At 46.4% G+C, this 56785-nt stretch carries 54 protein-coding genes and 3 tRNA genes (1 of these 57 only partly in view); 33 read left to right on the top strand and 24 right to left on the bottom strand.

The window, feature by feature from the left end; all coding sequences use genetic code 11:
- Positions 1–188: 188 nt before the first annotated feature.
- Positions 189–1532 (bottom strand): tetratricopeptide repeat protein, encoded by a 1344-nt coding sequence (locus tag HMPREF2872_RS02465; protein ID WP_070630956.1) that lies wholly within the window; start codon positions 1530–1532, stop codon positions 189–191.
- Between the two features lie 305 nt (positions 1533–1837).
- Between HMPREF2872_RS02465 and HMPREF2872_RS02475 the strand changes: the two genes are divergently transcribed.
- Entirely contained in the window at positions 1838–2044 is a 207-nt protein-coding gene (locus tag HMPREF2872_RS02475; RefSeq protein WP_070630960.1) for a phosphoribosylglycinamide formyltransferase, read from the top strand.
- A gap of 50 nt (positions 2045–2094) precedes the next feature.
- Here HMPREF2872_RS02475 and hemW read toward each other — a convergent pair whose 3' ends face one another.
- The 7 genes from hemW to dapA all read right to left on the bottom strand — a co-directional run bounded on the left by hemW (position 2095) and on the right by dapA (position 7416).
- Positions 2095–3270: a radical SAM family heme chaperone HemW gene (gene hemW / locus HMPREF2872_RS02480; RefSeq protein ID WP_070630963.1), complete on the bottom strand. Its 1176-nt coding sequence runs from the start codon at positions 3268–3270 to the stop codon at positions 2095–2097.
- 96 nt (positions 3271–3366) lie between these two features.
- Positions 3367–3729 carry a DUF6568 family protein gene (locus HMPREF2872_RS02485; RefSeq protein WP_070630965.1) on the bottom strand — a complete coding sequence of 121 codons (363 nt, stop codon included), beginning with the start codon at positions 3727–3729 and terminating at the stop codon, positions 3367–3369.
- A gap of 59 nt (positions 3730–3788) precedes the next feature.
- Positions 3789–4298 carry a hypothetical protein gene (locus HMPREF2872_RS02490; RefSeq protein ID WP_070630967.1) on the bottom strand — a complete coding sequence of 170 codons (510 nt, stop codon included), beginning with the start codon at positions 4296–4298 and terminating at the stop codon, positions 3789–3791.
- 75 nt (positions 4299–4373) lie between these two features.
- Complete coding sequence (gene rdgB / locus HMPREF2872_RS02495; protein ID WP_070630969.1) at positions 4374–4967, bottom strand: RdgB/HAM1 family non-canonical purine NTP pyrophosphatase; 594 nt, start codon at positions 4965–4967, stop codon at positions 4374–4376.
- Between the two features lie 9 nt (positions 4968–4976).
- The gene (locus HMPREF2872_RS02500) at positions 4977–5207 is read right to left on the bottom strand and encodes an NGO_0222 family membrane protein (protein ID WP_003679018.1); all 231 of its coding nucleotides are present in this window, start codon (positions 5205–5207) and stop codon (positions 4977–4979) included.
- 121 nt (positions 5208–5328) lie between these two features.
- Complete coding sequence (gene bamC, locus HMPREF2872_RS02505) at positions 5329–6459, bottom strand: outer membrane protein assembly factor BamC (protein WP_070630971.1); 1131 nt, start codon at positions 6457–6459, stop codon at positions 5329–5331.
- 81 nt (positions 6460–6540) lie between these two features.
- Positions 6541–7416, bottom strand: coding sequence for a 4-hydroxy-tetrahydrodipicolinate synthase (gene dapA, locus HMPREF2872_RS02510; protein WP_063075521.1), 876 nt, complete (start codon positions 7414–7416; stop codon positions 6541–6543).
- A gap of 336 nt (positions 7417–7752) precedes the next feature.
- Here dapA and HMPREF2872_RS02515 point away from each other — a divergent pair, with 336 nt between their 5' ends.
- The 5 genes from HMPREF2872_RS02515 to HMPREF2872_RS02535 all read left to right on the top strand — a co-directional run bounded on the left by HMPREF2872_RS02515 (position 7753) and on the right by HMPREF2872_RS02535 (position 13679).
- On the top strand, positions 7753–9144 hold the full coding sequence (locus HMPREF2872_RS02515) for a nucleobase:cation symporter-2 family protein (RefSeq protein WP_003679024.1): 1392 nt from the start codon (positions 7753–7755) through the stop codon (positions 9142–9144).
- 116 nt (positions 9145–9260) lie between these two features.
- Entirely contained in the window at positions 9261–10403 is a 1143-nt protein-coding gene (locus HMPREF2872_RS02520; RefSeq protein WP_070630972.1) for a THUMP domain-containing class I SAM-dependent RNA methyltransferase, read from the top strand.
- Positions 10404–10690: 287 nt separating this feature from the next.
- Positions 10691–11200, top strand: a complete 510-nt coding sequence (gene nrdG / locus HMPREF2872_RS02525) for an anaerobic ribonucleoside-triphosphate reductase activating protein (protein ID WP_003683321.1) — start codon at positions 10691–10693, stop codon at positions 11198–11200.
- Positions 11201–11317: 117 nt separating this feature from the next.
- Positions 11318–13099, top strand: coding sequence for an anaerobic ribonucleoside-triphosphate reductase (nrdD, locus tag HMPREF2872_RS02530; RefSeq protein ID WP_070630975.1), 1782 nt, complete (start codon positions 11318–11320; stop codon positions 13097–13099).
- A 190-nt stretch (positions 13100–13289) separates the two neighbouring features.
- Positions 13290–13679, top strand: a complete 390-nt coding sequence (locus HMPREF2872_RS02535) for a DUF5339 family protein (protein ID WP_070630976.1) — start codon at positions 13290–13292, stop codon at positions 13677–13679.
- Between the two features lie 281 nt (positions 13680–13960).
- Here HMPREF2872_RS02535 and HMPREF2872_RS02540 read toward each other — a convergent pair whose 3' ends face one another.
- The 5 genes from HMPREF2872_RS02540 to rfbD form a co-directional block, all read right to left on the bottom strand.
- Positions 13961–14257 (bottom strand): hypothetical protein, encoded by a 297-nt coding sequence (locus tag HMPREF2872_RS02540; RefSeq protein WP_070630978.1) that lies wholly within the window; start codon positions 14255–14257, stop codon positions 13961–13963.
- Positions 14247–14867: a nucleotidyltransferase domain-containing protein gene (locus HMPREF2872_RS02545; RefSeq protein WP_070630980.1), complete on the bottom strand. Its 621-nt coding sequence runs from the start codon at positions 14865–14867 to the stop codon at positions 14247–14249. Before HMPREF2872_RS02545 ends, HMPREF2872_RS02540 begins: the two co-directional genes overlap by 11 nt.
- Positions 14868–14871: 4 nt before the next feature.
- A complete protein-coding gene (locus tag HMPREF2872_RS02550; protein ID WP_070630981.1) occupies positions 14872–15747 on the bottom strand; it encodes a pentapeptide repeat-containing protein in 876 nt (291 codons plus the stop codon).
- Between the two features lie 57 nt (positions 15748–15804).
- The gene (uvrA, locus tag HMPREF2872_RS02555) at positions 15805–18651 is read right to left on the bottom strand and encodes an excinuclease ABC subunit UvrA (protein WP_070630984.1); all 2847 of its coding nucleotides are present in this window, start codon (positions 18649–18651) and stop codon (positions 15805–15807) included.
- 150 nt (positions 18652–18801) lie between these two features.
- A complete protein-coding gene (gene rfbD / locus HMPREF2872_RS02560) occupies positions 18802–19665 on the bottom strand; it encodes a dTDP-4-dehydrorhamnose reductase (protein ID WP_070630986.1) in 864 nt (287 codons plus the stop codon).
- A 603-nt stretch (positions 19666–20268) separates the two neighbouring features.
- On the opposite strand from rfbD, the gene HMPREF2872_RS02565 reads away from it, so the two are divergent.
- The 4 genes from HMPREF2872_RS02565 to dld all read left to right on the top strand — a co-directional run bounded on the left by HMPREF2872_RS02565 (position 20269) and on the right by dld (position 26678).
- A complete protein-coding gene (locus HMPREF2872_RS02565; protein ID WP_283118967.1) occupies positions 20269–21456 on the top strand; it encodes a calcium-binding protein in 1188 nt (395 codons plus the stop codon).
- 152 nt (positions 21457–21608) lie between these two features.
- Positions 21609–22472: a phosphoribosylaminoimidazolesuccinocarboxamide synthase gene (locus HMPREF2872_RS02570; protein ID WP_003683512.1), complete on the top strand. Its 864-nt coding sequence runs from the start codon at positions 21609–21611 to the stop codon at positions 22470–22472.
- Between the two features lie 237 nt (positions 22473–22709).
- Complete coding sequence (pnp, locus tag HMPREF2872_RS02575; protein WP_070630989.1) at positions 22710–24830, top strand: polyribonucleotide nucleotidyltransferase; 2121 nt, start codon at positions 22710–22712, stop codon at positions 24828–24830.
- Positions 24831–24986: 156 nt separating this feature from the next.
- Positions 24987–26678 carry a D-lactate dehydrogenase gene (gene dld / locus HMPREF2872_RS02580; RefSeq protein ID WP_070630991.1) on the top strand — a complete coding sequence of 564 codons (1692 nt, stop codon included), beginning with the start codon at positions 24987–24989 and terminating at the stop codon, positions 26676–26678.
- Between the two features lie 60 nt (positions 26679–26738).
- Here the strand turns inward: dld and HMPREF2872_RS02585 are convergent, their stop codons facing one another.
- The 3 genes from HMPREF2872_RS02585 to HMPREF2872_RS02595 form a co-directional block, all read right to left on the bottom strand.
- Positions 26739–28103, bottom strand: coding sequence for a sodium-dependent transporter (locus tag HMPREF2872_RS02585; protein ID WP_070630992.1), 1365 nt, complete (start codon positions 28101–28103; stop codon positions 26739–26741).
- 778 nt (positions 28104–28881) lie between these two features.
- Complete coding sequence (locus HMPREF2872_RS02590) at positions 28882–29565, bottom strand: 16S rRNA pseudouridine(516) synthase (RefSeq protein ID WP_070630995.1); 684 nt, start codon at positions 29563–29565, stop codon at positions 28882–28884.
- Between the two features lie 142 nt (positions 29566–29707).
- Positions 29708–30184 (bottom strand): NGO0322 family iron-responsive protein, encoded by a 477-nt coding sequence (locus HMPREF2872_RS02595; protein WP_003683363.1) that lies wholly within the window; start codon positions 30182–30184, stop codon positions 29708–29710.
- A 340-nt stretch (positions 30185–30524) separates the two neighbouring features.
- Between HMPREF2872_RS02595 and dnaQ the strand changes: the two genes are divergently transcribed.
- The 5 genes from dnaQ to HMPREF2872_RS02620 all read left to right on the top strand — a co-directional run bounded on the left by dnaQ (position 30525) and on the right by HMPREF2872_RS02620 (position 33983).
- Positions 30525–31262, top strand: coding sequence for a DNA polymerase III subunit epsilon (gene dnaQ, locus HMPREF2872_RS02600; RefSeq protein WP_070630997.1), 738 nt, complete (start codon positions 30525–30527; stop codon positions 31260–31262).
- Positions 31259–31945 (top strand): 2-C-methyl-D-erythritol 4-phosphate cytidylyltransferase, encoded by a 687-nt coding sequence (gene ispD / locus HMPREF2872_RS02605; RefSeq protein WP_070630999.1) that lies wholly within the window; start codon positions 31259–31261, stop codon positions 31943–31945. Before dnaQ ends, ispD begins: the two co-directional genes overlap by 4 nt.
- 32 nt (positions 31946–31977) lie before the next feature.
- Positions 31978–32457 (top strand): 2-C-methyl-D-erythritol 2,4-cyclodiphosphate synthase, encoded by a 480-nt coding sequence (gene ispF / locus HMPREF2872_RS02610; RefSeq protein ID WP_049352371.1) that lies wholly within the window; start codon positions 31978–31980, stop codon positions 32455–32457.
- 43 nt (positions 32458–32500) lie between these two features.
- Positions 32501–33172 carry a ribose-5-phosphate isomerase RpiA gene (rpiA, locus tag HMPREF2872_RS02615; RefSeq protein WP_003679072.1) on the top strand — a complete coding sequence of 224 codons (672 nt, stop codon included), beginning with the start codon at positions 32501–32503 and terminating at the stop codon, positions 33170–33172.
- Between the two features lie 73 nt (positions 33173–33245).
- Complete coding sequence (locus tag HMPREF2872_RS02620; protein WP_070631001.1) at positions 33246–33983, top strand: thermonuclease family protein; 738 nt, start codon at positions 33246–33248, stop codon at positions 33981–33983.
- A 265-nt stretch (positions 33984–34248) separates the two neighbouring features.
- Here HMPREF2872_RS02620 and HMPREF2872_RS02625 read toward each other — a convergent pair.
- From HMPREF2872_RS02625 to HMPREF2872_RS02635, 3 genes are all read right to left on the bottom strand, one after another.
- A tRNA-Ser gene (locus tag HMPREF2872_RS02625) sits at positions 34249–34339 on the bottom strand.
- Between the two features lie 63 nt (positions 34340–34402).
- Positions 34403–34489, bottom strand: a tRNA-Leu gene (locus HMPREF2872_RS02630).
- Positions 34490–34527: 38 nt separating this feature from the next.
- Positions 34528–34614: transfer RNA gene (locus HMPREF2872_RS02635), tRNA-Leu, on the bottom strand.
- A 94-nt stretch (positions 34615–34708) separates the two neighbouring features.
- Between HMPREF2872_RS02635 and rnr the strand changes: the two genes are divergently transcribed.
- From rnr to recR, 4 genes are all read left to right on the top strand, one after another.
- A complete protein-coding gene (gene rnr, locus HMPREF2872_RS02640; protein ID WP_141752833.1) occupies positions 34709–37189 on the top strand; it encodes a ribonuclease R in 2481 nt (826 codons plus the stop codon).
- 81 nt (positions 37190–37270) lie between these two features.
- The gene (locus HMPREF2872_RS02645; RefSeq protein ID WP_070631006.1) at positions 37271–37618 is read left to right on the top strand and encodes an ArsC family reductase; all 348 of its coding nucleotides are present in this window, start codon (positions 37271–37273) and stop codon (positions 37616–37618) included.
- Positions 37619–37763: 145 nt separating this feature from the next.
- A complete protein-coding gene (locus tag HMPREF2872_RS02650; protein WP_070631008.1) occupies positions 37764–39617 on the top strand; it encodes a SurA N-terminal domain-containing protein in 1854 nt (617 codons plus the stop codon).
- An 83-nt stretch (positions 39618–39700) separates the two neighbouring features.
- Positions 39701–40306: a recombination mediator RecR gene (recR, locus tag HMPREF2872_RS02655; protein WP_070631009.1), complete on the top strand. Its 606-nt coding sequence runs from the start codon at positions 39701–39703 to the stop codon at positions 40304–40306.
- A gap of 62 nt (positions 40307–40368) precedes the next feature.
- On the opposite strand, the gene HMPREF2872_RS02660 is transcribed toward recR, so the two are convergent.
- A complete protein-coding gene (locus tag HMPREF2872_RS02660) occupies positions 40369–40656 on the bottom strand; it encodes a hypothetical protein (protein ID WP_003683377.1) in 288 nt (95 codons plus the stop codon).
- A gap of 214 nt (positions 40657–40870) precedes the next feature.
- On the opposite strand from HMPREF2872_RS02660, the gene HMPREF2872_RS02665 reads away from it, so the two are divergent.
- From HMPREF2872_RS02665 to HMPREF2872_RS02680, 4 genes are all read left to right on the top strand, one after another.
- The gene (locus HMPREF2872_RS02665; protein ID WP_070631011.1) at positions 40871–42121 is read left to right on the top strand and encodes a lipoprotein-releasing ABC transporter permease subunit; all 1251 of its coding nucleotides are present in this window, start codon (positions 40871–40873) and stop codon (positions 42119–42121) included.
- On the top strand, positions 42114–42797 hold the full coding sequence (gene lolD, locus HMPREF2872_RS02670; protein ID WP_070631013.1) for a lipoprotein-releasing ABC transporter ATP-binding protein LolD: 684 nt from the start codon (positions 42114–42116) through the stop codon (positions 42795–42797). The genes HMPREF2872_RS02665 and lolD overlap by 8 nt, the downstream gene beginning before the upstream one ends.
- 132 nt (positions 42798–42929) lie before the next feature.
- A complete protein-coding gene (gene recD, locus HMPREF2872_RS02675) occupies positions 42930–44693 on the top strand; it encodes an exodeoxyribonuclease V subunit alpha (RefSeq protein ID WP_070631016.1) in 1764 nt (587 codons plus the stop codon).
- 96 nt (positions 44694–44789) lie between these two features.
- Positions 44790–45989, top strand: a complete 1200-nt coding sequence (locus HMPREF2872_RS02680; RefSeq protein ID WP_070631018.1) for a hypothetical protein — start codon at positions 44790–44792, stop codon at positions 45987–45989.
- A 95-nt stretch (positions 45990–46084) separates the two neighbouring features.
- Here HMPREF2872_RS02680 and HMPREF2872_RS02685 read toward each other — a convergent pair whose 3' ends face one another.
- Positions 46085–46486, bottom strand: a complete 402-nt coding sequence (locus tag HMPREF2872_RS02685; protein WP_003679090.1) for an RNA-binding S4 domain-containing protein — start codon at positions 46484–46486, stop codon at positions 46085–46087.
- A 203-nt stretch (positions 46487–46689) separates the two neighbouring features.
- Here HMPREF2872_RS02685 and HMPREF2872_RS02690 point away from each other — a divergent pair, with 203 nt between their 5' ends.
- The 6 genes from HMPREF2872_RS02690 to HMPREF2872_RS02715 all read left to right on the top strand — a co-directional run bounded on the left by HMPREF2872_RS02690 (position 46690) and on the right by HMPREF2872_RS02715 (position 52040).
- Entirely contained in the window at positions 46690–47649 is a 960-nt protein-coding gene (locus tag HMPREF2872_RS02690; protein ID WP_070631020.1) for an acetyl-CoA carboxylase carboxyltransferase subunit alpha, read from the top strand.
- Positions 47650–47737: 88 nt separating this feature from the next.
- Positions 47738–49063, top strand: coding sequence for a tRNA lysidine(34) synthetase TilS (tilS, locus tag HMPREF2872_RS02695; protein ID WP_070631022.1), 1326 nt, complete (start codon positions 47738–47740; stop codon positions 49061–49063).
- A gap of 219 nt (positions 49064–49282) precedes the next feature.
- Positions 49283–49882, top strand: a complete 600-nt coding sequence (rpoE, locus tag HMPREF2872_RS02700) for an RNA polymerase sigma factor RpoE (RefSeq protein WP_070631024.1) — start codon at positions 49283–49285, stop codon at positions 49880–49882.
- A gap of 5 nt (positions 49883–49887) precedes the next feature.
- Complete coding sequence (locus tag HMPREF2872_RS02705) at positions 49888–50436, top strand: sigma-E factor negative regulatory protein (RefSeq protein WP_049329600.1); 549 nt, start codon at positions 49888–49890, stop codon at positions 50434–50436.
- A 118-nt stretch (positions 50437–50554) separates the two neighbouring features.
- Entirely contained in the window at positions 50555–51337 is a 783-nt protein-coding gene (locus tag HMPREF2872_RS02710) for a TrmH family RNA methyltransferase (protein ID WP_036472392.1), read from the top strand.
- A gap of 43 nt (positions 51338–51380) precedes the next feature.
- Positions 51381–52040 (top strand): YecA family protein, encoded by a 660-nt coding sequence (locus HMPREF2872_RS02715; protein ID WP_049352331.1) that lies wholly within the window; start codon positions 51381–51383, stop codon positions 52038–52040.
- A 61-nt stretch (positions 52041–52101) separates the two neighbouring features.
- On the opposite strand, the gene HMPREF2872_RS02720 is transcribed toward HMPREF2872_RS02715, so the two are convergent.
- From HMPREF2872_RS02720 to HMPREF2872_RS02730, 3 genes are all read right to left on the bottom strand, one after another.
- Complete coding sequence (locus HMPREF2872_RS02720; RefSeq protein WP_036472395.1) at positions 52102–52590, bottom strand: DUF456 domain-containing protein; 489 nt, start codon at positions 52588–52590, stop codon at positions 52102–52104.
- 159 nt (positions 52591–52749) lie between these two features.
- A complete protein-coding gene (ttcA, locus tag HMPREF2872_RS02725) occupies positions 52750–53709 on the bottom strand; it encodes a tRNA 2-thiocytidine(32) synthetase TtcA (RefSeq protein ID WP_070631026.1) in 960 nt (319 codons plus the stop codon).
- Positions 53710–53837: 128 nt separating this feature from the next.
- Positions 53838–54191, bottom strand: a complete 354-nt coding sequence (locus HMPREF2872_RS02730) for a RidA family protein (protein ID WP_003683286.1) — start codon at positions 54189–54191, stop codon at positions 53838–53840.
- A 99-nt stretch (positions 54192–54290) separates the two neighbouring features.
- Between HMPREF2872_RS02730 and ybaK the strand changes: the two genes are divergently transcribed.
- The 4 genes from ybaK to HMPREF2872_RS02750 all read left to right on the top strand — a co-directional run.
- Positions 54291–54776 carry a Cys-tRNA(Pro) deacylase gene (gene ybaK, locus HMPREF2872_RS02735; protein WP_036490736.1) on the top strand — a complete coding sequence of 162 codons (486 nt, stop codon included), beginning with the start codon at positions 54291–54293 and terminating at the stop codon, positions 54774–54776.
- 15 nt (positions 54777–54791) lie between these two features.
- Positions 54792–55454, top strand: a complete 663-nt coding sequence (locus HMPREF2872_RS02740) for a DnaJ domain-containing protein (RefSeq protein WP_070631028.1) — start codon at positions 54792–54794, stop codon at positions 55452–55454.
- Positions 55455–55457: 3 nt separating this feature from the next.
- Complete coding sequence (locus HMPREF2872_RS02745) at positions 55458–56330, top strand: DMT family transporter (RefSeq protein WP_070631030.1); 873 nt, start codon at positions 55458–55460, stop codon at positions 56328–56330.
- Positions 56331–56491: 161 nt separating this feature from the next.
- Positions 56492–56785 carry the 5' end (the start) of a DUF6973 domain-containing protein gene (locus HMPREF2872_RS02750; protein WP_070631032.1) on the top strand. 417 nt of this gene lie beyond the right edge of the window, so only the first 294 of its 711 coding nucleotides appear in the window; the start codon lies at positions 56492–56494; its stop codon lies beyond the right edge, outside the window.

A 56785-nucleotide genomic window follows, 5' to 3' on the forward strand; every position in this document is an offset into this window, starting at 1 on the left:
TTTTAGTAACCTATGTTATTTCAAAGGTCTCAGGCCGTCTGAAATCCTGAAAAACAGGTTTCAGACGGCCTTTTGTTACTTGATGATAAGTATCATATTATTAGAATCTCATGCGCACACCAACAGATAATTTGTTTCAGATTATCGAGTTTACTCCAGTAGCTCTACATCTGTATCTGAGACTATATTTATGATGTAAATCGTTTAACTATTGATTTCAATAGGATATGGCTTCCATTATTATGGGAAAAATATTTTGCATTTTCAATGTCATTGATTAAATCAGGATTTAATCCTAATAAATTATCTTCAAATTTCAATATACTTGAATCTGTGTTTTCCCAAGCTGCATCCAAACTTTTAATTATTAATTCTTTCAATTTATTAAAAGCATTTTTAGCTTTGGTTATATCTTCTTCGTTTTGGGCACATTCTTTGAGTAAAAGAAATAACCTTGTTAAAACAGTTTGAGTCCAATGGTTAAATGGAAATTCTAAAAAATGCTCGTATTGTTGAATTGCTTTTGACAAATTTTTATTAATCCCAAGCCCTTCTTGATATGCGAAACCTAAATATAACACTCCAAGATAATTTGGAAATTGTTGCTGTTTATTTGACCGTTTAATATTCCCATCTATATCAAGCATTATCGGCCCTTCAATAATAGGTAATGGATTAAATCCGCTAATTTCTGCCGATTTCCTCGCGTATTCAAAAAATTGTTGATATTTTCGTGTACAATAAGATAAATATGCTAATTTATTCAATGCAAAAGGAAAGTCATATTCAGTAGCTTCTTTATAATATTCCATTGCTTTATCAATATCTTTTTCAATATGCCCATTTACGCCAATTTCATAGATTTGCCCTAGTTGATAGAGAGCCAACTCATCATAATTTTGGGCTGCTGATTTATAGAATTCCAAGGATTTAGAGTATTTTTGTTTTTTGTAAAAATAAAAATTACCTAAATAAGTCTGTAAACTTCCTAAGTTATGTTTTTCTACTAAGTCTTCTAATCTATTCTGTTCATTGTAATTTTTATCTAAGTTCTCCCAAGCATCTAGAATGAATTTAGGTTTGTTGTTATAAAATAAGGTTGCGGCATTCAAGTAAATTTGCAAATCACTATTCCAAGAAAGTATTTCTTGAGTTTCTATTGTTTTGTCAATAATTCTTTTTATTTCTAGTTCTTTATCATTATCGATATTATCTAATACTTCATTTTTGTTTTGCACATTAGGGTATTCTTTAGATACTGCTTCCCAGCATTGCTTCCAAGTAATTCTTCTACTTTTATCTTCATATAGTTTAAAACGAGGTTCTCTTTTATCATTAGTTTTTAATCGCCCTAGCCCTTGAGAAAATCTTTCACAGAATAACCTTATCTCTTCTTCCTCTTCAGCGCTGGATAGATGCCGAATTTCGTCATCATGTAAAATATTGAAAACCTCTTTAGCCAGGTCATTATCAGACCAGTTTTTAAAGTTCTTTAGATTCATAAAGTTAGAAAATATTTCTTTATTTTCCATTATAAACTCCTATTTGTCCCTAATTTTGTCGCTGTTTGTCCGAGTGCCGAATTTATCATGACCGTATTCGCTAAATATCCATTAGCGGATAATCTTCTTATCAATTTTAAAAGGAAACAATTATGGCAACCAATAATACTGGTAATACAAATCCCAACTGGCCAAGCCGAACAGGTAACCCGTCAGGAGGTGGTCGTGGTAATAATCCTGAAAAAGGTAAATAATATCCTACACTAATAAAAATATAAACCGTTATTGATTCAAAGTTCAGTAACGGTTTTTAAAAGCTTAAGAAAGAAATAAAGATGAACAAATACAGTACAGATACTAAAATAGACAAATTAGTCAAGTCCAAAATCAAAGAAGGCTGGAAAGTGAAATTTGGTAAGAAGCATCCGGCATTAATTGCTCCAAATAACCGTAGAATTGCCATTCCTATCACTCCAAGTGATTGCAAAGCCTTTTACAGTTTTCGCCTTCAGGTAAAACAGCTTATGCTCTATAATCTTTAATTTTATGCCGTCTGAAACTCTTCAGGCGGTCTTCTTTTATCTTAAAAAACTCACAAAAAGCATTGCAATAAATCGTTTAAAAACAATCGTCCCCGTTCGGTCGGGCGGAACACGGTCGGGTCGGTTTCCAATAGACCTTTTTGTCTAGCCGTTTCGATTTGAGCCATGATTTTTGCAGTGGGTACGCCGGTACGTTCCTGCAGCATTGAAGCAGGTACACCGTCGGTTAGGCGTAGGGCATTCATCATAAATTCGAATGGAAGGTCTTCGGCCGCAACGGTTTTGCGTTCAACGGCTTCATGCGGATTGCTCTGCATGGCGGCAAGATAGTCGTTGGGATGACGACGGCGGACGGTACGCTCAATACGGTCGGGATAGGAAATTTTGCCATGCGCACCCGCTCCTATACCCAAGTAATCGCCAAACTGCCAATAGTTCAAATTATGGCGGCACTGCATATTAGCTTTTGCAAAAGCCGATGTTTCGTAGTGGATAAAGCCTGCGCCTTCCAGTTCGCCGTGTACGGCATCTTCAATATCCAATGCTGCTTCATCTTGTGGCAAACCTTTTGGCGGCGTATGACCAAAAGGCGTGTTCGGTTCCATTGTCAGATGATATGCGCTAATATGCGATACGCCTGTTGCGATAGCGGTTTGCACATCGTTTAAGGCCGTCTGAACCGTTTGGTTTGGCAGGGCGTACATCAAATCGATATTGACTTTGTCAAATAATTTCAATGCAGTATCAATAGCTGTCAGGGCTTCTTTGCCATTGTGAACGCGTCCCAATCGAGCAAGCATATCGTCGTTAAAACTCTGCACGCCGATAGACAGACGCGTAATGCCTGCGTCTTTAAATCCTTGAAACTTCTCAATTTCAAATGTGCCCGGATTGGCTTCCAAAGTAATTTCTGCTTCGGGTTGCAAGCGCAACAGCGAACGCACGCCGCTTAACAAGCGGTCAATCGATTTCGCTTGAAACAGGCTGGGTGTACCGCCGCCGAAAAATATAGTTTCCACCGGTCTGCCCCAAATATTGGGCAATTCAAGCTGCAAGTCGGTTAATAGGGCATCGATATAGGCGTCTTCCGGCAGGCCGTTTTTCAGGCTGTGGGAATTGAAGTCGCAATATGGACATTTTTTGATGCACCAAGGAATGTGGATATAGAGTGATAAAGGAGGTAGGGCGGTTAGCTGGCCGGGGCGTTGGAAGGTGATTTGGGTCATGGTATGTGTTGAGGCTCAAGGCCGTCTGAAATTTTTAGGCCGTTATTTTAACTGAAATGTCGGCTGGGGAAGTAATCAGTAGGAAATTTGCGAAGGCTAAGTGCTCAAAAAGGCTTCAATTTCTTCTTCTGATAATTTGGAATTGCAGACGGATTTTATTTCGCCTTGTGAAATTTTCAGTAATGCAGGAACAGTTCTGATGCCGTATTGTTCACGAAAAGTTTTTAAAGCTGCTTTGTTGCTGCTGTCAGTAAAGTGGATGGTAAGCTGCCTGTTTATGGAAACGGTAGACAGTTTTGCAACAAAACGGCGACAGTATGAACAACTTGGTTTGCCTAAAAAGACGATAGCAGTTTCTTGACTGTCAATGAGTTGAAGAAGTTTGTCAGGTGTGGTTGGGATGAAGGCAGCGACGTGTTTTGCAAAGACTGCCAATTCTTCAGGCGAGGGTTTGGGCATGGGAATGAATGTGAGGTAGGCCGTCTGAAGGCTTCAGACGGCCTGTTATTTTTATGTGGTTAAAGTCTTTTGCGTATCCAAGACGAGAGTTTTGGTGCGCCGAATAGCAGGAAAATGCCGATAAAAAGCTGCGCGATGTTGGCAAGTATACCGGCTTGGTTTTGTGCGCCGAGGTCCGCCCAAACGGATGTATGTGTGTCGATAGCAATAGACTGTACAAAAAGATAGAGAGAGAACTGGTAAATTAGGTCGGGGATAGCTTGGAAAACAGTATATATGCCTATTAATACAATACCAGTCGTCAGCCATGGTGCAGGGTGTTTTGGGGCTTCCTGTACGGTTTGCAGATGTTCGGGCAACAGGCGGTTGGCAATAGAGGCAGGGAAACACCATAGCAGCAGCCATGCAATTAAATACAAGCCGTAGAGCATCAGTACGGATGAGATTTGTTTACTGTCATACATGCTTTCTGTCTGTACGAATATGGTCGCGATGCTGCCAAGTGTTTGTACGATACCGATTAAAACGACCAAGCGGATGGCGATAATCAAGATTTGCTTAGGGGACATGGATTTCTTCCATTATTTGTTGGATTTAGAACATCTAAAAAAACGTTTCAGGTTTTCAGACGGCCTATTATCGATTTATAAGGATTCAATTTTTCTTAACAATTCACGCAATGCTTGGGCGCGGTGGCTTTCGGCATTTTTGATTTCAGGATGAAGCTCGGCGGCGGTGCAGTTGTGTTCGGGCAGGTAGAAATGCGGGTCGTAGCCGAAGCCGTTTGTGCCTGCGGCTTCTGCCTGCCATTGTCCGCGCCAGATGCCTTCTGCGATGATGGGTTGCGGGTCGTTTTCGTGGCGGATGAGTACGAGGACGCAGACGTAGTAGCAGCTTTTGTCGTCTTTATCGGCAAGATCGGTAGAGAGTTTGGCGTTGTTTGCGGCATCGGATTTGGGATTTTCACCTGCATAACGTGCGGAGAAAATGCCGGGTGCGCCGTTTAAGGCGTTGGTGCAGATGCCGGAGTCGTCGGCAAGTGCCGGTAAACTGCTGTATTTAGCGGCATGACGTGCTTTGGCCAGGGCATTTTCAACGAAGGTATGGTACGGCTCGGGGCATTCGGGCGTATTGAATTGTGATTGCGGCAGGACTTCGATGTTTAAGTCGGCAAAGAGGCGGGAAAATTCTTTGAGTTTGCCTGCGTTGCCACTGGCAAGGACGATTTTTTCAAACATGGTTTTTCCTTAATGGTTTTCGGTTTGCTGCATACGAGCCATTTGTGCGCGTGCTTTGTGGCGGATGTAAAGGGCAAGGCTGCCGATTTGGGCAAAAACGGCGGCAAAGGCAAACAGAAAGGCGGCAACGGCAAATTGTTTGCTGTGAATGCTCAGAAGATAAGCGCCCAACAGAATCAGTACGATAAACATCAGGGTAAACAGGGCGGTCAGGAGCAGATAGGCTTTTTGTCGGGTCATGGCAGCTTGGGTAAGGGGGAAAATGTTCTGATTATAACGTCAGATTGGGAATTTGAAACCATGCCGTATTCGTTAAAAAGGCCGTCTGAATATTTCAGACGGCCTTAAGTCGAATAACGGATTAACGCAATTCTGTGTGCAGGCGACTCAACAATGTGGAGGCATCGCTGCCTTTGTATGGGCTGCCGTCTTTATTCAACAGATGGAGGCGTGCGCCATTGTTGATAGGCTCAACATACACGATGATTTCAGGATACGTTTTTGGCGCTTCTGCTTTGCCTTTGCCAAATACGCGTTTGAACAGACCCGGTTTTTTATTGGCAACTGCTTCGCCTTCGGTTGGTGCTTGTTGAACCAAGAAAGCGCGGCGTTCGGCATTTTGACCGATAACAGTCAGGCCGATGCGGTCAAGCGCAAGGGCGGTACGGCGCCAGTTGCGGCCGTAATCGCCTGCCAGCAACAAAGTACCGTTGTCCACACGTGCCAACTCGGAAGCATTGCTGCGGGCGGCAACGCTTTGGGTCAGAGCCTGTTCGGCTTGCTGGCCGTCAACACCCAAGTATTGCATAAAGCGGGCGAGGAATGCGGCTTCGAGGTTAGGGTCGTTTTCACCCGGCTGCCACATCGTAGTGTCTTTTTTACGGTCGGCATAAACTTCTTTCATGCCTTTATGGGCGAAGAAGATGTCGGTTGAACGGTTTTTGCCTTGTTCGATGCGGATGATGAACTTGTCGCGTTCGCTGGTAGAGTAGATACCACCCAAGCCGACTTTGTCCAACAGGCGGCGCAGGCTGTCTTGAGGGATTTTGGCTCGGTTTTCAGCCCACTCGGTTTCCATTTGGCCGATGGCAGGTTCTTCAGATTTGATGTCGAAACCGTTTTCTTGCCAGAACACTTTCAGCAACGGCCAAATTTCGCGAGGCGATTTGCCATCGACAACCAACCAGCGTTGGTTGCCGTCACGCTCAAGGCGTACGCCTTTAACGGATTTCAAGACTTCTGCATTGGCAGGTTGTTGTACAGCTTGAGTGCGGCGTTTGTTGAAATCGCTGGCGCGGACGGCGCCGCTGCCTGCCGGTAATTGATAGAGGTTGCCTTGGTCTGGGTTGTTCAAATCAGGTGGTACTTCCAGTTTGACCAAGCGGTGTGATTGACTTTGATAGTCGAGTTTGGGTTGTTCTTTTTTGCTGCCAGAACAGGCAGTCATGCTAATCAGGGCGAGGGCTACTACGATGGGTTTGATATAGGTCATCTTGTTTTCCTGTGGATGAAGTTCTTAACAGGGAGACCGTCTGAAAAGGGTGTTTGGGATTCAGACGGCCTTATTTCCGGATCAGATTTGTCCTGATTTTTCCAGAGCGGCTCGGACTTTGGCTTGACCGGCTTCGGTCAGTGCTACCAAAGGCAGACGAACATGGGGTTCGCATTTGCCCAATAAGCTCAGGCCCCATTTAGGCGCGGCTGGGCTGGGCTCGCAGAACATGGTGTTATAAATTGGGATAAGTTGCTCGTTTAGACGACGGGCGGTTGCAATATCGCCCTCAAGGGCGGCTCGGCACATGTCGGCAAAGAGTTTCGGTGCGACATTGGCTGCTACGGTTACCACGCCATGACCGCCACACAGCATGAAAGGCAGACCGGTAGGATCGTCGCCGGAGAACACGGCAAAACCTTCAGGGACGCTGTTGATCAATTCGATGTTGTTGCCGATATTGCCGCTGGCTTCTTTCACGCCGACGATATTCGGAATCTCGGCCAAACGCAAAATAGTGTCGTTGCTCATGCTCACGACGGTACGGCCGGGAACATTATAAATAATCATCGGAATCGAAGTGGCTTCGGCGATGGCTTTGAAATGTTGGTAAATGCCTTCTTGCGAAGGTTTGTTGTAGTAGGGGACAACAGATAAGGTGTAGTCCGCACCGGCTTGCTCGGCAGCTTTGGAAAGGGCGATGGCTTCGATAGTATTGTTGGCGCCTGTGCCGGCGATAACGGGAACGCGCTTGTTGACGTGTTTGACAGTGGCTTCAATAACGGCCAAATGCTCTTCGACAGGCAGGGTGGCTGACTCGCCGGTGGTGCCGACTGCGACGATGCCGTCGGTACCGTTTTCAATGTGCCAGTCGATTAAGTCATGAAGTTGTTCGTAGTTGATGCTGCCGTCTTGATTCATCGGAGTAATCAGGGCAACCAGACTGCCTTTTAACATACGGAAACCTTTAATTTTATGGTGTGGGTGGATTATTCATCGGATTGTAGCTTACTTTGTTGTTTGTGTGAAACATATCCGCTATGAGGCTTTGCCGTTTAATGGTGACTTGTCATTATCTTAATGAATAATACATTTTTAAATCATTGGCTTGTTTGTTTTGAGATGGAAAAATGATGTCAAGAATTAAAATGTGTTAAGGCAGTTTGAGGCCGTCTGAAAACGGTTGGGCGGAACTTTCAGACGGCCTGATGGTTTTGAATTTGCTGACACATTTCAAATTAGTTAAAATACGCTTCTTAATATTTTTTAACGATTCTTGAGAGAAGGTTCAACATGGCCGGAATGACAGAAAAACAGGCGGAATCGCTTGATTTGGTTTATGGTTTGGAAGATAAGCCGCCGTTTGGGAATGCGTTGTTGAGTGCGGTTACGCACCTTCTGGCGATTTTTGTCCCAATGATTACTCCGGCACTGATTGTCGGCGGGGCGTTGGAGCTGCCGGTTGAAATGACGGCTTATTTGGTGTCGATGGCAATGGTGGCTTCCGGTGTCGGCACTTATTTGCAGGTCAACCGTTTCGGGCCGGTCGGTTCGGGCATGTTGTCGATTCAGTCGGTCAACTTCTCTTTTGTTACCGTGATGATTGCGCTAGGTACCGGTATGAAAGAGGGCGGTTTGACTGAAGATGCGATGATTTCAACGCTTTTGGGCGTGTCCTTTGTCGGCGCGTTTTTGGTGTGCTTCTCTGCTTGGCTTTTGCCTTATTTGAAAAAAGTGATTACGCCGACGGTAAGCGGCGTGGTCGTGATGCTGATCGGCTTGAGCTTGGTACATGTCGGCATTACCGATTTCGGCGGCGGCTTCGGTGCGAAAGCAGACGGTACGTTCGGTTCGATGGAAAACTTAGGTCTGGCATCGCTGGTGTTGCTGATTGTATTGGTTTTCAACTGCTTGAAAAATCCATTGCTGCGCATGAGCGGTATCGCGGTGGGTTTGATTGTCGGTTATATTGTTGCGCTGTTTTTGGGCAAAGTGGATTTTTCCGCCCTGCAAAACCTGCCTCTGATTACCCTGCCTGTTCCGTTTAAATATGGTTTCGCATTTGATTGGCACGCGTTTATTGTTGCCGGTGCGATTTTCTTGTTGAGCGTATTTGAGGCAGTTGGCGATTTGACGGCGACTGCGATGGTCTCCGAGCAGCCGATTGAGGGTGAGGAATACACCAAACGTCTGCGCGGCGGCGTATTGGCAGATGGTTTGGTGTCTGTGATTGCGACTGCGTTGGGCTCTTTGCCTTTGACTACTTTTGCGCAAAACAACGGCGTGATTCAAATGACCGGCGTGGCTTCGCGCCATGTGGGCAAATATATTGCGGCGATTTTGGTATTGTTGGGCTTGTTCCCTGTTATCGGCCGCGCGTTTACCACGATTCCGAGTCCGGTTTTGGGTGGTGCGATGGTGTTGATGTTCGGCCTGATTGCGATTGCCGGTGTGCGGATTTTGGTCAGCCACGGTATTCGCCGTCGTGAAGCGGTCATCGCGGCTACTTCTGTCGGTTTGGGTTTGGGCGTGGCGTTTGAACCGGAAGTGTTCAAAAACCTGCCGGTATTGTTCCAAAACTCAATTTCTGCCGGCGGTATTATGGCGGTATTGTTGAACTTGGTTTTGCCGGAAGATAAAACCGATAAAGCGGTTAAGGTTGAAACCGACAGTTTGGATCATTAAGCAAGCTTTATTCAAAGGCCGTCTGAAGTTTCAGACGGCCTTTGGTTTTTCGGCTATAATATTGTTTTTATTTGTTATCCGAGTGGTTCGGATAGCTCTACCCGGAAAGGTTTTATATGACGGTTTATTCACTTTTTATCACTTGTCCCCGCGGTTTGGAAGCGCCTTTGACGCAGGAACTTGAAAACATGGCATGTCAGGATATCCGCGCTGTTGACGGCGGTGTGGCATGTAAAGGCACGATGGAGCAGGTGTATCGCATCAACCTGCATTCGCGCGTTGCCAGCCGTGTTTTGCTGCGCTTGACCAAAGGCGGTTATCGCAACGAACACGATATCTACAAACTGGCACGAAATCTGCATTGGACAGGTTGGTTTAAGCTGGAGCAGACCTTTAAAGTCAAAGTTGAAGGCAAGCGCGCCAATGTGAAAAGCCTGGATTTTGTCGGTTTAAAGATCAAAGATGCCGTCTGTGATGCCTTCCGGGATATTTATGATGCGCGTCCGAGCGTGGGCAAAATCAACCCCGATATCCGCATTCATGCCTTTATCGATGAGCGCAATGTGGAAATCTTTATCGATACTTCCGGCGAAGCTCTCTTCAAGCGCGGCTATCGTCAGGATACCGGCGAAGCGCCATTGAGAGAGAATTTGGCGGCAGGTTTGCTGCTTTTGGCAGGCTATGACGGTACGCAGCCTTTCCAAGACCCGTTTTGCGGCAGCGGCACGATTGTCATTGAGGCTGCATGGATTGCGACACACCGTGCGCCGGGCTTGATGCGCCGTTTCGGTTTTGAAAAACTGCAAAACTTCGACAAAGAAAAATGGCAAGCCCTGCGCCGTGAGGCTGAAAAACAAATCAAACCGGCCGCCGCGCCAATTTCCGGCAGCGACAACGACCGTTATATGATCCGTGCCGCATTGGCCAATGCCCAAGCCGCCGAAGTGGATAATTTCATCCGCTTTGACGTGCAAGATGCGCAGGCTGCGCGACCAAACGGCGAACACGGCATTATGATTTCCAATCCGCCTTATGGCGTGCGTCTTGCCGAAATTCAGGCTTTACAGGCGCTTTATCCTCAACTGGGCACATGGTTGAAACAGCATTACGCAGGCTGGCTTGCCGGAATGTTGACCGGCGATCGCGATATGCCGAAATTTATGCGCCTTTCTCCGAAGCGTAAGATTCCACTGTTCAATGGCAACTTGGATTGCCGATTGTTTTTGATGGATATGGTTAAAGGCTCAAATCGGGGCTAAAACCTGAAATAGAGGCCGTCTGAAAGATGATTTCAGACGGCCTTTTTTGTTTTATTTATATAGACTTTGCCATAACGGAGTTTGCTTCTCGTATTTTAATTTCAGGCCGTCTGAATCGTGTTTAGACGGCCTTTTTATTGGTATAAAGTTGAACTTAATATAGTAATTTACAATTGGTTAAATAACAAAAATCTATTATATGGATAAAATTCATTGTTAAATAAAAATACCATATCTAGTAGTATTGTGTTTTAATTCGCACCATATCTTGTGTTTATGGTATTGCAATGAGCAGCTTGAAATTTACAGTTGAGCAAATTGTTTGGCAGGAAGTGCCAGGCGAAGTGTCGCTGGCATTTCTGTTTTCAGGCTGTCCGCTGCGTTGCAAAGGTTGCCACAGTGCCGATACATGGAAAGAGGGCATCGGCACAGAATTGACCGAGGATTATTTAAAAGGCCGTCTGAAACGCTATCGCGGATTAATCAGCTGTGTGTTGTTTATGGGCGGGGAGTGGCAACCGAAAGCCTTGCAGAAAATGCTGGCTATTGTTGCCCAAGAAGGTTTGAAAGCTTGCTTGTACACCGGTCTGGAGCGTGAGGAGCTGGAGTCGGTTTCAGACGGCATCCTGCCTTATCTGACGTATCTGAAAACCGGCCGCTGGCAGATGGAGCTGGGCGGCTTGGACAGCCCGACCACCAATCAGAAGTTTGTCGATTTGCGCACGGGCGAGGTATTGAACCGCTTGTTCATCAAAGACAAACCTGCACCTAAAGTTTTTCCAGTGGCTTCAATTTAGCCTGGTGCTGTATTGCACTGATTTAAATTGAATTTATTGTATTCGCTGACAGCGATGTTTCAGACGGCCTGACCGTCATTGCTTGATAAATCATTCAAACCTTACAGGAGAATTAACATGATTCGGCTGCATCCCGAGCAGTTAAACGGCAAACTGCAATTCATGCACGACTACATCAGCGCGCAAAACGCGGCGGACGGTTCGAAAATGGACGCCAACGCCAACGTTACCCAGAAAAACATCGCCACGATGGAAGCGGAAATCATGAAAGACTTTTTCGTGCAGATTAACCGCGCCCAAGTGTCGCGCAAAATCGCCGAAATTTTCGACCAATCCATTGCCGACGAATACATCCGCCAGATTGAGGCGCATGAGATTTATGTGCACGACGAAACCAGCCTCAAGCCTTATTGTGTGTCGGTTACGCTGTATCCCTTCCTGCTTGACGGCTTAAGCAAACTCGGCGGTGAATCCAAGGCGCCGCAGCATCTAGCATCGTTTTGCGGTTCGTTTATCAACCTGGTGTTTGCCATCAGCGCGCAGTTTGCCGGCGCGGTGGCAACGGTGGAATTTTTGACTTATTTCGACTACTTTGCCCGCAAAGACTACGGCGACGATTATTTGGAAACACACGGCAAAGAAATCGCCAACCACATGCAGCAGGTGGTGTACAGCATCAACCAGCCCGCAGCCGCGCGCGGCTATCAGAGCGTATTTTGGAATATTTCCGTTTACGATCAATACTATTTCGATGCGATGTTCGGCGATTTCGTTTTCCCCGATTTCAGCAAACCGGTGTGGGCGAGCGTGGCGAAGCTGCAAAACTTCTTCCTCAAATGGTTCAATCAGGAGCGTACCAAAGCCGTTTTGACCTTCCCCGTCGTTACCGCCGCGATGTTGACCGACGGCGGCAAATGCAAAGACACCGTGTTTGCCGACGAAATGGCGAAAGAGTTGGCGGAAGGCAATTCCTTCTTCGTCTATCTTTCCGACAACCCCGACTCCTTGGCTTCCTGCTGCCGCCTGCGCAACGCCATTGAAGACCGCACCTTCAGCTACACCCTCGGCGCGGGCGGCGTGGCGACCGGTTCCATCAACGTCATCACCATCAACATGAACCGACTGGAGCAAGACGGGCGCGACCTTGCCGCCGAAGTCGCCAAAATCCACAAATACCAATACGCCTACCGCAAACTGATGGAAGAATACCAAGCTGCCGGAATGCTGCCCGTTTACGATGCAGGCTTCATCACGCTGGACAAACAGTTCCTCACCATCGGTATCAACGGCATGGCGGAAGCCGCCGAATCGCGAGGCATCAAGGTCGGCTACAACGACGACTACATCAACTTCGTCCAAGGCCGTCTGAAAACCATATTTGAAGCCAACCAAGCCGCCAGCAAACACTACGGCGTGAAGTTCAACACCGAGTTTGTCCCCGCCGAAAACCTCGGCGTGAAAAACGCCAAATGGGACAAAGCCGACGGCTACAAAGTCAGCCGCGAATGCTACAACTCCTATTTCTACGTCGTAGAGGACGAAGAAATCAACGCGCTCGACAAATTCCTGCTGCACGGCAAAGAACTGGTGGACTGGCTCGACGGCGGCTCCGCGCTGCACCTGAACCTCGACGAAGCCCTGCCTGAGTCCGGCTACCGCTCGCTCTTGGACATCGCCGCGCAAACCGGCTGCAACTACTTCTGCGTGAACGTGCGCATCACCATCTGCAACGAATGCGGCCATATCGATAAACGTACCCTGCACGCTTGTTCTGCATGCGGTTCACACGACATCGACTACGGCACCCGCGTCATCGGCTATCTGAAACGCGTATCTGCATTCAGTAGCGGACGGCGCAAAGAACACGCGCTCAGACATTATCACCGTAAAGCGGCGTAATCGTTAAAAAAGGATTACTTACAAAAGCGAAGGCCGTCTGAAATTTCAGACGGCCTTTAGGATGTTTGGATAGACTGATTCTTTCAATGATATGATTTTAATTAAATTAAACAACAATACTTGACACTTTAATATAATGAATTAACATATAATCTCCTTTAACTCAAACTCGAAAAAAAGCGAGAGACATATGAAAACATCAGCTTTATTAGCAGCTTTATTGGCAGCCCTGTCCCTGTCAGCATGCGGCGGCGGTTCAGGCTCATCTTCTTCTGCCGTTTGTGACGAGTACGAAAAAGCATTTGCCGAAGCAACTAAAGACGTAGATGCCGCAACCAAAGACATGATGCAAAAATCTTTCGAACAAACCAAAGAAGCCCTGAAAAACCTGCCTGCAGACCAACGCGATGCAACTTGTAAAACTTCTTTGGACGCTTTGAAAGGCGTTCCTGCTGCCGAAACTCCTGAAGACAAAGCCGAAGAAGCCAAAGATGCTGCTGAAGAGGCTAAAGAAGATGCAAAAGACGCAGCGGAAGATGCCAAAGAAGCTGCTGAAGATGCTAAAGAAGAAGCTAAATAATTCGGATAGCTTTACAGAAAAACGGATTCCAATGATTTGGAATCCGTTTTTTGTTATGTGAATTAGAGTAGTTATTTTAGATGAGCTTTTTCAGTTTTCAGACGGTCATTTCTTATGCCGTCTGAAAGCGTTAGTTTCAACTAAGTTTAATTTACAATAACAAACAGTTAATTAAACTAACCGCGTGCGTACCGCACACATGCTACGAGTTAGTTTTAAAGTTCCGAGTAATTTGTAGGTAGGGTATTTAATACTTAGGCATATATACAAGTTATAGCTTGTTATAGGTTAGAATTTAATAAATTTATTAACTGTTTTTCTAAGTAGGAAATTTTTGTACTTAAATTTCTATAATCCTCTGTAATTTGCTCTTGGCTTTTGGCACCAAGAAAAAACAAATTATCACTAATTTCTATTAGTTTATTGATAATATTATTATCAATATTTGGATTATTATTTTCCCATCTTTTAATAGCTAAATTTGATAAGCCGTATAGTTCTTCATTCCAAGAGTAAGAATTAACAATATCTAGAATATTACGTTGGGTATCTATTCTATTTTTAAAGTTAGATTGCATAGCAAAGCCTTTCCATATCTATCATCCAAATGTCAAGATATTTAATGTTTTCTTTTACTTTTAAAGTCATATCTTGATTAATTTTTTCACCAATGCCTCTTGTAGATAAAATTCTTGCATTCTCTAATATGTAAAAAATAGATTCATCAATCCTTATAGGATTATCAATTAATAAAGGAGAATGTCTCGAAAATATTGGTTTCTTACAGACTAGTGAATAACAAGTAGAAATGTTTCTTAGTGCTAGGAATATGCAAGATAGATTAAATACAATATTTTTTCCTTTCATAAAATCATTTTTAGATTCAATATATAGGTTTTTGAATTTTTCAAAATCTATAATTATATTCCTGTAACTATTTGGTATTCCTAAAGTATTAATAAAATCAATATTATTAGATGAGTATATTAATTTAGATTCTAAATGTAAGTGCCAAGCAAAAGGATTACCTTCTTTCCATAATTCAGCTATCCGTTCGTAATGATAAATTGAAAATTTTTCTGGGCTAAATTCATGGTATTCATCTTTATTGATACAAATAAGTATATCTATATCAGAATTTTGGCTGTATTCGCCTCTACAGATTGAGCCAAACGCATAAATGTGCATAGTATTATCTCGAGCTTAATTTTTTTATAATAATTGCTAATAATAAACCAAATGATATCATTCTGAATAAGGTTAATATCATAGCGATCCATTCTCCAAATTTTATATTTGTTTCAGAACCTATAAAGTACATGAAAATATACTTAAAATTTTGAAAAAAATCTGTTCCATTGTTTCCTATCGAAATTATTATACTAAAAAAAATTAAAAATACTAATATACTCATCAGGCATCGGGAAAAGTTTTCTCCATGCCCCCAAATTAGTTGATTAAATTTAAAAAATAACCAGCTAAAAAATTTATAAATTTTTTTTATTCCTTGATATTTTATATGATAGTAAGGTTTTTCCCCAGTCCAACTTTCATATAAATATATTCTTTGTGCTTCTAACTCTTCATTAAGTGCAAAATTTTCTTCTTGTAATAATCCTAGTTCAAAATAATTTTTTCTTAAATTTCTAGCTAGTTTAAATTTTAAATTTTCTTCTCTTGGACCTGAATCATCTAAAATTTCCTTATAAATATAAGTTGATTCAAATTTTGTATACCATAATTTACAATTTTTAAAAGTACTCCCCTTAAAGTCGCAATTTTTAAATTTACAACCTGTAAAATTACAATCTTCAAATTCAACATTTCTCATAGAACAGTCTTCAAAAAAAGAATGTTCAAAATTAAAATTTTTAAACTTTATTTTTTTTTCTGGATAAACACGAACATAGACGGAATTCCGGTATAAATTTTGTTGTTCTTGAGGAAATTTGAGCATATCTAGGGTATTGCTACCCTCTGGTTTTGAAAAACATAAATCTAAATAGATTCTTTTTCCGCTTGGTTTCAATGCTTCAGGAGTTTGTTTTTTATTACATGGTTTATACATATATATCGTGACTTTCAATTCTAAGTAAATATATAGCAGGCAACATATTTAGAATATTTATAGAATAAATTTCAAATACTTCCCAGTATAACTCTCCTTAACCTTAGCCACCTGCTCGGGACTACCTGAAGCAATAATTATACCACCACCATCACCCCCTTCCGGCCCTAAATCCACAATCCAATCCGCGGTTTTAATCACGTCCAGATTATGCTCGATAATCACAATCGAGTTGCCTTTGCCTTTCAGACGGCCTATGACTTCCAGCAGCAGGGCGATGTCGGCGAAGTGCAGGCCGGTGGTGGGTTCGTCGAGGATGTAGAGCGTTCTGCCGGTGTCGCGTTTGGAGAGTTCGAGGGCGAGTTTGACGCGCTGGGCTTCGCCGCCGGAGAGTGTGGTGGCGGATTGGCCGAGGCGGATGTAGCCTAGGCCTACGTCCATCAGGGTTTGCAGTTTGCGCGATACGGTGGGGACGGCGTCGAAAAATTCGCGGGCTTCTTCGACGGTCATGTCGAGGACTTGGCTGATGTTTTTGCCTTTGTATTGGATTTCGAGGGTTTCGCGGTTGTAGCGTTTGCCGTGGCAGACTTCGCAGGGGACGTACACGTCGGGCAGGAAGTGCATTTCAACTTTAATCACGCCGTCGCCTTGGCAGGCTTCGCAGCGGCCGCCTTTGACGTTGAAGGAGAATCTGCCGACGTTGTAGCCGCGTTCGCGCGAGAGGGGTACGCCGGCGAAGAGTTCGCGGATGGGGGTGAACAGGCCGGTATAGGTGGCGGGGTTGGAGCGCGGGGTGCGGCCGATGGGGGATTGGTCGATGTTGATGACTTTGTCGAGGTGTTCGAGGCCGCGGATGTCGTCGTATGGGGCGGGTTCTTCTTGGGCGCGGTTGAGTTCGCGGGCGGTGATTTTGGCGAGGGTGTCGTTAATCAGGGTGGACTTGCCGCTGCCGGATACGCCGGTGATGCAGGTAATCAAACCGAGCGGCAGTTCGAGGGTGACGTTTTTGAGATTATTGCCGCGCGCGCCTTTGAGGACGAGCATTCGGTCGGGATTGACGGGCGTGCGTTCAGACGGCACGGCAATGGATTTTTTGCCGCTGAGGTATTGTCCGGTAACGGATTTTTCGCATTTGGCGACGTTTTCTGGCGTGTCGGCAATCAGTACGTTGCCGCCGTGTTCGCCTGCGCCGGGGCCCATGTCGACGACGAAATCGGCTTCGCGGATGGCGTCTTCGTCGTGTTCGACCACAATCACGCTGTTGCCCAAATCGCGCAGGCGTTTGAGGGTGGCGAGCAGGCGGTCGTTGTCGCGCTGGTGCAGGCCGATGGAGGGTTCGTCCAAAACGTACATCACACCGGTCAGGCCGCTGCCGATTTGGCTGGCGAGGCGGATGCGCTGGGCTTCACCGCCGGAGAGGGTTTCGGCGGAGCGGCTTAAATTCAGGTAATCCAGCCCGACGTTAATCAGGAAGCCGAGCCGTTCGGTGATTTCTTTGAGGATTTTTTCGGCGATTTGTTTTTTGTTGCCGTCCAAATCCAGCGTTTCAAAGAATTGGTGGGTTTTGGTCAGCGGCCAGGCGGAGACTTCGTGCAGCGGTTCGCCGCTGACGTAAACGTAGCGGGCTTCTTTGCGCAAACGTGCGCCGCCGCAGCTCGGGCAGGCGCGGTGGTTTTGGTATTCGCGCAGTTTTTCGCGCACGGTTTCGCTGTCGGTTTCGCGGTAGCGGCGTTCGAGATTGGGGATGATGCCTTCGAAGGCGTGGCTGCGGTTGAAGGTGGTGCCGCGTTCGGACAGGTAAGTGAAATCAATGACTTCTTTGCCCGAGCCGTGCAGCACGACTTTTTTCACTTTTTCAGGTAGCGTTTCCCAAGCAGCCTGCACATCGAAACCGTAATGCCGCGCCAACGACTGAATCATTTGGAAATAGAATTGGTTGCGCTTGTCCCAGCCGTCAATTGCGCCCGAAGCCAGCGACAATTCGGGATGAGCGACCACTTTTTCGGGGTCGAAGAAATTGGTGTTGCCCAAGCCGTCGCAAGTCGGGCAGGAACCCATCGGGTTGTTGAACGAAAAGAGGCGCGGCTCCAATTCGGGCAGGCTGTACGAACACACGGGGCAGGCAAACCGCGCGGAAAACCAATGCTCTTCGCCGCTGTCCATTTCCATTGCCAGCGCGCGCTCGTTGCCGTGGCGCAGCGCGGTTTCAAAACTTTCCGCCAGCCGCTGCTTGATGTCCGCCTTCACTTTCACGCGGTCGATGACCACGTCGATATTGTGCTTGATGTTTTTTTCCAGCTTCGGCACTTCGTCCAACTGATAGACCTCACCGTCCACGCGCACCCGCGCAAAACCCTGCGCCTGCAAGTCGGCAAAGAAATCGACAAACTCACCCTTACGCTCGCGCACCGCCGGCGCCAGAATCATCACGCGCGTGTCTTCCGGCAGCTTCAACACAGCATCAACCATCTGCGACACGGTCTGGCTCGACAGCGGCAAATTGTGTTCGGGGCAATACGGCGTGCCGACGCGGGCGTATAAAAGGCGCAGGTAGTCGTGGATTTCCGTTACCGTGCCGACAGTAGAACGCGGGTTGTGGCTGGTGGATTTCTGCTCAATGGAAATCGCGGGCGACAGGCCCTCGATCAAATCGACGTCGGGTTTGTCCATCATCTGCAAAAACTGCCGCGCATAGGCGGACAGGCTCTCGACATAACGCCGCTGCCCTTCGGCATAGAGCGTGTCAAACGCCAGCGACGACTTGCCGCTGCCCGACAGCCCCGTTACCACCACCAGTTTGTGGCGCGGAATGTCCAAATCGACGTTTTTCAAATTATGCGTGCGCGCGCCGCGGATGCGGATGGTGTCGTTGTCGTGTGAATGTTTGGGATGATGGTTGCACATGGTGTCAGGCCGTCTGAAAAATAAAATAAACGGCTATTGTAGCACTTTTCAAATGACAGACTGGATAGATAAAGCATTTGATATAAAAGAAACAAAGAGGCCGTCTGAAAATATGTTTTCAGACGGCCTTGATATAGATGGATCAGCTTATCAGTCGATTGTGCGGAGAATTTCGCGCAGGGCTTTTTGCCAGTCGGACGGTTTGATACCAAACTTGGTCTCTAGACGTGAGCAATCCATAATGCTGTATGCCGGACGCGGAGCGGGCAGGGGGTATTGATCGGTGGTGATTGCGTTCAGTTCCGGAATGCGGAAGCTGTCGTCTAATTGGTGGGCCGTCTGAAAGATGGCTTTGGTAAATTCGTACCATGTTGCCGATTTATTGCCACAGTAATGGAAGATACCGCGTGGGGAAGTAGGCTGTTGCAATAAACTGATGATGGCATGAGCCAAGTCGCCTGCATAAGTCGGGCAACCGGTTTGGTCATGAACGATGGAGAGGGAGTCACGTTCTTTAGCAAGGCGCAACATGGTTTTGACGAAATTGCTGCCGTATTCGCTAAACAGCCATGAAGTACGGACGATTGTACTTTCCGGATGCGCGGCTAAAGCCAAAAGCTCGCCTGCAACTTTGGATTGACCGTAAGTGCTGCGCGGATTGGTGTAGTCGGTTTCGCGGTAAGGGCGTTTGCCTTCGCCGTCGAATACATAATCAGTGGAAATATGAATAAAGCGCGCGTGTGCGGCGCGGGCGGCTGCGGCCAGGTTGTGAACAGCGGTTGCGTTGACGGCAAAAGCAGCCTCTGCGTTTTCTTCTGCTTTATCGACGGCAGTGTAAGCTGCGGCATTAACGATGGCATCTGGTTGGAAGTTTTTGATCATGTGATGCACGGCTTCGGTATCGGTAATGTCCAGCGAAGTAGAGTCGGTAGCAATCAGTTCCCAATCTTCGGGCAGGCGGTCGCGCAGACAGCGGGCAAGCTGGCCTTTGGCTCCGGTCAATAAAGTACGCATGGTTGAGTATCTCCTCTGATAGCTGTTAAATAGGTATTCGTGTCATTATAGTGTAAATACGACAAATTCACATTATTGACGTAGAACAAAATGCGGATGCGGCTGTATTTGGGCAAATTATCGATATCATCTATCCACAATAATAACCACTTATTGGTATTATGTTTGCTTACTATAACTATAGTTAAAGTTCAGCTTTCAACAAGATAGATAAAGGATCTATGCTGTTTGAGAGAGTGTGAATCAATGTTGATGTTTTTATTGTTGCTAGGATAATGGAATTTAAAAACAGGCAAAACTCCGTCCTTTTGTCGGAAAATTCTACCGTTTGATATTTTTCAGTAAATATCTTGAAAAATATAACTAAAATAATAATTGAGCAAGGGCGGATTTGCTCGTTCCTCTAGCTCGATATCTTTATTAACCATTTTGGGAGTAATTATTATGGCAAGATCTTACAGCGGGTCTCGTGGACCCCAGGCTAGTAAGCCTTACTGCTCTTCTATTCCAGGGCGTTCCGACCCAGCTCACTTCTGCGGTTCATCAAAATCTTCTGGTTCTACCGGCAGCACCGCTAGAATTGGCGTGCCGCCAATAGTTAATGTGGTACCTGGTTCACCTTACCACCCTTGGCACACCAAACCACAACCAAAACTTCGGCGTATACCACGTCCACTAAACCCTGAGCCACACCCACAACCGCAACCGCAACCACAAAAACCTCATCGTAGACCACCTCAACCAAAACCTGAGCCACACCCACAACCGCAACCGCAACCACAACCAAAACCTCAGCCTAAGCCACAACCAAAACCTGAGCCTAAGCCACAACCAAAACCTGAGCCTAAGCCAGACTGCAAAGGCTGTGCTGACGACCATAACCAAGACAACTCATACGGTCACGAAGACAAAAACCCAGGTAATATCATCCGACCCAACGTTATCCGCGGTACTGATGCTAAAGATACCATTTATGGTACTGCTGGCGAAGACATCATCTACGGTGGCAACGGCGCAGACGTAATCTACGCCGGTGCAGGTAATGACACCATTTACGGTGATGCCGACGGTGACTCTCTGTACGGTGAAGAAGGTAAAGACTACCTGCAAGGTGGTGACGGTAACGACTACCTGAACGGTGGTTCCGGTGCTGACATCATGCGCGGTGGCGACGGTAACGACGTTTATTTCGTTGACGATGCCGACGACCAAGTTATCGAGTACGGTAATCTGAACGGCGGTATCGATACTGTTCGCACAGTTATCGACTACACCTTGACCGATAACGTTGAAAACCTGTTTTTGCAAGGTATGCAAAACCTGAACGGTACCGGTAACTCTTTGAACAACAACATCGAAGGTAACGGCGGCAACAACCATCTGTACGGTTTGGCCGGCGATGACTGCCTGGTTGGTAAAGACGGTAACGACTACCTCGACGGCGGTGTCGGCAACGACATCCTGATCGGCGGTACCGGTAACGACACTTACTTCTTCGACAAAGGTTACGGTCACGACACTATCCGTGAGGAAAGCGGTAATGACACCCTGTTGTTCGGTAAAGGCATTGCAGCTTCCGACGTATTGCTGAGCAAATCAGGTGCCAACCTGACTGTTTCTGTCGGTTCTGACAGCATCACCATCGACGACTGGTTCACCGGTAACAATCACAAAGTTGAAAACTTCAAATTTGCTGACGGTAGCACTTACCAAGTAACCGGCCACGGTGACTACTACTCTCTGTCTGCTGTGAACCACATCCAAGAACAGACTCAAGTTTCTGGATGGTGATTTTCAGGGTTCTTCTCTGAAATCAACGGTTAAGGCCGTCTGAAACCAAAATATAAGGTTTCAGACGGCCTTTATTTTGTAAACAATCTGACGAAAAATTCCAAATTGGGCTAAAATATCGCATTCTTCTGTCTATCTAAGAGATACCCGAAATGTCTGAAATCAGCTTGAAAAAAATTTACTCCGGCAAAGTACGCGATTTGTATGAAATTGACGATAAACGAATGTTGATGGTTGCTTCCGACCGACTGTCTGCATTTGATGTGATTTTGGATGACCCGATTCCGGGTAAAGGGGAGATTCTGACGCAGATTTCCAATTTTTGGTTTAAAAAACTGGCTCATATTATGCCTAACCACTTTACCGGCCATACCGTTTACGATGTTTTGCCTGAAAACGAAGCCAAAGTTTTAGAAAAACGCGCCGTCGTGGCTAAAAAACTCACTCCGGTGAAAGTAGAGGCCATTGTGCGCGGTTATCTGGCAGGCAGCGGTTGGAAAGATTATCAAAAGACAGGCTCTGTCTGCGGTATTCAACTGCCTGAAGGTATGCAGGAAGCGCAACAACTGCCTGAAGTGATTTTTACGCCATCGACCAAAGCTGAGGTTGGCGATCATGATGAAAACATTAGCTTTGAAGAATGCGAACGCATTATCGGAAAAGAATTGGCGGCGGAAGTACGCGCCAAAGCGATTCAGCTTTATACAGAAGCGGCCGAATATGCGAAATCTCGCGGTATTATTATTTGCGATACCAAGTTTGAATTTGGTTTGGATGAAGAAGGTACACTGACTTTGATGGACGAAGTGTTGACGCCTGACTCCAGCCGTTTTTGGCCTGCCGACCAATATAAAGTCGGCACCAATCCGCCGTCTTTTGACAAACAATTTGTCCGCGACTGGTTGGAGCAAAGCGGTTGGAACAAAAAAGCGCCTGCGCCTAAAGTGCCTGCCGATGTAATTCAGAAAACAGTCGAAAAATATCAGGAAGCATTGACTTTGCTGACTCAGGATTAATTTTTAAGTTTGAAGGCCGTCTGAAAGAGATATGTTTCAGACGGCCTTTTTATTGTATCAATACTGGATTTTAAGGATGGTTGCCTTTATAATCGAGAGTTGTTTTCAGTGCCTTTAAAGGCCGTCTGAAAGCTTGTTTATAACCTGCCGCACGGTCTGAAACCCTAACTATGCACATTCGGATTTTAGTGTGCATTATTAGTGTTTTAGCAGTGCGGTATTTTGAAAGGAACAATAATGTTCAATAAACACGTTAAGACCTTCCAATACGGTAATCAAACCGTTACTTTGGAAACCGGCGAAATTGCTCGCCAAGCCGCTGCTGCCGTTAAAGTATCCATGGGCGACACCGTTGTTTTGGTTGCCGTTACTACCAACAAAGAAGTGAAAGAAGGCCAAGACTTCTTCCCTCTGACTGTCGATTACCTCGAGCGTACTTACGCAGCAGGTAAAATCCCCGGCGGTTTCTTCAAACGTGAAGGCAAACAAAGCGAAAAAGAAATCCTGACCAGCCGTCTGATTGACCGTCCGATTCGTCCTTTATTCCCTGAAGGTTTCTACCACGACATCCAAATCGTAGCGATGGTCGTGTCTGTTGACCCTGAAATCGATTCTGACATTCCTGCAATGTTGGGCGCGTCTGCCGCGCTGGTGTTGAGCGGCGTACCGTTTGCCGGTCCGATTGGTGCGGCACGCGTGGGTTATGTAAACGGCGTGTACGTTTTGAACCCGACTAAAGCCGAATTGGCTAAATCACAATTAGACTTGGTTGTTGCCGGTACTTCTAAAGCCGTGTTGATGGTGGAATCCGAAGCCGACATCTTGTCTGAAGAAGTGATGCTGGGTGCGGTTGTTTACGGTCACGATCAAATGCAAGTGGCCATTAACGCCATCAACGAGTTCGCCGATGAAGTAAACCCTGAAGTATGGGATTGGAAAGCGCCTGAAACCAATGAAGAATTGGTTGCAAAAGTACGCTTAATTGCGGGCGAAACCATTAAAGAAGCGTTCAAAATCCGTCAAAAACAAGCGCGTTCTGCCAAATTGGACGAAGCTTGGAATGCTGTAAAAGAAGCCTTGATTACCGAAGAAACCGACACTTTGGCCGCCAACGAAATCAAAGGCATTTTCAAACACTTGGAAGCCGATGTTGTCCGCAGCCAAATTTTGGACGGCCAACCGCGTATCGACGGTCGCGACACTCGCACTGTTCGTCCGCTGAACATTCAAACCGGCGTATTGCCGCGCACTCACGGTTCTGCACTGTTTACCCGTGGCGAAACACAAGCTTTGGCCGTTGCCACTTTGGGTACTTCACGCGACGAGCAAATCATTGATGCGCTGTCCGGCGAATACACCGACCGCTTCATGCTGCACTACAACTTCCCTCCATACTCTACCGGCGAAGTGGGTCGCGTAGGTGCGCCAAAACGTCGTGAAATCGGTCACGGCCGCTTGGCTAAACGTGCGTTGTTGGCCGTATTGCCAGAACCTGAAGATTTCAGCTACACCATGCGCGTGGTTTCTGAAATTACCGAATCTAACGGCTCTTCTTCTATGGCTTCCGTCTGCGGCGGCTGCTTGAGCCTGTTGTCTGCCGGTGTGCCTTTGAAAGCACACGTTGCCGGTATCGCCATGGGTCTGATTTTGGACAACAACAAATTTGCCGTCCTGACCGACATCTTGGGCGACGAAGACCACTTGGGCGATATGGACTTTAAAGTGGCCGGTACAACCGAAGGTGTGACCGCGCTGCAAATGGACATCAAAATCCAAGGTATTACCAAAGAAATCATGCAAATCGCTTTGGCTCAAGCCAAAGAAGCACGTTTGCACATCTTGGATCAGATGAAAGCTGCCGTTGCAGGCCCACAAGAGCTATCTGCACACGCGCCACGCTTGTTCACTATGAAAATCAATCAAGATAAAATCCGTGATGTGATTGGTAAAGGTGGTGAAACCATTCGTTCGATTACTGCTGAAACCGGTACTGAAATCAATATCGCTGAAGACGGTACCATAACTATCGCTGCGACTACTCAAGAAGCAGGCGATGCAGCGAAAAAACGCATCGAAGAAATCACTGCCGAAGTGGAAGTGGGCAAAGTGTACGAAGGTACTGTGGTTAAAATCCTCGACAACAACGTTGGTGCGATTGTCAGCGTGATGCCTGGTAAAGACGGTTTGGTACACATCAGCCAAATCGCCCACGAGCGCGTACGCAATGTCAGCGACTACCTGCAAGTAGGTCAGGTTGTGAACGTGAAAGCATTGGAAGTAGACGACCGCGGCCGCGTGCGCCTGTCTATCAAAGCTTTGCAGGAAGCGCCTGCTCGTGAAGAGAAAGCAGCCGAATAATCTGATTATTCAAGCTTGAAACAAAAGGCCGTCTGAAAATTTCAGACGGCCTTTTGTTTATTTAAAAGAAAAACGGGTTTCGCCTTTACTTTGATTGAACGGGTTACTACAATGTTTGCAATTTAATAAATATATTCATCTCTCAAGGAGTATGCAATGAATGCTACGCAATTAATCAGCCGGTTGACACAAACCGTCGGCGAAAAATACATCATCACAGACCCGGCAAAAACCGAACAATACCGTCAAGGCTACCGTTTTGGTGAGGGCAAGGCGCTGGCAGTTGTCCGTCCGGGTACGGTGTTGGAAATGTGGCAAATTTTGCAGGCATGTGTTGAGGCTGATGTTATCGTGATTACGCAGGCTGCCAATACCGGTTTGACCGGCGGCTCGACTCCTGACGGTAATGATTACGACCGCGATATCGTGATTGTGAATACCATGCGTCTGAACATCATTCAACCGATTAACAATAACGAACAAGTTGTCTGCCTGCCCGGTTCTACCTTGAATCAATTGGAGCTGCTGCTGAAACCTTTAGGCCGTGAGCCGCACTCTGTAATCGGTTCGTCCTGTATCGGCGCATCTGTATTGGGTGGCGTATGTAATAACTCCGGCGGCGCACTGGTACAGCGTGGCCCGGCTTATACTGAAATGGCTCTGTTTGCACAAATCAACGAAGAGGGCAAACTGGAGCTGGTCAACCATTTGGGCATTGATTTGGGCGAAACTCCTGAAGAAATTTTGACCAACTTGCAAGGTTTCCATTATCAGCGAAAAGACATTACGCAAGATGCCGGCAAGGGTCATGACCATGCTTATTGCGATCATGTCCGCCAAGTGAATGAACCGACTGCCGCCCGTTTTAATGCCGACCCTGCGCGTCACTACGAAGCATCAGGTTGCGCGGGCAAGCTGATGGTGTTTGCCGTACGCTTGGATACTTTCCCGCAAGAAAAACAGACTGCCGTGTTCTATATCGGCACCAATGATATTAATGAGCTGACCGATATTCGTCGTGCTGCTTTGAGTGAGTTTAAAAACCTGCCTATTTCGGGCGAATATATCCATCGTCATGCTTTTGATATTGCTGCCGTTTATGGTAAAGATACTTTTTATATCATTAAGACATTCGGTACCCACCAACTTCCGAAACTGTTTGATCTGAAAGCCCGTGTGGATAGATTCAGCAAAAAGATAAGTTTCTTACCAAAACACTTCTCTGATAAATTCATGCAACTGATCAGTAAGATTTTGCCCGATCACTTGCCGAAGTCTATGCGCAACTATCGGGATAAATATGAACATCACCTGATTTTAAAAATGGGTGGCGAGGGCGTAGAAGAAGCGCGTGCTTTCTTGAAAGAATATTTTGCAACCCATGGCGGCGCATTCTTCGAATGTAATGCTGAAGAAACGCAGGCGGCCATGCTGCATCGCTTTGCTGTGGCTTCTGCCGCGATCCGTTACCGTTCTGTACATGATGATGAAGTAGAGGATTTGGTTGCACTCGATATCGCCTTGCGCCGTGATGATCGTGATTGGTTTGAAACACTGCCGCCTGAAATTGACAATAAAATCATCCATAAATTGTATTACGGACATTTTATGTGTCATGTGTTCCATCAGGACTACATCATTAAAAAAGGCAACGACTGTATGGCTTTGGAACATGAAATGCTCAATCTGCTTGACCAACGCGGTGCGCAATATCCTGCCGAGCATAATGTCGGTCATCTGTATGAAGCCAAGCCCGAGCTGAAACAGTTCTATAAAAAACTTGACCCGACCAACAGCTTCAACCCAGGTATCGGTAAAACCAGTAAGAAGAAAAACTGGGCTGAATAAAGCATAGTCAAAACAAAGGCCGTCTGAACTTTTCAGACGGCCTTTTTATATGCTTGCTTATCAGAACAAGTTGCTGACAAAAATCAGCAGAATCACCAACGGTACGAGGTATTTCACATAGGCAAACCAGATATTGACGGTGGTATGGTTGCCTTTGTAGAGCAATTCGTCCTTCGCTTCATCTTTCATCACGAAGCCGACGAACAAGGCGGAGCCAAGCGCGGTCAGCATAAACAGGATGTTGCCACTGATATAGTCAAAGGCATCAAAAATGTTTTTACCAAACACGGAAATATCTTTCCATGGGCCGTAGCTCAAGATGGACGGGATATTGCCGAAGATAAAAATACCTGCCAGTACGATGGTAATCGCGGCTGCGCGGCGGATTTTGGTTTTCTCCTGAATGGTTGTAATCAACACTTCATAAATGGTCAGAGAAGTGGTCAGCGCGGCAATCAGAAGCAGTGAGAAGAAAATCACTGCAAACACTGGGCCTGCCCACATATTGGAAAACACGATCGGCAGGCTTTGGAACACCAGCGTCGGGCCGGAGTTAGGGGCAACGCCAAAGCTGAAGAGGGATGGGAAAATCATAAAGCCGGCCAACACGGCAATCAAAGTGTTGGTAATCGCGGTAATCACGGCCGTCTGAACCAGATTTTCGTTTTTATCCAGATAGCTGGATAACGTAATCATCACGCCGAAACCCAAGCTCAAGGCGAAGAATACTTGTCCCAAAACGAAGACGAACAGTTCGGCTGTAATTTTGCTGAAGTCAGGCTTCAGATAGAAGGTAATACCTTCCATTGCGCCCGGCAGGGTAACGTTGCGCACAACCATCGCAATTAGGAATAAAAACAGCAAAGGCATCAGGTATTTTGCCGCTTTTTCAATACCGCCGATCACGCCTTTGACCAAGATCCATTGGTTTACAACCACAAATAAGAAGGTGTAGAAAGCAATTTCCCAAGGGCTGTTTTCGATGTGTTCGGTAAAGAAGCTTTTGGTGATTTCCCCGGAAACAGGACTGGAAATATCCAAATTACCGCCGATGATATTGATGATGTAGCTGATCACCCAGCCGCCGAGTACCATGTAATAGGCCATGATGCCGAATGCGCCAAGTAAGCCCATCCAACCGACCAATTTCCAAACTTTGGCAACGGGTTTGCCATTCATTGTGCCGCCAAACGCATCCAGCGCGTTCACGCCTTTACGGCGGCCGATGACGTTTTCCACCAAAATCATTGGAATACCGATGACCAGCATGGCGATACAGAACAAAAACACATACGCGCCGCCGCCGTTTTCACCGACCAAATATGGGAAACGCCAAGTTGCGCCAAAGCCGACAGTCGCGCCGGCAACGGTAAGGATGTAAGTCAAACGGTTGGACCAGGTTTGACGGGGTTGATTGGAAGACATAAATACTTAGATGCATAAAAATAAAGACAACATTTTACCGCAAAGATTTAACGAATCTTAACTAAAGTCTGAAAAGGATTTTAGTTAAAAAAACCATGTAATGAAGAATTTTTAGTGGGTTTCTCTGGTTTGCTTGGTATTGAAACCAGCAAACAGAGAATTTAGCTGAAGCGATATGAATGATGGCAAGAGCCGTAACGATAAAGGCCGTCTGAAAAGTGGGATATGGGAAAGGGTTGTTGTGAGGAGATTGGATAGCGCTAAGGTGTGCTTTCAAGAGTATATCGGCAACAAAGATGGTATTTATCCAAGGCTGTTTAATAACATCCTGTAACCTTAGCTTAGATAGTCGCCGATAGGTTTTTTCTACAAAACGATTTGCCTGAAATTGGAACGGCACAGATTGATGTGGAAGAGATGAGAGAGAAAAGGAGTAATGGCAAGTTAATGAGTGGAGATGGGGTTTGGAAATGATGGCTTCTTTAGATGAGAAAGGCCGTCTGAAAGTACGCCCGCTTGGTTGCCAAATTTTAGATAAAAAAAACCATCTATACTAAGGGGAAAGTATAGATGGCCAAACACATTACGGGGAAAACGTCTTACTCACTTACTCACTTCTTTCGAAGCAAGTGTTACTCAGACAGGCGAATTATACAATAGTTCAGTCTTCAAAGTGTTAAATTCTGTTAAATAAAAATAGTAAGGTTTAGATGTTTGATTTTAAATAAATAAAAAATCCATATTGTTTAAAAAAATATCGAAAAAATTTGGAATTTTTTTAGATATGGATAAATTTCCATTCTCCGGCGGCTAAATCATCGACATTCCAGTCGCCGAATTTCTCACGGTGAAGCTGCTCGACACGGTTGCCTGCGGCTGCAACCATGCGTTTGACCTGATGGTATTTACCCTCGGTAATGGTCATCATCAATGTGGTTGGGTCGGCCAATACTGCTTCGGCTGCGGTTACGGTTTCATTATCGTCATGCAGGAGGACGCCGTTTTTGAGTGTGGTGCAAAGGGTATCGTCGGCAGGATGTTTCAAAGTGACGCGGTAGAGCTTCGGAACTTTGTGTTTGGGCGAGGTAACGCGGTGGTTAAATTGCCCATCGTTGGTAATCAGAATAATGCCGGTTGTGTCTGCATCCAAGCGGCCGACTGCCTGCATATCGATATTGCGCATGTGGTCGGGAAACAGGCTGAAGATGCTTGGATATTGCTGAGGTTTGTGCGAGGTCTCGTAATCTACAGGCTTATGAAGCAGAATGTAGAAATAGGGCATGGGGACGGCGGCAATTTCTTCGCCGTCAACAGACAGGGTGTGCACTTGAGACGGGTCAATATCGTCTCTGGCACGATTATAAATTTCGCCGTTGATGGCAATGCAGTCATTGTCTATCAGCCATTGGCATTGCTTGCGGCTGCCGAGGCCTTGCGATTGGATGTATTTGAGCAGTTGCATGGTTGAAGAGTAGGAAATGTTCAGACGGCCTTTATTGTACTGGAAAACCGGTGTTTAGGCCGTCTGAAAAGTAGGGGTAAAAAAATCGCCCCTTTAAAATGTTAAGGGGCGCAAAAGGAACACAAACCACTACCAAAAACTGTTACAGGGCAAATTCTCCTATTTGATGTGTTGCCGGATAAAGTGCTTTCATCAGGTCATGCGGTGAAAGCGAGAAATCTTTGCTGTTTGTCGTCAGACGGCCTTGCTGAGGCGTCAGCTCAAGCAATCGGGCGTTTGCCGACTGGATAAACTTGTTTTTCGTGCGCTGCATTTTTCTTTGCAGGGCGGAAACAACGCGGTTGTACAGACTGTCTTTTTGTTTGACTTCGCGTGTACCGGCAACCCAGCTCAAGCGTGTATTGCCATCTTCATCTTCAATCAGCAGGATGCCGGTTTCTGATTGGGGCGATTTACCCATGCAAGGGAGCCAAACATAATATCGGCCATCTAAAGTAATGAATACTGCGTCATGTACTTCACATTCGTCGCAACACTTGGTAGCGATTAAAGAGCGGATGGCTTGTTGGTGCAGTCTCAGAATGTCAAGGGAGACTTGCTTAAAAATACTTTCGGGCATTTTCTTCTCCTTTCATTCTGTTGTGCGGTTGTTTTGTTTCGATGGGTTGTATTATACGGCGATTTTTTAAATTCGCAAATGATAATTGTTCCTATTATTTAATTTGTAAGTAAGGTATTAATTATTAAAGAAATTAAATTTAAAAATTTTTTTAGAAATTGGGTTTTCTACTCAAAAATGTTGTAATAGATGGCCATTAAATGAGAAAAGAATAAAGGCCGTCTGAAAAAATCCAGCTAAAAAGGGTATTTCAAAAGCAGCTAAAGTTTTGCTGACTATACATTTCAGACGGCCTTCAGTATGATTCAGGACGTTTTGATAATTGCAGAAACCACCAACCATGAGCCAACGTCAGATTATCCTCGATACGGAGACCACGGGTCTTTATCCTGAAAACGGCGACCGTCTGGTCGAATTTGCCGGCTTGGAAATGATCAACCGCCAAATGACCAACTCCACCCTTCATTTATATGTCCACCCCGAACGCGATATGCCGGAGGAAGCGGCGAAGGTGCATGGTTTGACGATTGAAGTATTGGAAGCGAAGAATGCGCCGCCGTTTGCCCAAGTGGGTAAACAGATTGCCGACTTTATCCGTGGCGCAGAGCTGATTATCCATAATGCCAAGTTTGACGTCGGCTTCCTGAATATGGAATTCCGCCGCATGGGTTTGCCTTCTATTGAGGAACTCGGTTGCAAAGTTACAGACACGCTGGCCATGGCGCGTGAAATGTTTCCGGGGCAAAAGGCAAGCTTGGATGCGTTGTGTAACCGCTTTTCCGTTGACCGCAGCAAACGTGTCTTGCACGGCGCGTTAATCGACTGCGAGCTTTTGGGTGAAGTCTATCTTGCTATGACGCGTCAGCAGTTCGACCTGATGGGCGGCGAGGCGGAAGAAGAGGGCGAAGTCAAACAAACCGTTATTGCCGAAACCAAACGTACGTCGCAGTTGAAAGTTATCAAAGCCAATGCGGACGAGCTGGCCGCACATGAAAAATATTTGGACGATTTAGGCGAAGCGTGTATATGGCGTAAGGCCGAAACGCCTGATGAGGCCAATGCCGGAGCGTCAGCATGATGCGCCGCAATATTGCTTTGATTCCTGCTGCCGGTGTGGGAGCGCGATTTGGCGCAGGAAAACCCAAACAATATGTTGAAATCAATGGTAAAACCGTATTGCAACATACCATAGAAATCTTTGATAAACACCCCCGCATAGATTTAATTGCCGTTATTCTTTCGCCGGAAGATTCGGTTTTTCAGACGGCCGTGTCTGAGAAAGTACGCGTCTTTCGAGTAGGCGGGGCAAGTCGTGCCGAAACGGTACGCAATGGTGTGTCCGTTTTATTGGAGCAAGGTTTGGCCGAGGCACAAGACAATATTTTGGTTCATGATGCCGCGCGCTGTTGCCTGCCTGCTGAAGCGTTAACGCGTTTGCTTGATGAGGCGGGTGAGAATGATGAAGGCGGTATTTTGGCCATACCGGTGGCCGATACGCTCAAGCGCTCAGACGGCAGTCATCATATTGATGAAACCGTTGCGCGCGCAGGATTATGGCAAGCGCAAACGCCGCAGCTTTTTCAGACGGCCTTGTTACACCGAGCTTTATCGGTTGATGATCTAAGTGAGATTACGGATGAAGCATCAGCTGTTGAAAAACTGGGTATCCGGCCGCGCTTGGTGCAGGGCGATACGCGCAATTTGAAATTGACGCTGCCGCAAGATGAATACATTGTCAGATTGTTGCTCAAGGCCGTCTGAACAATCAAAACCCATTATTTAAGGAAACAAACATGAATATCCGTGTCGGACAGGGCTATGATGTCCATCAGTTGGTCGAAGGCCGAGATTTGATACTCGGCGGCGTCAACATTCCGTTTGAAAAAGGCTTGCTGGGTCATTCAGATGCCGATGTGCTTTTGCATGCGATTACCGATGCCCTGTTGGGTGCGGCCGGTTTGGGCGATATCGGCAGTCATTTTCCTGATACCGCAGCCGAATTCAAAGATGCAGACAGCCGTGTGCTGTTGCGCAAGGCTTATCAAAGCGTGCAGGAATTGGGTTGGAAGGTGGTTAATGTCGATACGACTGTGATTGCGCAAAAGCCAAAACTTGCGCCACACATTCCGGCAATGCGCGCCAATATTGCCGCAGATTTGGGTTTGCCTGAAAGCTGCGTGAACATCAAGGGTAAAACCAACGAAAAACTTGGCTATCTGGGACGTATGGAAGCCATTGAAGCGCAAGCGGCAGTATTGCTGATTAAGGCCTAAGAGCTTAAAATTACTTTATTATTCAAACTGAAAGACTGACAACATGGCAACTCAAGACGAACTCAAACGTATTGCCGCCGAAAAAGCGGTGGAATTTGTTCCTGAAAACGAATACATCGGTATCGGTACCGGCTCTACCATCAACTTTTTTATCGAAGCTTTGGGTAAAAGCGGTAAGAAAATCAAGGGTGCCGTGTCTACTTCTAAAAAATCCAGCGAGCTTTTGGCGAAATATGAGATTCCAGAAGTTTCACTGAATGAAGTGATGGGTTTGGCGGTTTATGTTGACGGCGCAGACGAAGTTAACCACGCGCTGCAAATGATTAAAGGCGGCGGCGGTGCGCATTTGAACGAAAAAATCGTGGCTAGTGCATCCGATAAATTTGTTTGTATTGCCGATGAAAGCAAATATGTTTCCCGTTTGGGTAAATTCCCATTGCCGGTAGAAGTGGTTGAAAATGCCCGTTCGCTGGTGTCGCGCAAACTGCTTGCCATGGGCGGACAGCCTGAGTTGCGTGTCGGCTATACGACTTTCTATGGCAATCAAATCGTTGATGTTCACGGACTCAATATCGACCAAGCCCTGAAAATGGAAGACGAAATCAATAAAATCACCGGCGTACTCGAAAACGGTATTTTTGCCCGTGATGCCGCCGATGTATTGGTTTTGGGTACGGCAGAAGGTGCAAAAGTCATCCTGCCTTGTCAGGATTAATAAAGATTAATTAATCTTAAAGGCCGTCTGAAAGTGCATCAGGTCTTTCAGACGGCCTTCAATTTGGCAAAATATGCAAATCAGTAAAATTATAAAATGGTTGCCTGTTGTTTTATCCGTTTTGGGCGCGCTTGGTTACAGCTCACGCGATACTGAGTTGATTCGTACAGGGGTAAGCGTTGCTGCAACATTGGCACAAGGCGACAATATCGGTTTGGAAAAGGTCAATGAATGGCTGGGTGAAAATGTCGTCAAAGCCACATCTGACACCAAAGCCGAAGCTAAACCCAAATCGGAACAAAAACAAAAGTCATCGCGACAATCCTACACATACAACGGGAAAATCATCAAAATTCATGATGGCGATACCATGCACATTATCGATAGCGACGGCAGGAAACACAAAATCCGCATGGCCTATATCGATGCGCCGGAAATCAATCAGGCCTATGGTACGCAATCACGAGACAATTTGATTGATGCCGCATTGCATAAAAAAGCCAAAGTCCGCGTGTTTGAAGCCGACCGCTACCAGCGCGAAGTTGCCCAAGTATCAGTCGGCACGATTGACTTGAATTTGATGCAGATACGGGATGGCGCCGCATGGCATTATGAAAGTTATGCCCAAAAACAACAAAGTAAAACTGCTTACACCGACTATTCGGCCGCACAAAAACAAGCCAAGGAAAAGCGTAAAGGCTTGTGGAAAAAAGACAATCCGCAAGCACCTTGGCAATTTCGTCGTCAAAACTACGAGCAGCAGAACGACAATAAAAAGCAGTCTGATAAACAATGGTTTGGGATTTGGTAAGTTTTAAGAAAGAGGCCGTCTGAAAACTTTCAGACGGCCTTTAATCATTATGGTTTAGTATAAGATAAGAACGGGATCACGATTTTGGGCATTTTCCAATCCGTTTTTGTCTAATACCAAATAAAATACCACAAAAAAACAAAAAAGATTTAAACCTGTTTAAAAGCGTTTTTTCAATTTGAATAAGAAAAAGCCCTTTAAATACTTAATATTTAAAGGGCTTTTTCCATTTTTGAAAAGTTCATAAAACTTTTAAAAGTATCTATGGCAGAGAGGAAGGGATTCGAACCCTCGATACGCTATTCACGTATACACGCTTTCCAGGCGTGCGACTTAAACCACTCATCCACCTCTCTGTGGACTATTATCCTGACTGGTTATTCAGAATAATATGAAAACCTGACTGATTGATTTATCAGTGGTGCCCAGGAGAAGACTCGAACTTCCACACCCGTGAGGATACTAGCACCTGAAGCTAGCGCGTCTACCAATTCCGCCACCTGGGCAATTTAAATTTTCTTAAGCAAAGAAGCACCAAATTATTTGGTGCCCAGGAGAAGACTCGAACTTCCACGCCCGTGAGGACACTAGCACCTGAAGCTAGCGCGTCTACCAATTCCGCCACCTGGGCTTTGCTTTATTCTTCAATTTAAGGTAGAGTTGACTACCTGAACTGCGAAGAAGCAGCTATTATATATTTTAAAAAAAGAATGTCAACTATCAAAATGAACAAAAATACTAAATCTTTAAATTTACGAGAAAAAGACCCGTATTTGGAGCGGGAGAAACAACGTTACGCTCATCCGTTGCCCAGCCGTGAATGGGTCATTGAATTATTGGAACAAAAAGGTGTACCGACCAAAATCGAAGCTTTGGCACATGAATTGTCGATTACAGAAGATGAATATGAATTCTTCGAGCGCCGTCTGAAAGCGATGGCGCGCGATGGTCAGGTGTTGATCAACAGACGTGGCGCGGTGTGTGCGGCAGAAAAATTGGCATTGGTTAAATGCCGTGTCGAGGCGCATAAAGACGGCTTTGGTTTTGCCGTGCCGCTAACGCCAACGGGCGAGGGCGATTTTGTTTTGTATGAGCGTCAGATGCGCGGCGTGATGCATGGGGATATTGTTACCGTTCGTCCTGCCGGTATCGACCGCAGAGGCCGTCGTGAAGGTATGGTTTTGGATGTGGTGGAGCGTGCGCAGTCTAAAGTGGTCGGTCGTTTTTATATGGATCGCGGCGTGGCCATTTTGGAGGCCGAAGACAAACGTTTGAGCCAAAGTATCGTGCTGGAACCTGAAAGTGTGGCGCAATTTAAACCGCAATCCGGCCAAGTGATTGTGGCTGAAATTGAGACGTATCCTGAAGCGCATCGTCCTGCAGTGGCTAAGCTAATTGAAGTGTTGGGCGATTATGCCGACAGCGGTATGGAAATCGAAATCGCTGTACGCAAGCACCATTTGCCTCATCAATTCAGTGAAGCATGTGTCAAAGCTGCGAAGAAAATTCCCGATCATGTGCGTAAAACCGACTTGAAAGGACGCGTGGACTTACGCGATTTGCCTCTGGTAACCATTGACGGCGAAACTGCGCGGGACTTTGACGATGCGGTTTTTGCTGAAAAAGTCGGCCGCAATTACCGTTTGGTGGTGGCGATTGCCGATGTCAGCCATTATGTCCGTCCTGATGACGGAATCGATGTGGATGCTCAAGAACGCAGTACCAGCGTGTATTTCCCACGCCGTGTGATTCCGATGTTGCCGGAGAAGTTGTCCAACGGTATCTGCTCGCTCAATCCTGATGTCGAACGCCTGTGTATGGTGTGCGATATGGTGATTACCTATGCCGGCAATATCAAGGAATACCGTTTCTATCCAGCAGTAATGCGTTCTCATGCGCGACTGACTTACAATCAAGTTTGGGATTGGATTTCAGACGGCCAGGATCATCCGTTTAAGCAACAAATCGATACTCTGTATCAGTTATTTAAAATCTTGCAGAAAAAACGTTTCGAGCGTGGCGCGGTTGAGTTTGAGAGCGTTGAGACTCAGATGATTTTCGACGACAACGGTAAAATCGATAAGATTGTTCCTGTTGTCCGCAACGATGCGCACAAGCTGATTGAAGAATGTATGTTGGCGGCGAATGTTTGCGCGGCAGAATTTTTGCTGAAGAACAAACATACGGCTTTGTTCCGCAATCACTTGGGCCCGACTCCCGAAAAACTGGCCACTTTACGCGAGCAACTTGGTTTGCTGGGGCTGAGTTTGGGTGGCGGCGATAATCCGACGCCGAAAGACTATGCTGCGCTTGCCGAGCAATTTAAAAACCGTCCGGATGCGGAGTTGTTGCAAGTGATGATGTTGCGTTCTATGCAGCAGGCGGTTTATGAGCCGCATTGCGATGGTCACTTTGGTCTGGCTTATAGCGCATATGCACACTTTACTTCTCCTATCCGTCGTTATCCTGATTTGACGGTACATCGTGCCATTAAGGCTGTGTTGAACGGACAAACTTACCAGCCCAATAAAACCTGGCAGGCTTTGGGCGTGCATACCTCTTTCTGCGAACGCCGAGCCGATGATGCCAGTCGCGATGTGGAAAACTGGTTGAAAACTTATTATATGCGCGACAAAGTCGGCGAAGTCTTCAGTGGTAAGATTTCGGGCATGACCAGCTTCGGTATTTTTGTAACGCTGGACGATATTCATATTGACGGCTTGGTTCATATCAGCGATTTAGGTGAAGATTATTTCAATTTCCGTCCTGAAATTATGGCGATTGAGGGTGAACGCAGCGGTGTCCGTTTCAACATGGGTGATACGGTCACTGTAAAAGTTGCGCGAGCCGATTTGGATACCAGCAAGATTGATTTGACCTTAGTCAGCGGCGGTTCAGTCGGTAAGAAACGTGGCAGTAGAAAAGCGAAACCTGTGAGCAAGCCGATAGCTGCTGACAAGTCTGTCGAAAAGCGTAAGCGTAAACTTTCGGTTAAAGAAATTGATGAAGCGTTGGCTGCTCCCATGAAGGCAAAGAAGAGCAAGGTGAAAAGTAAACCTGCCTCCAAGCCTGCTAAGCCAAGCAAACCTAAAGCTGCAAGCAAGAAAAAGGCGCAGGCGAAAACAGCTTCCGTCAAAGCAGGAGGTAAAAATAACGCTCAAGGCAAAAGCGTGAAGATTAAAGTGAAGAAAGCTGCTAAGAAATAAGCGGCATTCAATTCAGGCCGTCTGAAAATTTTCAGACGGCCTGAATTTGTGATTTTATAAATAAAACCAAGGATAAATAAGATGATAAAACTATACGGTATTCCCAATTGCGATACGGTTAAAAAAGCGCGCAGTTGGTTGGCGGAAAATGGCATCGAGTTTGAGTTTGTAGATTTTAAGAAAAACGCCCCAACTGCCGAATTAATTAATGGCTGGTTGAAGCAGGTAGCTTTGGAAATTTTGCTCAATAAAAGAGGCACGACTTGGCGCAAGTTGGATAAAGATGCGCAAGAATCTGCCGCCACAAAAGAAGGTGCCATTGCTTTGATGGTGGAAAATCCCAACATCATCAAGCGGCCTGTATTGGTCAAAGAAGGACAGGTTCATGTCGGATTTTCAGTAGACGCGTATCAGGAAATTTTCGGATAAGGCATTTTTAGGTTTTTAGGCCGTCTGAAAAAGCAAGCCTCGAAAAAATACGTTACAATACGCGCTTTGAGCCTGTTTTCAGGATTTTAAGATTTTTGCGGCAGCATTTTCCGGCTGCCGCGCCAAACTTTTCTTTCGGATAAATATGTTCCATATTGTTGAAAAATATAAAACACCCGCCCAGATTGTTTTAGGTATCATCGGTCTGACCTTTATCGGATTCGGTGCCAATAATTTGTCTTCGCCGGGTTCTGATTACATTGTCAAAGTCGGGGATGAGAAGGTCAGCGAGCATGCTTTACAGATTGCGATACAAAATGAGCAAGCTGCCGGCAATACTGCGCCTTCGCGTGATGCTATATTCCAATCTTTATTGCAACGTGCTTACCTGAAGCAGGGTGCCAAGCTGATGGGCATCGCTGTGTCTCAGGAACAAATCAAGCAAGTTATCGTGGATGATCCGAATTTCCATGATGCTTCCGGCAAATTCAGTCAGGATTTGCTCAAGAAGTATTTGGATCAGCGCAAAATGACGGAGGATCAGTTTGTCGAAGATATCCGCGAACAGTTCCAATTGCAAAATCTGTTGAATTTGGTGCAAAACGGTGCGTTGGTCAGCGATGCGCAAGCGCGTCAGTTGATTAACCTGACCCAAGCCACCCGTACCATTCGTTCATTTACATTCAGCCCTGAAGCATTTGCGGCACAAGTAAAAGTAGATGATGCGGCTTTGCAAAAGTATTATGAAGCGCATAAGAAAGATTACTTGATTCCTCAAGCCGTTAAGCTGGAATATGTGGCCTTGAACATCAAAGATTTGGCTGACAAGCAAACCGTCAGTGCGGAAGAAGTACAAAAAGCTTACGACAGTAAAAGCGTAGATTTGTCGCCAAGAGCCGAAATTGCGCATATTTTCATTCCGGTTATGCCTAACGGAGATGAAGCAAGCAATGCGGAAATTAAAGCCGAAGTGGACAAAATGGCTGTAGAACTCAAAGCACACCCAGATGCTTTTGCCGAGCTGGCGGCCAAGTACTCCAAAGATTTGTCCAGCAGCAACAAAGGCGGCAATTTGGGCTACCTGAGCAAAAGCGGCGGCAGCGGCTTTGGACCTGAATTCGATAAAGCGGCATTTGCATTGGGCAAAGGCGAAGTCAGCGATACCGTTAAATCGTCTTTGGGTTATCACGTCATTAAAGTTTTGAATGTCGAAGCTGAGCCGACTTTGGAACAAGCCAAAGCACGTATCGAGGCAGCCTTGAAACTGAAAAAAGCAGCTTCTGCCTTTAACGCGGCCAAAGAAAAATTGGGTGAAGATACCTTCAATGATCCATCTTCTTTGGCAAAAGCAGCCGCCAATTCAGGTTTGAAAGTGGAAAACTTGGATGAGTGGGTGACCAAAGCGGGCGCCAAAGAAGCTGGTTTGCCTGAAACGTTGATTAATGCTGCGTTTAGCGACGATGTGCTGAAGAAAAAACACAATTCTGAAGTAATTGCCATCAACAACGAAACCGTTTGGGTTATTCGTGCGAAAGAAGTGCGCGAAGAGAAAATTGCACCATTTGCAGAAGTCAAAGACACTGTCCGTGCAGCATATCTGCGCTCTGAAGCTGCCAAACTGGCAGAGAAGAAAGCCCAAGAAACTTTGGCTGCATTGAAAGCCGGTAAAGCTGCCGACGTTCAATGGTCGCCTGTTTCGCAATTGAGCGCGCAAGATGCACGCAGAACCATGTCTCCAGAAGCTTATGCGGCTTTGTTGAAAGCGCGTCCTGTCGGCGGTAAACCTGCGTACGCATTATTGGAAGGTATGCCTGCACCGGTGATTATGGAAGTTCAGAGCGTTTCTGCTCCTGAAAATGCCGATTCACAGATTCCGGCTGCCAAACAGGCTTTGGTTCAGCAGCTTTCTGCGAATGTGTTCGATAATTTACTCCAGTATTTGGGTAAGAAAATCGATCGTACGCAAGGTGCACAGCAAGTTAATAATGCTGCCGAATAAGCAGAAATTTTTGAGTAGGGCAGCCGGATGAATTCCGGCTGTTTTCTTATTTTTAGCTATCTTTTAAAAGGCCGTCTGAAATCATGAGTAAAAATCCTGATGCCTTTGTCCGCTTGATTAATGCATTAAAAATCCTGCCCAATGTCGGCCCTAAATCCGCACAACGCATGGCTTACCAGCTTTTACAGTACAAACGCGAAGAAGCGCAGGAGTTGGTGGATGCTTTGCAGTTTGCCTTGAGACAGGTGCAGCATTGTCGGATGTGCAACACATTTTGCGAAGGTGATTTGTGTGAAATTTGCGCGGACGAAAAACGTGAGAAAAGCCGCTTGATGATTGTGCATATGCCTGCGGATGTTTCCAGTATGGAGGCGGCCAATTGTCATGACGGCCTGTATTTTGTTTTGATGGGGCAAGTCAGTCCGGCGCAGGGCATGGATATTTCGGCAGTAGCATTAGATAAGCTGGTTGCCCGTTTGCAGGTGAGCGATATTGAGGAAATTATCATTGCAACCAACTTCACAGCCGAAGGCGATGCGACAGCATATGTATTGGCAGAATTGTTTAAAAACCTTCCTTATAAAGTCAGCCGATTGGCAAGGGGAATCCCTTTAGGCGGCGAGATGGAATATGTGGATGCCGGTACTTTGGCTCAAGCTGTTTACGATAGAAGGAATATCCAATCTTAAATGGCAATATAAAAAGGCCGTCTGAAAGTCTTTCAGACGGCCTTTTCATTGATTAAATCAGATTATTTGCAGCTGACGCCTTGAATTTGAGGCGTATCGCCGTTGCCGACTTTGAATGCACATTTGGTTGCGCTGCTGCCGGATACGGTAACAACACCGTTTCCGCTGTTGAGGCTGACAGGTTCTTTTACGCCCATGCCGACAGCAGTGGCTGCCAGTTTTTGAACATCGGCGTCGGAGTAAGCGGTATTGTTTGAACTGATTTTGATTTCTTTGGCGGCATATGCGTTGAAGCTGAATGACAAACCTACAGCTACGGATACGAGAGCCAAGAATTTTTTGCTGTTCATTAGTGTATTTCCTTTTTGATGGTGACAAAGTGTGTCACAGCTTCAGAATAAGGGTGATTGGCCGATTGTGCAAGTTTTTCGGCGGAATTTACGGGAAGATACATGGTTTTACATACACTTTATCCCTGAATGCTACATCAGTCGGGCAATCGGACGACCTGTCGGTTTTACGGTACAATAAGCCTTTTTTGACAAACGAATGAGGCATTTTTGAATGGCTTCTTTAGAAACTTGGATAGGCCTGCGCTATCTGCGTGCGAAAAAACGTAACGGCTTTATGTCATTTATTACCATGATTTCAATCGCTGGTATCGCCTTGGGCGTAACGGCGCTGATTGTGGTTTTATCCGTAATGAACGGATTTCAGAAAGAGATACGCGGTCAATTGTTGAACGTCGCACCTCATGCGGAAATCGGCTATTACGATGTCGGCAGTGCGCCGGGTTGGCAGAATTTGCGCGAATTTGTAAAAGGCAAAAAGGAAGTATTGGCCAGCGCGCCTTATGTTTCCGATCAGGCTTTGCTTGCCAACGCCGGTGAAGTGCGCGGTGTGCAGATACGCGGTATTTTGCCGTCTGAAGAAAAAAATGTCGTTGATTACGGCAAGAATATGCCGGCCGGCAGTTTTGACGATTTGAAGCCGGGCGAATTTGATATTATTTTGGGTCAAGGGCTTGCTGAGGCATTGGGTACGGAGATTGGCGGCAAGGTTACAGTGATTACGCCAGAGGGTAATGTCACTCCTGCCGGCGTAGTGCCGCGCTTGAAGCAGTTTAATGTGGTCGGTGTGGTAAAAACGGGTGTTTATGAAGTCGATAACACATTGGCCATGACGCATATCAAGGATGCGCAAGTCTTGTATCGGCTGGGAGAAAATGTCGGTGGGCTGCGTTTGCGACTGGCTGATCCTCAGAATGCGCCGTCTTTTATTGCCAAGTTGATTCCTGATGCTAAAAAAGATGAAGTATGGGTGCGCGACTGGACGTTTAACAACCGCAGCTATTTTGAAGCCGTTGAGTTGGAAAAACGCATGATGTTCATCATTTTGACACTGATTATCGCGGTTGCTGCGTTTAACCTCGTCTCTTCCTTGGTAATGGCGGTAACGGAAAAGCAAGCCGATATTGCGATTTTGCGCACTTTGGGTTTGTCCCCGGGCGGTGTCATGAAGATTTTCTTGGTGCAGGGCGCATTTGCGGGGTTCTTCGGTACGCTTGTGGGCGTGGTATGCGGTGTATTGCTGGGTTGGAATGTCGGCAAGATTGTCGCGTTTTTTGAAGATCTGTTTGGTGTGCATTTGATTAACTCACAGGTTTATTTCATCGATTACCTGCCTAGCGATGTGAACTTGAAGGATGTTGCCGTTATTGCCTGTATTTCGCTTGGCTTGGCATTTATCGCCACACTGTATCCGAGCTGGCGTGCTGCAAAAACCCAACCTGCGGAGGCTTTGCGTTATGAGTAAGACAATTTTGAAATGTACCGGCGTTGGCAAAAGCTATAATGATGGCGCATTGAATGTACAAGTGTTGCATCATTTAGATTTTGAAGTTGCCGAAGCGGAAAGCGTGAGTATCATCGGTTCGTCAGGCAGCGGTAAATCCACATTGCTGCACCTTCTCGGTGGCTTGGATATGCCGTCTGAAGGCAAGGTAATACTGATGGATCAGGATTTGGGCGGTTTGAGCCAAAAACAGTTAGGCGAATTGCGCAACCGTTATTTGGGCTTTGTATATCAGTTCCACCATTTATTGCCTGAGTTTTCTGCTTTGGAAAATGTCATGATGCCGCTTTTAATCGGCAAAATGCCCAAAGCGATGGCTGAGGAGAAGGCTGTCAAGATGCTGAAAAAGGTTGGCTTGGATAAGCGTATGCTGCACCGTCCGAGCGAACTTTCCGGCGGCGAGCGTCAGCGTGCGGCCATTGCCCGTGCTTTGGTTAATGAGCCGAAATGCTTATTGGCAGATGAGCCAACAGGGAACCTTGACCGTAAAAATGCGCAAAATGTGCTGGACATGATGCTGGATTTGAAACGCGAATTGAACACCAGCCTGATTGTAGTGACCCATGATGACGAGCTGGCTGAGCGTTTCGACCGGGTAATGACTATGAAAGACGGCAGCCTGCAAGTGCTGCAATAAGGTTATTATTTCAGGCAAATATTTTATGCTTTGAACGGTATAATAGAGGCCGTCTGAAAAACAGGTTTTCATTTATGGAAACACGGTTTTTCAGACGGCCTTTCTTTTTTCCGTATCAAGCAAGCCTAAACCATGAATCCGACCGACTCTATCCTTTCCTCTGCCGCAGATGCGGCTATAGCGTTTTTCCGCCGCCACGAAGTGCAGGGGGCATCCGTTATTGAGCCTTATGTGGTTCGACTGTTTGCAGCCTTGCAAAACGGGCATTCGTTTATTTATTTGGATAAAGAGGATATCGATGCCTTAAGCAACTTGCCGAATTTGGTCGGTAATGCGGATAAACCGCTTATCCTGCAAGGCCGGAAATTGTTTTTAGGGCGAATGTGGCAGTTGGAACATGATTTGGCTGTTGAAATCAAACGGCTGGCCAGTGCAGAGGCGGAAGAAGTGAATTTCATGGCGGCTTCAAAAAGCCTGAGCGACTGGTTTGACACTAAAGACAGTAAAGAGCAACGGGATGCTGCTGCTTTGGCCTTGCTGCAAAACTTTATGCTGATTACAGGCGGGCCGGGTACGGGTAAGACGACGACCGTAGCAAAGCTTTTGGGTCTGATTTGCAATAACAATACGAAGCTGCCCCGTATCGCTTTGGCGGCGCCGACGGGCAAAGCGGCTGCGCATATGGCACGGGCTTTGCAGCGTGCTTTGGACGGTTTTGATTTGTCTCCAAGTATCAAAGCGCATTTGGAAAGCTTGGAAGGGCAGACTGTTCATCGATTGTTGAAACTGCGGCCGCCGCAAATGCGCCCTGCGTTCAATCATGAACATCCGCTCGCTTTGGATGTTTTGGTGGTGGATGAGGCGTCGATGTTGGATTTGCCGCTGGTGTTGGATTTGTTGCGTGCCGTGCCAACCGGCTGTCGTTTGGTGTTGCTTGGCGATGAAAACCAGTTGCCGTCGGTTGGTTTGGGAGCCGTATTGGCGGCATTATCGCGTCCAACGGCTTTGGATAAAGAAACCGCTGAAAAGCTGGAAGTGTACCTGCCCGATCATGGTTTTGAGATTAAAGGGCAGCCACAGGCTTTATCGCAAAACAATGCCAAATTGACATTCAGCCACCGTTTTGGTGCAGACAGCGGTATCGGTTGTTTGGCAAGAGCGGTGGTGTCCGGGGAAAAGCAAACTGCGGTCGAACAGTTTGACAAGTTCCCCAAAGAATTGGAAATGAAATCAGGCCGTCTGAAAGAGCAGGTCGCCTTGCTGTATCAAAAGCAACAGGATTATTGGCAGGCCGTGGCGGAGAATAATGTTGCACTCGCCTATGGTCATGCGGCCGATGTGGTGGTATTGGCGGCTTGGCGGCAGGATGCGGATGATTTGAATCAGGCTTATCAAGAATACTTGCAACGACAAGGCAAGGCTTCGGGCGAAACGCCTTGGTTTGCCGGACAAATCATCATGATTACGCACAATGATTATATGTTGGAAGTGTTTAACGGCGACATCGGGCTGATTATACCGGATAAAGAATCGTTGAATGGCTTGTCTGCATATTTTCCTGAGAAAGATGGATTCAAAAAAATTGCCATCAGCCGTTTGCCCGATTTTGAATCGGCTTTTGCCATGACGGTGCATAAGAGCCAAGGTTCGGAATATCGGGAAGTATGGCTGTTGCCGCCGTCAGTACCTGCAACGACGGAGAGTGAAGAAGAGGCCCGAGGTTTGGATAAGGCTTTGCTTTACACTGCCATTACCCGTGCGCGTGAACGTTTTGTATTTTGGGGAAATGCGGAGGAATTATGTAAAGCTGTGGAATGCCATCAAAAACGCAGGACAGCATTGGCCGATGCCTTGAAATGGCAGTTTGAACAGCCTGATGAGCAGGCTTCCGGTTGACCTGAATCAAGAGGCCGGCTGAAAGAGGATAAAGCGTTTAAATCTGCTTGATTGATTACACTAATTTACATACGATAAAAATAATTAGTAAATAAAATGAATAATTTATACGAAATTCATAATTTTGTACGCTTTATCGAATACTTCACTTTCAATACCTTCTTTTGGAGAGTCAGCATGAAATTTCAAACCAAACTGATTGCAACCTGTATTTTATTGGCTTCATCATCTTATTCTTTGGCAGAGAATGCTGATGGCGGACGTGATGCGGCGGCTTTGGCCACCACCAACGATTACGTCAATTCCGGCAGTATCATTCGTAAAGATGACGATAAAATCAGCATTTTCAATGATTTGTTGACTGTGAATGGTGGCTTGCGCGTACGTGCGGATACCAAAGACATCAATGCCAACAACAGCAGCATCAATCCTACGCCTGAAGATACCAATGCCAACTTCAATGCGGAGTTTTGGTTACGCGCAAAACTGTATAAAGATTGGAAATTGGTGGCGCAAATTGAGCCGAATATCGATTTGGAAACTGGTAAATTCAACGGCGATCATGATGTGCCGGTCAATAAACTGTATGCCGAAGGTACTTTGTACAACAACATTAAAGCGCGTGTCGGTAAATTTGGTGCGTTCTCTTCCTACGGCCGCGTCTGGGATACCGAAGTAACCGGCGGCGAAATCTTCTTCGACAATAAAACCCTGCCTACCAAAATCTATGCGGGCCGCCGCACTGGCAACCTGAACGACAACACATGGGGCATTGGCGGCCGCCGCAGACATTTTGCCGCGGTTCAAAGTATGTTGCCTGTGAATGAGAATATCAACGTCGGCGCAACCGTCAGTTACATGAAAGATATCGATGTACGCGGTGCGAAGAAAAATGCGGTCTTCGGAGAAATCGGTACGGACATCAAGTTTAATGATGATTGGCATTGGATGGCCGCAGTCAGCAAGTCCAATATCAAAGCCTATAATGATGCCGGACAAAAAATTAAAAATGATGGCGTGTTCACTGAAGTACGCTATAAATTGGCCGACTGGAGCGTCCGTAATTCTTATGACGTATTCTTGAACTACCGCCGTGTCGGTTCATTGTCCGGTGTCTCTTCTGTTGAGGATTACAGCAAAAACGTCCAAGGCGTGCAAATCGGTGCGACCTATATTCCTTGGAAAAACTGGAAATTCAAAGGTTTCTATTTGGCCGGCAAACAGGTTACGCCTACCGTCGGCACAGATAAGCAGGACGTAAACGTTATTCGTGGCCAGTTAGAATATAAATTTTAATCATCACAAATAAAAAAACAGGCAGGATGTCCTGCCTGTTTTTGGTTTTCAGACGGCATGGATATAGGGCCGTCTGAAACAATGGATAAAACGCTTTACCAGCTATCGCGCTTCATACGGTCAAGCTGGCGGCGGTCGCGTTTGGTTGGGCGTCCGTCCGGATAAGCGGCACTGATGCGGCTGGCTTGGTCGAGTTGTTTTTGAGCTTCGCGTTCGGCAGCCGTTTTCATGTCTTCTTCGTACAGTAAACGCGCTTCCGGCGCCGGGCGGCGTTGATGATTGAGCGCGGCGACTTTGAATTTGTAGGGGAGGGAGTTCAAAGTCATGTCGATGGTGTCGCCGGCGGAAATATTTTTGCTGTTTTTCACCTTCGAGCCGTTTACCAAAACCCTGCCCAGCTCAATATGTTTTTGTGCCAGCGCGCGGGTCTTGAAAAAGCGCGCGGCCCACAGCCATTTGTCCAAGCGCATGGACGAATTGTCATGATCGTTTTTCATAGCCTGTTTGAAATGATTGAACTGAATTGAAGTTTATCATAAGATACGGCACGCCATACATTTAGTGCAGATATACTATTTCTTTGTTAAAGGCCGTCTGAAAGTTTTTTATTGCAAAAGATGGCAGTTTCCCTTTGAGAAATGCTGTCAAATACGTCTGATTAGCGTATCATGTCAGCAACCATTACCGAGAGCTTCGTTTTATGAAACCCGTTTTTTTGGACTTTGAACAACCCATCGCCGAATTAACCAATAAAATCGACGAGTTGCGATTCGTACAAGACGAATCTGCCGTCGATATTTCCGACGAGATTGCCAGACTGCAAAAGAAAAGCAACGAGTTGACCAAGTCAATTTTCAGCAAGCTGACTCCGGCTCAAATTTCACAAGTGTCCCGCCATCCGCAGCGTCCTTATACTTTGGACTACATCAACGGTATTTTTACCGATTTTGAAGAGTTGCACGGCGACCGCCATTATTCTGACGATCATGCCATTATCGGCGGTTTGGCACGTTTCAACGGTCAAAGCGTGATGGTCATCGGCCATCAAAAAGGCCGCGATACCAAAGAAAAAATCCGCCGCAATTTCGGTATGCCGCGTCCTGAGGGTTACCGTAAAGCACTGCGCTTGATGCAGACTGCCGAGAAATTCAATATTCCGGTCATGACCTTTGTCGATACTCCGGGTGCGTATCCGGGCATTGGCGCGGAAGAGCGCGGCCAGTCCGAAGCCATCGGCCGTAATTTGTACGAACTGACCCGCCTGCATGTACCGGTATTGTGCACCATCATCGGCGAAGGCGGTTCGGGCGGTGCGTTGGCAGTAGCTGTCGGCGACTACGTCAATATGCTGCAATACTCGACCTATTCGGTGATTTCTCCCGAAGGTTGCGCCTCTATTCTTTGGAAAACTGCCGAAAAAGCAGCAGACGCCGCGCAAGCATTGGGCATTACCGCCAAACGCCTGCAAGAATTGGATCTCATCGATAAAGTCATTGACGAGCCGTTGGGCGGTGCACACCGTGATTTTGAAACCACGATGAAAAACGTCAAAACCGTTTTGGAACAGCAATTAAGCGAAGCGCAAAGCATGGCCATGCCTGACTTGCTTTCCCGCCGTTTCGACCGCATCATGGCTTACGGTAAATTTACCGATAAATAAGTTTGACTGCTGAAAAAGCAAGCAGATGCCGCTGCTTGCTTTTTTTGTATTCTATTTTTGAGTCATTCATAATTTCAGGCCGTCTGAAATGTCGCAACTATCTCCTGATTCCCTATTTAAAAGTTTTCAAGCAGCTTTTCCTGATTCGCCGAACCATACTGTTTTTGAAGTCGGTTTGAGCGGCGGATTGGATTCCGTTGTCCTGCTGCATCTTTTGCACCGGATGCGTGAATTCCGCCGTTTTGATTTGCGTGCCGTCCATGTTCATCATGGTTTAAGCACCAATGCCGACAGTTGGGCAAAATTTTGTCAGGATTATTGTCAGCGTTTGAATGTTGCCTTGCGGGTGTGCCGTGTCAATGTGGAAAAACAAGGAAATGGTTTGGAAGCGGCGGCCAGGGCTGCCCGATATCAGGCATTTTCAGACGGCCTGAAGAAAATTATTGTTTTGGCCCATCACCGTAATGATCAAATCGAAACATTTATGCTGTCGGCCGTACGCGGCGGCGGATTGCGCGGTATGGCGGCCATGCCGGTATGGCGTGATTTAAATGAAAAGATCCAAATCTGGCGGCCGCTTTTGGCATTTTCCCGTCAGGAATTGGCAGAGTATGCGCAACAATGGGGGCTGTCTTTTGTCGAAGACGAAAGTAACGAGGATTCCGTCTATTTACGCAATTGGATGAGAAATCAGGCATTGCCGCAATGGCAGCAGCGGATTCCGAATTTTGAGCGGCAAATTTGTGCCAATATCCGATTATTGCAGGAAGATTTGCAGCTTTTAGATGAATTGATTGAGTCTGAATACCAGCGCATCAGTCCGGATGGAATATTCAGTATCAGTCTGTGGCGGCAATGTACGCCGCTCTTGCGCCGTCGGTTGCTTTGGTATTTTTTGCGAAAGCAAACGGAATCATTACCTTCTTATCACAGCATTGCCGATTTTGCCCGAGTATTGGAAACCGCGGAACAGGCGCAGTTGAGTTTGCCAAACGGGAAACTAGTCGTATATCGAGATAAGCTGTTTGTTTGTCAGGAAAGTGAGTTTCAAAAACTGCCTTGGTGTAATGGCAGGGAAGTTCGAGGCCGTCTGAAAGATATTTTGCTGGAAAACGGTTTCGTTTTATTACCCTTTAAGGGAGGTTTGTCAGAAGAGGAGTTGGAGAAGCAGGCGGTATTTCGAAATGTGGCCAAAGGTGATGTGATTCAGTCGGGGCAGAGGGAAAAATCAGTCGAAAAACTATTGCAAGAGTGTCATATTGTGCCATTCGTCCGTAAATATTGGCCGATTATCCTAAGTATGGACAACAAGTGCCTTGCTGTTATTAATCTTCGGGTGGGAAGCGATGTTCAAATAGGGGAAGGCTATCTGCCTGTTCATGAAAAGTTAGCTAAATATATAGTAGAAAAGTAAAGAGACTAACTTTAAATTTAATAAGTATTAGTAATTTAACTACTTGTGCTAAGTGTAGATATAATAAGCAATATAGCTTGTATTAGAGTATCTATACGAATAAACTTTTGCGATTAAATGTAATCTTGTGGAACTTTTTCAAAGCGATGCTGTCTTTATTGTGCACAGCACGCTTTACTATTTTTTGGTTTAAAGCAGTAAAACGATTAAAGGTTGGGTATGAACGATCGCCAAATAGATCAAGTTTTGGTGGAGCGCGCGCAGAAAGGTGACCATAAGGCATTCGAGATGCTGATGTCCAAATATCAGCGTCGGCTAAACAGACTGATTTCCCGTTTTATTCAGGATGAGCATGAAGTGCACGATGTAACCCAAGAGGCAATGATTAGGGCTTATCGTGCGCTGGTTAATTTTCGCGGTGAGAGTGCGTTTTATACATGGCTGTACCGTATCGGTATCAATACGGCAAAGAATTTTCTGACCACTTCGGGTCGCCAGTTTTTTGTCAGTTCGGAAGCAGCCAATGAGGAGGGAGATGTTCTTGATTTAACCGATCAGATTGCAGATTACCATACGCCGGAATCTGAAATGATGAATCGGGAAATCTTGCAGACCGTCGAAGCAAGCATTGCGCAACTGCCAGACGATATGCGTCAAGCCATTACACTTAGGGAAATGGATGGCTTGTCTTACGAAGAAATAGCTCGGGTAGTGGATTGTCCGATAGGTACTGTACGTTCGCGTATTTTCAGAGCGCGTGAACTGATTGCAAAAGATTTGCGGCCGCTGTTGGATACTTCTGAAGATCAAAGGTGGTAATAAAAATGAATGACAAAACAAATAAAGCATTGGAGTATGTGTCTGCATTGATGGACGGTGAAGCATTGACTGATGAGATGCTGGATGCCGTATTGGCAGACGAGGAGGCCTTGCGCGCTTGGCATGAGTACCACATTATCGGCGACTGTATCCGTCAGGGTGCTGCGGCGAGTGTTGCAGGTGAAACCATGCAAAGCAAAGCATTTATAGTGCCTCAAACCGAGGCTGAAGGCAAACAGGAAAAATATGCTCAGCATGAAGCGGCCAATAGCGGCTTCTTCAAATTCTTCGCGGCTGCTGCCAGCGTGTGTGCGATTGCTGTTGCAGTATGGCAATTTACACCGCAAACTTCTCGTGACGCTATGCCGGTTGCAGAGAAGTCTAATGTTCAGCCTGCCCAAGATATTATTCCGGTAAGCGGTACGCCTAGTGATAAAGCAGCTTCCGAGCCTGGCGAAACTGTTGTGCCGAATGCGGCAAAAGACGGCAAACTTGAAAACCGTCCGACTGTCCGTACCGAGCAGCAAAATGAGCAGCAGACTGTTGTGCAGTAAAAAATGAAATCATGTAAAACCCTTGCTTCATTGCAAGGGTTTTTTATTTTCGAAGTGAAACCGTCAGGCCGTCTGAAAGCATAGCTTCAAGGAAGTTAAAACAGTTATAATGCGCACCATGAAACTGATTACCTCTGCTCAAAACGAACAGCTCAAACATTTATTCCGTCTACTGACGCAGGCCAAAGCAAGGCGTGAAAGCGGTGAAACCGTATTGGAAGGCGTACATCTGCTGCAAACTTATTTGCAAAGCGGCGGTACGCCCAAACAGGTTTACTTGCCTGAAAAGAAACAGCAACATCTTGAAATTCAAGAAATTACGGCGCAGTTGGACGAGGGATTGATTACTTGGGTCGGTAACGAAGCACTGTCTAAAATCACCAGTCTGACCGATGCCGATGATGTGATGACTTGGATTGATATTCCGCAGCAGGCAGGTTTGCCTTCAGACGGCGATTGCGTAGTATTGGAGCGGGTACAAGACCCCGGCAATGCAGGCACGATTTTGCGCAGCGCGGCGGCAGCCGGAATCAGGCAAATCGTGTGCGGCAATGATTCCGTGGATATCTGGTCGCCCAAAGTGTTGCGAGCGGGGATGGGTGCGCATTTTCTGCTGTCTATTTTCAATCGAGTGGAATTATCCGCTTGGATGGAAACGTATCAGCATCAAATTTGGGCAACTGCCTTGGGCGGTCGCAATATCGGTTTGTATGAGATGGACCTCAGTCAATCTTGTGCTTGGGTGTTTGGCAACGAAGGCAGCGGCGTGAGCGAAACGGTAAAAGAGAAGGCTGATGCCTGTGTCAAAATCCCCATGTTGGGGCAAACCGAATCCTTGAATGTCGCGATGGCGGCAACGGTTTGTCTGTTTGAACAAATGCGGCAACGTATCCATGCCTAGGCCGTCTGAAAACAATAATACGATTTTATTTTAAGGAACAAAAATGCAAATACTGACTTTTGATGAAGCGGCACGCAGCCGCTTGATGGAATTGCTGGATGATAAATCTGAAGCCCATAACACCATGCGTTGTGATGAGGTTCAAGGTTTTATGATGGCTTTATTGAGCGGTCCGGATGCTTTGAATCCGACCAACTGGCTGCCAGAGATTTTGGGTGAGGAATCTTTGTTTGATGCCAAAGAGCGCACCGAAATCGAACGTTTGGTCATGGCAATGGCCGCCGATATGCGCATGAAGCTCAACGAAAAAATCCTGCCTGATCTGTGGTTTTATGAAGATGAAGCCGGTAATCCGGATTTCTACACTTGGTGTAATGCCTACCTTTATGCACTGGATATTGTGCCTACCGATTGGTTTGAAGCAGTCGAACAGGAAGAATTTGAAGATTTGTTCTATCCGATTATGGCTTTGGGTGGTATCTATGATGATGAGGAAAACGGCGAAGTCATCTTGCATCTGAATGAAAAAGAGCTGACCCAGCTGGAATCTGATTTGCCACATGTCCTGCTGGATATTTACTGGTACTGGCAGGCCATCATCAATAAGCCGCAAACCGTACGCCGTGAAGGCGAAAAAGTGGGGCGTAACGATCCTTGCCCGTGTGGCAGCGGTAAAAAGTACAAAGCTTGCTGCGGCAAATAACCAATGAAATAAAAAGGCCGTCTGAATACTTGAAATTCAGACGGCCTTTAATATTTTTTATTTAGAAGAATGAGGCTAACCAAACAAACAGGATGGTCAGTGCGATGGTCAATGCGCAGCCGATTTTGGCTACGGTACCGATGATGAAGCCGATAAACGTACCGATACCGACTTTGCCTGCCTGCCAAGTGTCTTTGCGTGCAATAAATTCGCCGATGGCCGCTCCGGTCAACGGGCCGAGCAACAAGCCGGGAATAGAGAAGAATGCGCCGACGATGCCGCCGATAAATGCACCCCAAACCGCGGTTTTACTTGCGCCGGTATATTTTGCACCCAATGCACCCGCCACATAATCCATTGCAGTACCGAATACGGCAACAATGGCCAAAAAGGTCAGCGTACCCGAGCCAAACACTTGATAATCGCCGGCATAACCCAACAGCCATGCGCCGCCAAACATCAAACCCAGTCCGGGCAAGGCAGGGTAAATAGTGCCTAAAATGCCGACAACAATGGCGATTAAACCGAGGATAATCAGAATGGTGGTCATGGTTTTCCTTTTGATGGAGGGGTGGATAACGGCGGTATTATGAGGGCGTTTTGCCGGATTGCGATAAAGGTTTATGCAAGAAAATGAAAATATGCCTAAATATTCAGACGGCCTTTCAGTCAATAGCTACCGAAAGGCCGTCTGAATGTCTAAACGCGGTTACATACCGCAGGTTTTGGGTTTGTTTGCCAAAATATTGATGACTTTGCGTTCGGTTTTTTGCGGTTCGATTTTAATTTCGCTTTCGTCTTCTTCGCTGCCGTCGGAGAAACGTTCCGGCATTTTTTCGCTGTCAAACGCCAAGTCGCCGCCGTGTTTCAGGCTTTGACCGCGTTCCAAGCCGACAAAGTCGAAAAGTTCGGTATCGGCCAAATGCGATGGAACGACGTTTTGTAGAGCGGAGAACATAGACTCGATACGGCCGGGGAAGCGTTTGTCCCAGTCGCGCAACATATCGCCGATGACTTGGCGTTGCAGGTTGGGCTGAGAGCCGCAGAGGTTGCATGGGATAATTGGGAATTGCTTCAGCTCGGCGTATTTAATCAAGTCCTTCTCTTTGACATACGCGAGAGGACGGATGACGATGTGTTCGCCGTTGTCGCTTACCAGTTTGGGCGGCATGGCTTTGAGTTTGCCGCCGTAAAACATATTCAGGAACATAGTGGCGAGGATGTCGTCGCGGTGGTGTCCCAAGGCGATTTTGGTGCAGCCCAATTCTTTTGCAGTGCGATAGAGGATGCCTCGGCGCAAACGGCTGCACAGTGAACAAGTCGTTTTACCTTCTTCCAATACGCGCTTGACGGTGGAATAAGTGTCTTCTTCAACGATTTTGTAGGGAACGCCGATGCTTTCGAGATAGGTCGGCAATACTTCTTCAGGGAAGCCCGGCTGTTTTTGGTCGAGATTGACGGCGACCAGTTCAAAATCAATCGGCGCGCTGGCTTGAAGCTGGCACAGAATGTCTAAAAGGGCGTAGCTGTCTTTGCCGCCTGAGAGGCAGACCATGATTTTGTCGCCCGGCTCGATCATTTTGAAATCGTTAATGGCATCGCCGACGGCGTGGCGCAGGCGTTTGCTGAGTTTGTTGTTTTCTAATTCTTGCTTGGTTTTTTTGGACATGGCTGTTTGTGCTTTGAAATAATAGAAAAATTTAAGGGCGGTATTGTACCGCAAAAGAATAAAGGTCGTCTGAAAAACTGCGCTTGCTTGGTTGAAGCGGCGTTTTCAGACGGCCTGATATTTGCTCTTTATTTGATTTGAAGGGCGGTAATTTTGATTTCAACCTTCCAGTCGGGAGAAGCCAGTTTCGCCTCCACGCAGGCGCGGGCCGGAGCGCGTTCGGGGGCTGTCCATGCATCCCAGGCTTCGTTCATAGCGGCGTAGTCGTTCATATCGGGCAGATAGATGGTGGCTTCTAAAATATGGGCTTTGTCGGATTGGCATTGTGCGAGCCATGAATCGATTTGCGCCAAAACATTTTCAGTTTGCGCTTTGGCATCGGCTTCAGGATTTTCGGGAACCATGCCGGAGAGGAAAACCAAGCCGTTAGCTACGACGGCTTCCGAATAGCGTTTGCTTGCACCAAGATAGCGGATGTCCATGTTGTCTCCTGATTTCAAAAAGAAGGTATGGTAACATTGCGACTGTTTACGTTCCACATTTAAGAGGGGCCGTCTGAAAAGGATGGCGGGAAACAACCCATGAGTAAAGCAGAATATCCGGTTACGCAGGCAGTACGCTTTTTACGCAGTAAGAAAATCGATTTTGTCCCTTATGTTTACGCATATGAAGAACATGGCGGTACGGCGCGTTTTGCCGAATGTGCGGGCAAGCCCGAGCATCAAGTCATCAAAACGATCGTTTTGCAGGATGAGCATAAAAAAGGCTTGGTTGTTTTAATGCATGGCGACAAACATATTTCCACCCGAAATCTGGCGCGTGAGCTAGGCTTGAAACACATCGAGCCGGCAACAGCGGATCAGGCGGCGAAATGGACTGGATATTTGGTCGGCGGTACATCACCGTTCGGTATGAAAACCGCTTTGCCGGTTTATGTGGAAGAAAGTATTTGGGCTTTGGACGAGATTTTTATCAATGGCGGCAAACGTGGGTTTATCGTGGGCATGAAGCCTGAAAACCTGCGGACGCTCAATCCGCAAAATGTTCATGTTGCAGTGGACGCATAAAGGAGGGGAATATAGATGGAACAAGTAAATTTATACGAAGTTTTGGGCGTGTCTCAGGATGCTGATATCAACGTTATCCGCGAGGCTTACGGCAAATTGGTGGCCAATCCGGATATTCAGAAAGATGCGGAGCGGTTTAAAGCCATCGGACAGGCGTTTGAAGTATTGTCTCATCCGGAAAAACGTCTGGCTTATGATGCGGCTATGCAGTACGAGCGTCAGGGAGTCAAAGACAACAGCTTCAATGATACGGCGGCCAATCATACGGCAAACTATAATACAGAGAGCAATAATATAGAGAGCAATAATATAGAGAGCAATAATACGGCGGCGAATGTGGTCAATACGTCCAATTCCGAAGTGAAAAACTATGTTTTTATTGCTTATGTGACATACGCCTTGGGTCTGTTGATTTTGTTTACACCCGTAATCGGTGTGATTTTGGCGTTTATCAAGCGCGATGAAGCACAAGGCAGTATTTACGCCAGCCATATTGATTGGCTGATTAAGACATTTTGGGTGTCTTTGATTGGTCTGCTTTTAGGACGATTAACTATACTTATCTTAATTGGTTGGTTGATTCTGTTGGTGACTGCCATTTGGTTTATTTACCGTGTAGTCATCGGACTGATTAAACTGAATGAAGATAAGCCCGTCTCCACTCAAGGATGGTTCTAAAGCATGGCATATTTATTGGCAAGTATCGTTTGCAGCGTGTTGGTGTCCGTATTGCTGAAAGTGGCGCGCAAGCAAAAAATCAATATCGAGCAGGCGGTGGCGGTGAACTACATCGTTGCCGTCACTTTGACCATGCTGGTGTTAAAGCCTGATTTGAGCAATCCGCAGGTATTTTTACCGACGTGGTGGCTTTTTGCGGCCTTGGGCATTTTGCTGCCAACCGTATTTGTCATTATGGGTAAATCCGTAGATGCGGCAGGTATCGTCAAATCAGATGCGGCGCAACGCCTCTCGCTGTTTTTACCCATTGTTGCTTCGTTTACGTTGTTTCATGAGCAACTGACCGAAGGCCGTCTGATTGGTTTGGTATTGGCATTTACGGCACTGTTTTTCTTACTTTGGAAAAGCGATGGCGGCATGAAATCCGGCGGCTTCAGCACGCAAGTGATGCTGCTTTTAGGCGTTTGGTGCGGCTATGGCATCATTGATATTTTGTTCAAACAAGTAGCCAAAAGCGGTACCGCGTTTGCCGGTAATTTGCTGGTGGCGTTTTGTTTGGCCGGTATCTTGATGTTTGGCTACCTGTTTGCCAAAGGAAGCAAATGGACCAAAGAGGGTATCTTAGGTGGTATGGTTTTGGGCTGTTTGAACTTCTTGAACATCGTGACTTATATTACGGCACACCAAATCATGAAAGATAATCCGACCTTGGTATTTGCCGGTATGAATATTGGCGTGATTGTTTTGGGTACGCTGATTGGTGCAGCAATATTTAAGGAAAAAATCAGCAGCATTAATGCAGCCGGTATCAGCATTGCTATTTGCTCGATAGCCTGCCTGTTTTACTGGCCGCAGATTCGCAGCTTGCTAGGTTAAAAAATACTCAGGCCGTCTGAAAGTTTTCAGACAGCCTTATTTTTATTATAAAATAGCCATTCATGCGCCGATTTGGCCGTATGGAAATTATTTTACGCTTACGGGCGTTTCTATGTTAAACAAAGAAGTTGAACTCACACAATAATATCGATAGTTACATCATGAAACATATTAAAAAACACATTCAATGCGCCGTTCTCGGCATGCTGGTATTGTCCGGTTGTCAATCTTATCAGGAAGATCAAAGCCGCCGTAGCAAAATGGCTCAATTCGCGCTGAACCATCCCGTAGCCGCCCAAGTTATCGGCATGGAAGACGAAGGTTTAATCAATATGACCAGCAATGCGGCACGTTTTGCCGAGCGTTCAGGTCTGGACGATAAAGCAAACGGCGACAGCAGGGGAACACAGGTCAATGCTGTACGTCAAGCATTGTGGCAGGCGGCGATTGCTTCC

The sequence above is a fragment of the Neisseria sp. HMSC069H12 genome, assembly GCF_001812735.1.
Lineage (GTDB): Bacteria > Pseudomonadota > Gammaproteobacteria > Burkholderiales > Neisseriaceae > Neisseria > Neisseria subflava.

Bases quoted from the DNA above. Each gene is read 5' to 3' on its own strand.
- HMPREF2872_RS02465 (WP_070630956.1), bottom strand. From the start codon at position 1,532: ATGGAAAATAAAGAAATATTTTCTAACTTTATGAATCTAAAGAACTTT.
- HMPREF2872_RS02475 (WP_070630960.1), top strand. From the start codon at position 1,838: ATGAACAAATACAGTACAGATACTAAAATAGACAAATTAGTCAAGTCC.
- hemW (WP_070630963.1), bottom strand. From the start codon at position 3,270: ATGACCCAAATCACCTTCCAACGCCCCGGCCAGCTAACCGCCCTACCT.
- HMPREF2872_RS02485 (WP_070630965.1), bottom strand. From the start codon at position 3,729: ATGCCCAAACCCTCGCCTGAAGAATTGGCAGTCTTTGCAAAACACGTC.
- HMPREF2872_RS02490 (WP_070630967.1), bottom strand. From the start codon at position 4,298: ATGTCCCCTAAGCAAATCTTGATTATCGCCATCCGCTTGGTCGTTTTA.
- rdgB (WP_070630969.1), bottom strand. From the start codon at position 4,967: ATGTTTGAAAAAATCGTCCTTGCCAGTGGCAACGCAGGCAAACTCAAA.
- HMPREF2872_RS02500 (WP_003679018.1), bottom strand. From the start codon at position 5,207: ATGACCCGACAAAAAGCCTATCTGCTCCTGACCGCCCTGTTTACCCTG.
- bamC (WP_070630971.1), bottom strand. From the start codon at position 6,459: ATGACCTATATCAAACCCATCGTAGTAGCCCTCGCCCTGATTAGCATG.
- dapA (WP_063075521.1), bottom strand. From the start codon at position 7,416: ATGTTAAAAGGCAGTCTGGTTGCCCTGATTACTCCGATGAATCAAGAC.
- HMPREF2872_RS02515 (WP_003679024.1), top strand. From the start codon at position 7,753: ATGGCCGGAATGACAGAAAAACAGGCGGAATCGCTTGATTTGGTTTAT.
- HMPREF2872_RS02520 (WP_070630972.1), top strand. From the start codon at position 9,261: ATGACGGTTTATTCACTTTTTATCACTTGTCCCCGCGGTTTGGAAGCG.
- nrdG (WP_003683321.1), top strand. From the start codon at position 10,691: ATGAGCAGCTTGAAATTTACAGTTGAGCAAATTGTTTGGCAGGAAGTG.
- nrdD (WP_070630975.1), top strand. From the start codon at position 11,318: ATGATTCGGCTGCATCCCGAGCAGTTAAACGGCAAACTGCAATTCATG.
- HMPREF2872_RS02535 (WP_070630976.1), top strand. From the start codon at position 13,290: ATGAAAACATCAGCTTTATTAGCAGCTTTATTGGCAGCCCTGTCCCTG.
- HMPREF2872_RS02540 (WP_070630978.1), bottom strand. From the start codon at position 14,257: ATGCAATCTAACTTTAAAAATAGAATAGATACCCAACGTAATATTCTA.
- HMPREF2872_RS02545 (WP_070630980.1), bottom strand. From the start codon at position 14,867: ATGCACATTTATGCGTTTGGCTCAATCTGTAGAGGCGAATACAGCCAA.
- HMPREF2872_RS02550 (WP_070630981.1), bottom strand. From the start codon at position 15,747: ATGTATAAACCATGTAATAAAAAACAAACTCCTGAAGCATTGAAACCA.
- uvrA (WP_070630984.1), bottom strand. From the start codon at position 18,651: ATGTGCAACCATCATCCCAAACATTCACACGACAACGACACCATCCGC.
- rfbD (WP_070630986.1), bottom strand. From the start codon at position 19,665: ATGCGTACTTTATTGACCGGAGCCAAAGGCCAGCTTGCCCGCTGTCTG.
- HMPREF2872_RS02570 (WP_003683512.1), top strand. From the start codon at position 21,609: ATGTCTGAAATCAGCTTGAAAAAAATTTACTCCGGCAAAGTACGCGAT.
- pnp (WP_070630989.1), top strand. From the start codon at position 22,710: ATGTTCAATAAACACGTTAAGACCTTCCAATACGGTAATCAAACCGTT.
- dld (WP_070630991.1), top strand. From the start codon at position 24,987: ATGAATGCTACGCAATTAATCAGCCGGTTGACACAAACCGTCGGCGAA.
- HMPREF2872_RS02585 (WP_070630992.1), bottom strand. From the start codon at position 28,103: ATGTCTTCCAATCAACCCCGTCAAACCTGGTCCAACCGTTTGACTTAC.
- HMPREF2872_RS02590 (WP_070630995.1), bottom strand. From the start codon at position 29,565: ATGCAACTGCTCAAATACATCCAATCGCAAGGCCTCGGCAGCCGCAAG.
- HMPREF2872_RS02595 (WP_003683363.1), bottom strand. From the start codon at position 30,184: ATGCCCGAAAGTATTTTTAAGCAAGTCTCCCTTGACATTCTGAGACTG.
- dnaQ (WP_070630997.1), top strand. From the start codon at position 30,525: ATGAGCCAACGTCAGATTATCCTCGATACGGAGACCACGGGTCTTTAT.
- ispD (WP_070630999.1), top strand. From the start codon at position 31,259: ATGATGCGCCGCAATATTGCTTTGATTCCTGCTGCCGGTGTGGGAGCG.
- ispF (WP_049352371.1), top strand. From the start codon at position 31,978: ATGAATATCCGTGTCGGACAGGGCTATGATGTCCATCAGTTGGTCGAA.
- rpiA (WP_003679072.1), top strand. From the start codon at position 32,501: ATGGCAACTCAAGACGAACTCAAACGTATTGCCGCCGAAAAAGCGGTG.
- HMPREF2872_RS02620 (WP_070631001.1), top strand. From the start codon at position 33,246: ATGCAAATCAGTAAAATTATAAAATGGTTGCCTGTTGTTTTATCCGTT.
- rnr (WP_141752833.1), top strand. From the start codon at position 34,709: ATGAACAAAAATACTAAATCTTTAAATTTACGAGAAAAAGACCCGTAT.
- HMPREF2872_RS02645 (WP_070631006.1), top strand. From the start codon at position 37,271: ATGATAAAACTATACGGTATTCCCAATTGCGATACGGTTAAAAAAGCG.
- HMPREF2872_RS02650 (WP_070631008.1), top strand. From the start codon at position 37,764: ATGTTCCATATTGTTGAAAAATATAAAACACCCGCCCAGATTGTTTTA.
- recR (WP_070631009.1), top strand. From the start codon at position 39,701: ATGAGTAAAAATCCTGATGCCTTTGTCCGCTTGATTAATGCATTAAAA.
- HMPREF2872_RS02660 (WP_003683377.1), bottom strand. From the start codon at position 40,656: ATGAACAGCAAAAAATTCTTGGCTCTCGTATCCGTAGCTGTAGGTTTG.
- HMPREF2872_RS02665 (WP_070631011.1), top strand. From the start codon at position 40,871: ATGGCTTCTTTAGAAACTTGGATAGGCCTGCGCTATCTGCGTGCGAAA.
- lolD (WP_070631013.1), top strand. From the start codon at position 42,114: ATGAGTAAGACAATTTTGAAATGTACCGGCGTTGGCAAAAGCTATAAT.
- recD (WP_070631016.1), top strand. From the start codon at position 42,930: ATGAATCCGACCGACTCTATCCTTTCCTCTGCCGCAGATGCGGCTATA.
- HMPREF2872_RS02680 (WP_070631018.1), top strand. From the start codon at position 44,790: ATGAATAATTTATACGAAATTCATAATTTTGTACGCTTTATCGAATAC.
- HMPREF2872_RS02685 (WP_003679090.1), bottom strand. From the start codon at position 46,486: ATGAAAAACGATCATGACAATTCGTCCATGCGCTTGGACAAATGGCTG.
- HMPREF2872_RS02690 (WP_070631020.1), top strand. From the start codon at position 46,690: ATGAAACCCGTTTTTTTGGACTTTGAACAACCCATCGCCGAATTAACC.
- tilS (WP_070631022.1), top strand. From the start codon at position 47,738: ATGTCGCAACTATCTCCTGATTCCCTATTTAAAAGTTTTCAAGCAGCT.
- rpoE (WP_070631024.1), top strand. From the start codon at position 49,283: ATGAACGATCGCCAAATAGATCAAGTTTTGGTGGAGCGCGCGCAGAAA.
- HMPREF2872_RS02705 (WP_049329600.1), top strand. From the start codon at position 49,888: ATGAATGACAAAACAAATAAAGCATTGGAGTATGTGTCTGCATTGATG.
- HMPREF2872_RS02710 (WP_036472392.1), top strand. From the start codon at position 50,555: ATGAAACTGATTACCTCTGCTCAAAACGAACAGCTCAAACATTTATTC.
- HMPREF2872_RS02715 (WP_049352331.1), top strand. From the start codon at position 51,381: ATGCAAATACTGACTTTTGATGAAGCGGCACGCAGCCGCTTGATGGAA.
- HMPREF2872_RS02720 (WP_036472395.1), bottom strand. From the start codon at position 52,590: ATGACCACCATTCTGATTATCCTCGGTTTAATCGCCATTGTTGTCGGC.
- ttcA (WP_070631026.1), bottom strand. From the start codon at position 53,709: ATGTCCAAAAAAACCAAGCAAGAATTAGAAAACAACAAACTCAGCAAA.
- HMPREF2872_RS02730 (WP_003683286.1), bottom strand. From the start codon at position 54,191: ATGGACATCCGCTATCTTGGTGCAAGCAAACGCTATTCGGAAGCCGTC.
- ybaK (WP_036490736.1), top strand. From the start codon at position 54,291: ATGAGTAAAGCAGAATATCCGGTTACGCAGGCAGTACGCTTTTTACGC.
- HMPREF2872_RS02740 (WP_070631028.1), top strand. From the start codon at position 54,792: ATGGAACAAGTAAATTTATACGAAGTTTTGGGCGTGTCTCAGGATGCT.
- HMPREF2872_RS02745 (WP_070631030.1), top strand. From the start codon at position 55,458: ATGGCATATTTATTGGCAAGTATCGTTTGCAGCGTGTTGGTGTCCGTA.